The organism is Halorussus caseinilyticus (assembly GCF_029338395.1).
Taxonomy (GTDB): Archaea; Halobacteriota; Halobacteria; order Halobacteriales; family Haladaptataceae; genus Halorussus; species Halorussus caseinilyticus.
The window spans coordinates 57672-112350 of the sequence record NZ_CP119810.1 but is presented as its reverse complement, the minus strand read 5'-3'; the positions used below and the strand labels follow the sequence as shown (position 1 = coordinate 112350).

At 65.0% G+C, this 54679-nt stretch carries 59 protein-coding genes (2 of these 59 only partly in view); 29 read left to right on the top strand and 30 right to left on the bottom strand.

Translation table 11 applies throughout. From position 1 onward, the window contains the following. The 5 genes from P2T60_RS18130 to P2T60_RS18110 form a co-directional block, all read right to left on the bottom strand. On the bottom strand, positions 1-483 hold the 5' portion of the coding sequence (locus P2T60_RS18130) for an ABC transporter ATP-binding protein (RefSeq protein ID WP_276282524.1). Its footprint begins 273 nt before the window's first position; the window shows 483 of its 756 coding nt (coding positions 1-483); the start codon lies at positions 481-483; its stop codon lies beyond the left edge, outside the window. Further along, entirely contained in the window at positions 480-1280 is an 801-nt protein-coding gene (locus tag P2T60_RS18125; RefSeq protein ID WP_276282523.1) for an ABC transporter ATP-binding protein, read from the bottom strand. The genes P2T60_RS18130 and P2T60_RS18125 overlap by 4 nt, the downstream gene beginning before the upstream one ends. Further along, positions 1280-3250 (bottom strand): ABC transporter permease, encoded by a 1971-nt coding sequence (locus P2T60_RS18120; RefSeq protein ID WP_276282522.1) that lies wholly within the window; start codon positions 3248-3250, stop codon positions 1280-1282. Before P2T60_RS18120 ends, P2T60_RS18125 begins: the two co-directional genes overlap by 1 nt. A 1-nt stretch (position 3251) precedes the next feature. Beyond that, complete coding sequence (locus tag P2T60_RS18115) at positions 3252-4529, bottom strand: ABC transporter substrate-binding protein (protein WP_276282521.1); 1278 nt, start codon at positions 4527-4529, stop codon at positions 3252-3254. 196 nt (positions 4530-4725) lie between these two features. Beyond that, complete coding sequence (locus P2T60_RS18110) at positions 4726-5760, bottom strand: LLM class flavin-dependent oxidoreductase (RefSeq protein WP_276282520.1); 1035 nt, start codon at positions 5758-5760, stop codon at positions 4726-4728. 89 nt (positions 5761-5849) lie between these two features. On the opposite strand from P2T60_RS18110, the gene P2T60_RS18105 reads away from it, so the two are divergent. From P2T60_RS18105 to P2T60_RS18095, 3 genes are all read left to right on the top strand, one after another. Beyond that, a complete protein-coding gene (locus P2T60_RS18105) occupies positions 5850-6011 on the top strand; it encodes a hypothetical protein (RefSeq protein WP_276282519.1) in 162 nt (53 codons plus the stop codon). 89 nt (positions 6012-6100) lie between these two features. Beyond that, positions 6101-6655: a hypothetical protein gene (locus P2T60_RS18100; RefSeq protein ID WP_276282518.1), complete on the top strand. Its 555-nt coding sequence runs from the start codon at positions 6101-6103 to the stop codon at positions 6653-6655. 45 nt (positions 6656-6700) lie between these two features. Further along, positions 6701-6829 carry a hypothetical protein gene (locus P2T60_RS18095; RefSeq protein WP_276282517.1) on the top strand — a complete coding sequence of 43 codons (129 nt, stop codon included), beginning with the start codon at positions 6701-6703 and terminating at the stop codon, positions 6827-6829. Positions 6830-6924: 95 nt separating this feature from the next. On the opposite strand, the gene P2T60_RS18090 is transcribed toward P2T60_RS18095, so the two are convergent. The 3 genes from P2T60_RS18090 to P2T60_RS18080 form a co-directional block, all read right to left on the bottom strand. Beyond that, a complete protein-coding gene (locus tag P2T60_RS18090) occupies positions 6925-7641 on the bottom strand; it encodes an EthD domain-containing protein (protein WP_276282516.1) in 717 nt (238 codons plus the stop codon). A gap of 102 nt (positions 7642-7743) precedes the next feature. After that, entirely contained in the window at positions 7744-8067 is a 324-nt protein-coding gene (sugE, locus tag P2T60_RS18085) for a quaternary ammonium compound efflux SMR transporter SugE (RefSeq protein ID WP_276282608.1), read from the bottom strand. A 99-nt stretch (positions 8068-8166) separates the two neighbouring features. Further along, entirely contained in the window at positions 8167-8937 is a 771-nt protein-coding gene (locus P2T60_RS18080) for an SDR family NAD(P)-dependent oxidoreductase (protein ID WP_276282515.1), read from the bottom strand. Positions 8938-9094: 157 nt separating this feature from the next. Between P2T60_RS18080 and P2T60_RS18075 the strand changes: the two genes are divergently transcribed. Further along, positions 9095-10363, top strand: coding sequence for a M24 family metallopeptidase (locus P2T60_RS18075; protein WP_276282607.1), 1269 nt, complete (start codon positions 9095-9097; stop codon positions 10361-10363). Positions 10364-10376: 13 nt separating this feature from the next. Here P2T60_RS18075 and P2T60_RS18070 read toward each other — a convergent pair whose 3' ends face one another. The 4 genes from P2T60_RS18070 to P2T60_RS18055 form a co-directional block, all read right to left on the bottom strand. Beyond that, positions 10377-10754: a cupin domain-containing protein gene (locus P2T60_RS18070; RefSeq protein WP_276282514.1), complete on the bottom strand. Its 378-nt coding sequence runs from the start codon at positions 10752-10754 to the stop codon at positions 10377-10379. A gap of 116 nt (positions 10755-10870) precedes the next feature. Then, the gene (locus tag P2T60_RS18065) at positions 10871-12076 is read right to left on the bottom strand and encodes an ABC transporter substrate-binding protein (RefSeq protein WP_276282513.1); all 1206 of its coding nucleotides are present in this window, start codon (positions 12074-12076) and stop codon (positions 10871-10873) included. An 83-nt stretch (positions 12077-12159) separates the two neighbouring features. Continuing rightward, positions 12160-12963, bottom strand: coding sequence for an ABC transporter ATP-binding protein (locus P2T60_RS18060; RefSeq protein WP_276282512.1), 804 nt, complete (start codon positions 12961-12963; stop codon positions 12160-12162). Then, positions 12960-14072, bottom strand: coding sequence for a FecCD family ABC transporter permease (locus P2T60_RS18055; RefSeq protein WP_276282511.1), 1113 nt, complete (start codon positions 14070-14072; stop codon positions 12960-12962). Before P2T60_RS18055 ends, P2T60_RS18060 begins: the two co-directional genes overlap by 4 nt. A 129-nt stretch (positions 14073-14201) precedes the next feature. Here P2T60_RS18055 and P2T60_RS18050 point away from each other — a divergent pair, with 129 nt between their 5' ends. Both P2T60_RS18050 and P2T60_RS18045 read left to right on the top strand, forming a co-directional pair. Continuing rightward, a complete protein-coding gene (locus P2T60_RS18050; protein WP_276282510.1) occupies positions 14202-15038 on the top strand; it encodes an ArsR/SmtB family transcription factor in 837 nt (278 codons plus the stop codon). A 172-nt stretch (positions 15039-15210) separates the two neighbouring features. Beyond that, on the top strand, positions 15211-15441 hold the full coding sequence (locus tag P2T60_RS18045) for a recombinase zinc ribbon domain-containing protein (RefSeq protein WP_276282509.1): 231 nt from the start codon (positions 15211-15213) through the stop codon (positions 15439-15441). Positions 15442-15454: 13 nt separating this feature from the next. Here the strand turns inward: P2T60_RS18045 and P2T60_RS18040 are convergent, their stop codons facing one another. Next, positions 15455-16099, bottom strand: coding sequence for a cyclase family protein (locus tag P2T60_RS18040; RefSeq protein WP_276282508.1), 645 nt, complete (start codon positions 16097-16099; stop codon positions 15455-15457). 130 nt (positions 16100-16229) lie between these two features. Between P2T60_RS18040 and P2T60_RS18035 the strand changes: the two genes are divergently transcribed. Then, complete coding sequence (locus P2T60_RS18035) at positions 16230-16868, top strand: metal-dependent hydrolase (protein ID WP_276282507.1); 639 nt, start codon at positions 16230-16232, stop codon at positions 16866-16868. Positions 16869-16952: 84 nt separating this feature from the next. Here P2T60_RS18035 and P2T60_RS18030 read toward each other — a convergent pair whose 3' ends face one another. Next, positions 16953-17621 carry a GNAT family N-acetyltransferase gene (locus P2T60_RS18030; RefSeq protein WP_276282506.1) on the bottom strand — a complete coding sequence of 223 codons (669 nt, stop codon included), beginning with the start codon at positions 17619-17621 and terminating at the stop codon, positions 16953-16955. A 272-nt stretch (positions 17622-17893) separates the two neighbouring features. Here P2T60_RS18030 and P2T60_RS18025 point away from each other — a divergent pair, with 272 nt between their 5' ends. Together P2T60_RS18025 and P2T60_RS18020 are read left to right on the top strand one after the other, a co-directional pair. After that, positions 17894-18229 (top strand): hypothetical protein, encoded by a 336-nt coding sequence (locus P2T60_RS18025; protein WP_276282505.1) that lies wholly within the window; start codon positions 17894-17896, stop codon positions 18227-18229. Positions 18230-18303: 74 nt separating this feature from the next. Further along, the gene (locus P2T60_RS18020) at positions 18304-18747 is read left to right on the top strand and encodes a hypothetical protein (protein WP_276282504.1); all 444 of its coding nucleotides are present in this window, start codon (positions 18304-18306) and stop codon (positions 18745-18747) included. A gap of 246 nt (positions 18748-18993) precedes the next feature. Here the strand turns inward: P2T60_RS18020 and P2T60_RS18015 are convergent, their stop codons facing one another. The 3 genes from P2T60_RS18015 to P2T60_RS18005 all read right to left on the bottom strand — a co-directional run bounded on the left by P2T60_RS18015 (position 18994) and on the right by P2T60_RS18005 (position 21741). Next, complete coding sequence (locus P2T60_RS18015) at positions 18994-20169, bottom strand: AI-2E family transporter (protein WP_276282503.1); 1176 nt, start codon at positions 20167-20169, stop codon at positions 18994-18996. 6 nt (positions 20170-20175) lie between these two features. Continuing rightward, positions 20176-20988 carry a mycofactocin-coupled SDR family oxidoreductase gene (locus P2T60_RS18010; RefSeq protein ID WP_276282502.1) on the bottom strand — a complete coding sequence of 271 codons (813 nt, stop codon included), beginning with the start codon at positions 20986-20988 and terminating at the stop codon, positions 20176-20178. A 372-nt stretch (positions 20989-21360) separates the two neighbouring features. Then, positions 21361-21741, bottom strand: coding sequence for a TFIIB-type zinc ribbon-containing protein (locus P2T60_RS18005; RefSeq protein ID WP_276282501.1), 381 nt, complete (start codon positions 21739-21741; stop codon positions 21361-21363). Between the two features lie 399 nt (positions 21742-22140). On the opposite strand from P2T60_RS18005, the gene P2T60_RS18000 reads away from it, so the two are divergent. Then, positions 22141-22305 carry a hypothetical protein gene (locus tag P2T60_RS18000; protein ID WP_276282500.1) on the top strand — a complete coding sequence of 55 codons (165 nt, stop codon included), beginning with the start codon at positions 22141-22143 and terminating at the stop codon, positions 22303-22305. Positions 22306-22754: 449 nt separating this feature from the next. Next, positions 22755-23345 carry an AsnC family transcriptional regulator gene (locus P2T60_RS17995; protein WP_276282499.1) on the top strand — a complete coding sequence of 197 codons (591 nt, stop codon included), beginning with the start codon at positions 22755-22757 and terminating at the stop codon, positions 23343-23345. A 10-nt stretch (positions 23346-23355) separates the two neighbouring features. Here the strand turns inward: P2T60_RS17995 and P2T60_RS17990 are convergent, their stop codons facing one another. After that, the gene (locus P2T60_RS17990; protein ID WP_276282498.1) at positions 23356-24345 is read right to left on the bottom strand and encodes an ABC transporter permease; all 990 of its coding nucleotides are present in this window, start codon (positions 24343-24345) and stop codon (positions 23356-23358) included. An 832-nt stretch (positions 24346-25177) separates the two neighbouring features. Between P2T60_RS17990 and P2T60_RS17985 the strand changes: the two genes are divergently transcribed. The 4 genes from P2T60_RS17985 to P2T60_RS17970 all read left to right on the top strand — a co-directional run bounded on the left by P2T60_RS17985 (position 25178) and on the right by P2T60_RS17970 (position 30682). After that, positions 25178-26401 (top strand): ABC transporter permease, encoded by a 1224-nt coding sequence (locus P2T60_RS17985; protein ID WP_276282497.1) that lies wholly within the window; start codon positions 25178-25180, stop codon positions 26399-26401. Continuing rightward, positions 26398-27519 carry an ABC transporter ATP-binding protein gene (locus tag P2T60_RS17980; protein WP_276282496.1) on the top strand — a complete coding sequence of 374 codons (1122 nt, stop codon included), beginning with the start codon at positions 26398-26400 and terminating at the stop codon, positions 27517-27519. The genes P2T60_RS17985 and P2T60_RS17980 overlap by 4 nt, the downstream gene beginning before the upstream one ends. Further along, positions 27512-28798 carry an ABC transporter ATP-binding protein gene (locus tag P2T60_RS17975; RefSeq protein WP_276282495.1) on the top strand — a complete coding sequence of 429 codons (1287 nt, stop codon included), beginning with the start codon at positions 27512-27514 and terminating at the stop codon, positions 28796-28798. The genes P2T60_RS17980 and P2T60_RS17975 overlap by 8 nt, the downstream gene beginning before the upstream one ends. Before the next feature lie 111 nt (positions 28799-28909). Then, a complete protein-coding gene (locus P2T60_RS17970) occupies positions 28910-30682 on the top strand; it encodes a Rieske (2Fe-2S) protein (protein ID WP_276282494.1) in 1773 nt (590 codons plus the stop codon). On the opposite strand, the gene P2T60_RS17965 is transcribed toward P2T60_RS17970, so the two are convergent. Then, positions 30679-31173: an acyl-CoA thioesterase gene (locus tag P2T60_RS17965; RefSeq protein ID WP_276282493.1), complete on the bottom strand. Its 495-nt coding sequence runs from the start codon at positions 31171-31173 to the stop codon at positions 30679-30681. The genes P2T60_RS17970 and P2T60_RS17965 overlap by 4 nt on opposite strands. A 196-nt stretch (positions 31174-31369) precedes the next feature. Here P2T60_RS17965 and P2T60_RS17960 point away from each other — a divergent pair, with 196 nt between their 5' ends. Together P2T60_RS17960 and P2T60_RS17955 are read left to right on the top strand one after the other, a co-directional pair. Beyond that, entirely contained in the window at positions 31370-32644 is a 1275-nt protein-coding gene (locus P2T60_RS17960) for a hypothetical protein (protein ID WP_276282492.1), read from the top strand. 393 nt (positions 32645-33037) lie between these two features. After that, positions 33038-35650, top strand: a complete 2613-nt coding sequence (locus tag P2T60_RS17955) for a heavy metal translocating P-type ATPase (protein ID WP_276282491.1) — start codon at positions 33038-33040, stop codon at positions 35648-35650. Positions 35651-35679: 29 nt separating this feature from the next. On the opposite strand, the gene P2T60_RS17950 is transcribed toward P2T60_RS17955, so the two are convergent. After that, complete coding sequence (locus P2T60_RS17950; RefSeq protein ID WP_276282490.1) at positions 35680-36399, bottom strand: hypothetical protein; 720 nt, start codon at positions 36397-36399, stop codon at positions 35680-35682. A gap of 173 nt (positions 36400-36572) precedes the next feature. Beyond that, complete coding sequence (locus P2T60_RS17945; RefSeq protein WP_276282489.1) at positions 36573-36758, bottom strand: hypothetical protein; 186 nt, start codon at positions 36756-36758, stop codon at positions 36573-36575. A gap of 102 nt (positions 36759-36860) precedes the next feature. On the opposite strand from P2T60_RS17945, the gene P2T60_RS17940 reads away from it, so the two are divergent. The 3 genes from P2T60_RS17940 (at position 36861) to P2T60_RS17930 (ending at position 38577) form a co-directional block, all read left to right on the top strand. Continuing rightward, positions 36861-37001 (top strand): hypothetical protein, encoded by a 141-nt coding sequence (locus tag P2T60_RS17940; protein ID WP_276282488.1) that lies wholly within the window; start codon positions 36861-36863, stop codon positions 36999-37001. A gap of 464 nt (positions 37002-37465) precedes the next feature. Beyond that, on the top strand, positions 37466-37861 hold the full coding sequence (locus P2T60_RS17935) for a CopG family ribbon-helix-helix protein (protein ID WP_276282487.1): 396 nt from the start codon (positions 37466-37468) through the stop codon (positions 37859-37861). A gap of 257 nt (positions 37862-38118) precedes the next feature. Continuing rightward, a complete protein-coding gene (locus P2T60_RS17930) occupies positions 38119-38577 on the top strand; it encodes a M48 family metallopeptidase (RefSeq protein ID WP_276282486.1) in 459 nt (152 codons plus the stop codon). Positions 38578-38631: 54 nt separating this feature from the next. Here the strand turns inward: P2T60_RS17930 and P2T60_RS17925 are convergent, their stop codons facing one another. Next, complete coding sequence (locus P2T60_RS17925; protein ID WP_276282485.1) at positions 38632-39432, bottom strand: TrmB family transcriptional regulator; 801 nt, start codon at positions 39430-39432, stop codon at positions 38632-38634. A gap of 478 nt (positions 39433-39910) precedes the next feature. On the opposite strand from P2T60_RS17925, the gene P2T60_RS17920 reads away from it, so the two are divergent. Beyond that, entirely contained in the window at positions 39911-40234 is a 324-nt protein-coding gene (locus P2T60_RS17920; protein WP_276282484.1) for a DUF7344 domain-containing protein, read from the top strand. A gap of 250 nt (positions 40235-40484) precedes the next feature. Here P2T60_RS17920 and P2T60_RS17915 read toward each other — a convergent pair whose 3' ends face one another. Both P2T60_RS17915 and P2T60_RS17910 read right to left on the bottom strand, forming a co-directional pair. Beyond that, entirely contained in the window at positions 40485-41060 is a 576-nt protein-coding gene (locus P2T60_RS17915) for a halocyanin domain-containing protein (protein WP_276282483.1), read from the bottom strand. 33 nt (positions 41061-41093) lie between these two features. Then, positions 41094-42233: a multicopper oxidase domain-containing protein gene (locus P2T60_RS17910; RefSeq protein WP_276282482.1), complete on the bottom strand. Its 1140-nt coding sequence runs from the start codon at positions 42231-42233 to the stop codon at positions 41094-41096. A gap of 178 nt (positions 42234-42411) precedes the next feature. Here P2T60_RS17910 and P2T60_RS17905 point away from each other — a divergent pair, with 178 nt between their 5' ends. Next, positions 42412-42789: an ArsR/SmtB family transcription factor gene (locus tag P2T60_RS17905; RefSeq protein ID WP_276282481.1), complete on the top strand. Its 378-nt coding sequence runs from the start codon at positions 42412-42414 to the stop codon at positions 42787-42789. Continuing rightward, positions 42786-42929: a hypothetical protein gene (locus P2T60_RS17900; RefSeq protein ID WP_276282480.1), complete on the top strand. Its 144-nt coding sequence runs from the start codon at positions 42786-42788 to the stop codon at positions 42927-42929. The genes P2T60_RS17905 and P2T60_RS17900 overlap by 4 nt, the downstream gene beginning before the upstream one ends. A gap of 11 nt (positions 42930-42940) precedes the next feature. On the opposite strand, the gene P2T60_RS17895 is transcribed toward P2T60_RS17900, so the two are convergent. After that, the gene (locus tag P2T60_RS17895) at positions 42941-43291 is read right to left on the bottom strand and encodes a hypothetical protein (RefSeq protein ID WP_276282479.1); all 351 of its coding nucleotides are present in this window, start codon (positions 43289-43291) and stop codon (positions 42941-42943) included. 192 nt (positions 43292-43483) lie between these two features. Here P2T60_RS17895 and P2T60_RS17890 point away from each other — a divergent pair, with 192 nt between their 5' ends. Both P2T60_RS17890 and P2T60_RS17885 read left to right on the top strand, forming a co-directional pair. Further along, entirely contained in the window at positions 43484-45259 is a 1776-nt protein-coding gene (locus tag P2T60_RS17890) for an ABC transporter substrate-binding protein (protein WP_276282478.1), read from the top strand. A gap of 278 nt (positions 45260-45537) precedes the next feature. Beyond that, on the top strand, positions 45538-46350 hold the full coding sequence (locus tag P2T60_RS17885; RefSeq protein WP_276282477.1) for a helix-turn-helix transcriptional regulator: 813 nt from the start codon (positions 45538-45540) through the stop codon (positions 46348-46350). Between the two features lie 122 nt (positions 46351-46472). Here P2T60_RS17885 and P2T60_RS17880 read toward each other — a convergent pair whose 3' ends face one another. Continuing rightward, complete coding sequence (locus P2T60_RS17880; RefSeq protein WP_276282476.1) at positions 46473-47228, bottom strand: DUF7504 family protein; 756 nt, start codon at positions 47226-47228, stop codon at positions 46473-46475. Positions 47229-47500: 272 nt separating this feature from the next. Beyond that, positions 47501-47644, bottom strand: coding sequence for a hypothetical protein (locus P2T60_RS17875; protein WP_276282475.1), 144 nt, complete (start codon positions 47642-47644; stop codon positions 47501-47503). Between the two features lie 62 nt (positions 47645-47706). Here P2T60_RS17875 and P2T60_RS17870 point away from each other — a divergent pair, with 62 nt between their 5' ends. Further along, entirely contained in the window at positions 47707-47844 is a 138-nt protein-coding gene (locus P2T60_RS17870) for a DUF7503 family protein (RefSeq protein WP_276282474.1), read from the top strand. Between the two features lies 1 nt (position 47845). Here P2T60_RS17870 and P2T60_RS17865 read toward each other — a convergent pair whose 3' ends face one another. Beyond that, positions 47846-50020: a CHAT domain-containing protein gene (locus P2T60_RS17865; RefSeq protein ID WP_276282473.1), complete on the bottom strand. Its 2175-nt coding sequence runs from the start codon at positions 50018-50020 to the stop codon at positions 47846-47848. Positions 50021-50196: 176 nt separating this feature from the next. On the opposite strand from P2T60_RS17865, the gene P2T60_RS17860 reads away from it, so the two are divergent. Beyond that, positions 50197-50643 (top strand): universal stress protein, encoded by a 447-nt coding sequence (locus P2T60_RS17860; protein ID WP_276282472.1) that lies wholly within the window; start codon positions 50197-50199, stop codon positions 50641-50643. A gap of 106 nt (positions 50644-50749) precedes the next feature. After that, the gene (locus P2T60_RS17855; protein ID WP_276282471.1) at positions 50750-51775 is read left to right on the top strand and encodes an enolase-like domain-containing protein; all 1026 of its coding nucleotides are present in this window, start codon (positions 50750-50752) and stop codon (positions 51773-51775) included. Here the strand turns inward: P2T60_RS17855 and P2T60_RS17850 are convergent, their stop codons facing one another. Next, positions 51776-53308 carry a PAS domain S-box protein gene (locus P2T60_RS17850; RefSeq protein ID WP_276282470.1) on the bottom strand — a complete coding sequence of 511 codons (1533 nt, stop codon included), beginning with the start codon at positions 53306-53308 and terminating at the stop codon, positions 51776-51778. 377 nt (positions 53309-53685) lie between these two features. Continuing rightward, positions 53686-54192: a macro domain-containing protein gene (locus P2T60_RS17845; RefSeq protein ID WP_276282469.1), complete on the bottom strand. Its 507-nt coding sequence runs from the start codon at positions 54190-54192 to the stop codon at positions 53686-53688. A 331-nt stretch (positions 54193-54523) separates the two neighbouring features. Between P2T60_RS17845 and P2T60_RS17840 the strand changes: the two genes are divergently transcribed. Continuing rightward, positions 54524-54679, top strand: the 5' portion of a protein-coding gene (locus P2T60_RS17840; RefSeq protein ID WP_276282468.1) for an aryl-sulfate sulfotransferase. Its footprint extends 1281 nt past the window's final position; the window shows 156 of its 1437 coding nt (coding positions 1-156); it begins with the start codon at positions 54524-54526; its stop codon lies off the right edge, out of view.

The following is a 54679-nucleotide window of genomic DNA, read 5'->3' as shown; positions in this document are numbered from 1 at the left end:
CCCGATGGCGAGCATCTGCTGTTCGCCGCCCGAGAGCGCCGCGCCCTTCCGGTCGGGGTGGTCCCGCAGGTTCTCGAACTCCGCCAGCACCTCCTCGGGGTCCCGCGGGTCCGCGGTGTCGCCGCCGCCCAACTGCCCGACGCGCAGGTTCTCCGCGACCGTCAGACCGGGGAAGATGCGGCGCTCTTCGGGCACGAACGCGACGTTCCGCCGGACCGTCTCCTCGGGCGACAGCCCCGTCACGTCCTCGCCGCGGAAGGTGACGGTCCCCGCCGTGGGGACGACGTTGCCGACGACCGAGCGCAGAGTCGTCGTCTTGCCAGCGCCGTTGCGCCCGACCAGCGAGACGACTTCGCCCTCCTCGACGCAGAGCGAGACGCCGTGAAGCACCTCGGTCGCGCCGTACCCCGCGACGACGCCCGATACGTCGAGCAGTGGGTCCGCACACGCCCCGGCGTCGAGGCGGTCTGTGTTCCGACTCATTCCCGGACACCTCCGAGGTAGGCCCGCTGAACGTCGTCGTCCTCGGCGATGCGCTCGGGCGTGCCGGTCGCCAGCACCTGCCCGCGGTTCAGCACCGTCACCCTGTCGGAGACGTTCATCACGAGGTCGATGTCGTGTTCGATGAGCAACATCGTCCGGTCGGCGAGCACCTCCTCGACGAGGCGTATCGTCCGGCGGGTCTCCTCGCTCCCCATCCCCGCGGTGGGTTCGTCCAACAGCACGAGTTCGGGGTCGGTCGCCAGCACCAGTCCGAGTTCGAGACGCCGCCGGTCGCCGTGGGCCAGATTACGGGCGTAGTCGTCGCCCCGGTCTTCTAACCCGATTTCGGCCAGCACCTCGTCGGTCCGCGACTCGACCGACTCGAAGCGGTCGGTCGGAGTGAACAACTGGCGGCGGAGTCCGATTTCGCCCTCGCTCTCGGCGACCGACTGGGCCGAGAGCCTGACGTTCTCTCTGACCGAGAGACCGCCGAACACCGTCGAAATCTGGAACGACCGACCCATCCCGCGCCGGACGCGCTCGTGGGGAGCCATCCGGGTCACGTCCTCGCCGCGGAACCGGACCGTCCCCGAGGTGGGCCGGAGCGCGCCCGTGAGACAGTTGAACAGCGTGGTCTTGCCCGCGCCGTTCGGTCCGATGACGCTCCGGAACTCGCCGTCTCGGACTTCGAGGTCCACCGAATCGACCGCCACGAAGTCGCCGAACTGCTTGGTCAGGCCCTCGGTGTGGAGGACGGTCTCGGTGTCGAGCGCCCCGGCGTCGTCCGTGACGGCCATCACTCGTTCACCTCCCGGTCGGCCAGCGGTTCGGCGTCCTCGCCGCGACTCCCGGCGCGTCCGCCCATCGCCGCCAGTTTCTCGGGGAGCGAGACCAACCCTCGCGGGAGCAGGATGACGAACAGCACGAACACGAGTCCGAGCCAGAACTGCCAGTGGTCGGTGTACGACGACAGCAGGTCCTCGAACCCGATGTAGACGCCCGCGCCGACCATCGGGCCGTAGAGGGTCCCCATCCCACCGAGGACGGTCATCACGACCACCTCACCCGAGTTGAGCCAGAACAGCAGGGAAGGCGCGACGAACCCGTTCTGGACCGCGAACAGGCCGCCCGCGAGTCCCGCCATCGCGCCCGACACGACGAACGCCCGGCGCTTGTAGGCGGTCACGTCGTAGCCGACGAACTCGGTCCGGCGCTCGCTCTCCCGGATGGACTGGAGGACGCTCCCGAACGGTGCCCGCATCATCCGGCGCGCGACGAGGTAGGACCCGACGACGGTCGCCAGCAGGAAGTAGTAGAACAGGCCGTCTTCGCCGACCAGCGGTACCGTCTCGGCGATTTCGTCCAACTCCATCGCGAACCCGGCGACGCCGTACACCACGTCGGCACCGAACAGGCCGTCGCTCCCGCCGGTCCAGTCGAACTTGAACACGGCCCGGTAGAACAGTTGGGCGAACGCCAGCGTAATCATCGAGAAGTAGACGCCCGAGACCCGAATCGAGAGGTGGCCGATTGCCCACGCGATGACGCCGCAGACGGCGACTGCGGCCGCCAGCGCGACGAACGCCGACGGCGTGAGGTGCAACAGGACCAACACCGCGGCATAGGCACCCGTCCCGTAGAACAGGGCGTGACCGAGCGAGACCAGTCCGGCGTAGCCCATCACGAAGTCGAGGCTGAGCGCGAACAGTGCCCAGATGAGTACGTCGGTCAGGAGCGTCAGGACGTACTCGGTGTACAGAACGTCCACGCCGAGGGGGACGACGGCCAGCAGAGCCACCGCGACCGCGCCCAAGCCGAACCGCTGGCGGTCGGTCAACACGCCGCCGCCCCGACCCGCGAGCAACTCTCCTTCGGACTCCGAGGTCGTCTGCCACTCGGGGTTGCCGAACAGCCCTTCGGGTTTGACCAGCAGGACGCCTATCATCAGCACGAAGACGATGAGACCCTCCAGCGCGGGGACGTAGGTCCGGGCGAGCGTCTGGACGACGCCGACCCCGAGTCCGCCGACGACCGCCCCGCGGAAGCTTCCGAGACCCCCGAGGACGACGATGACGAACGCCGGGATGATGACCGCGTTGCCCATGCCGGGACTCACGTTCTGGTACGCGCCGAGAACCACGCCCGCGACCGCGGCCAGCGCCGCGCCCGCGCCGAAGACCAGCGTGTAGTATCGGTCGATGTCGATGCCGAGGTTCCGGACCATCTCGCGGTCTTGGGACCCGGCGCGCACGACCAGTCCGAATCTGGTGTTGTTGAGCGCCCACCATGTCCCGAGCGAGAGGAGCGCGCCGAACGCGATGATGAAGTAACTGTACAGCGAGTTGTTGACGCCGAGAATCGTCACCGGGCCGTCCAGAATCGGCGGCGGACTGAACGCCTTGGCCTGCTTGCCCCAGAAGAAGGTGATGGCGTCGTTGACCATCAACACGAGTCCGAACGTCAGCAGGATGTGGTAGAGGGGGTTGCGGTCGTAGAGCGGTCGAAGAGTCAGTCGCTCGATGACCGCGCCGACGACGCCGACGAGCAGTGGTGCGACCACCAGCGCCAGCCAGAACCCCATCCCGCCGAAGGGCGCGACCACGGCGAACGCGAAGTACGCCCCGAGCGCGAACAGTTCGCCGTGCGCGAAGTTGATAACGTCCATCACGCCGAAGATGACCGACAGACCCGCGGCTATCAGGACGTACACCATCCCGATGGTCAGGCCGTTCAGCAGTTGCTCGGCGAACCCCGTGAGACCGACCATGTTAGAGGTCGCAGTTGACGCTATCGCAGGGCGGGATGGCGTCCTGTCCCTCGACTTTCTGGCGGAGCGTCACGCTCGCGGCGGTCCCCGAGTCGGGTTCGACGTTCTCGCCGACCCAGACGGGGTTCGTGGCCTGATGGTCACACTCCCGGAACTGGTTCGGCCCGAAGAGACTCCGGACCTGTAGGCCCGCCAGCGCGTCTTTGACTTCCTCGGGGTCGCTCGTCCCGGCCTCCACGATACCTTGGGCGGTCATCCGGATGGAGTCATAGGCGACCCGCGCGAAGTTGTCCGGCGTCTCGTCGTAGGCGTCCTGATACGCCGACACGAAACTCTGGTTGTCGCCGGTCTCTATCTTCGGGACGTACCGGACGCCGCCGTAGGTGCCGTAGGCCGCCGGACCGAGGGCGTTCCGGACGACCTGAAACGTCATCGTCGGACCCACGAGCGCGACCGACCCTTTCAGACCCTGATTCGCGGCCTGTTTGGTGAAGTTGATGAGGTCGCCGCCGGTCATGCCAAGTACCGCGACATCGGCGTCGGAGTTGCTGATTTGGCTGATGTACGACCCGTAGTTGCTCGCACCGAGTTGGGACTTCGAGACGCCGACTTCGGTGAACTCGCCGTTGGCTTCCTTCATCCGGGAGCGCCACTCGCGGACGACGGAGTTGCCGTAGGCGTAGTTGGCGACGTGGAACCAGACGTTCGTCCCGAGGTTGTTGACCGTCCACGGCGCGACCGCCTCGGCGATTTGGGCGGTGTTGGTCTCGGCCCGGAAGACGTACTCGTTGCACTCCTCGCCCGTGATAGGGAGGGCGGCCGCGCCGGGGTTGTAGATAATCTCCTCGCTCTCCACGAACGAGTTGAGCGCCAGCGCGGTCGAACTCGAAATCGCGCCCATCAGATACTGCGCGCCGTCTTGGTCCACGACCTTCTGAGCCTTCTGGCGTCCGGTCGCGGGTTTGGCCTGCGTGTCCTCGTAGACCGCCTCCATCTCGAAGCCGAACTCGTCGCTCTCGTTGACGTGCTGGACCGCGAGTTTCGCGCCGTTTCGCTGGCCCTCGGCGAGTCCGCCGTAGGGTCCGGTCATCGGGCTGAGAACGCCGTACGTCACGGTGTCGATGCTCTGACTCCCGCCGAGTCCCGAGCCGCCGATACAGCCCGCGAGCGCGCCCGTGCCCGCGACGCCCGCGAGTCGGAGGACGGTCCGCCGCGAAGAGCGCCCGCCGGTCCGCAGTTCCGAGTCCTCGCTACCTTGAGGGTTGTTTGCGTGGCCCATACCCGTATTCGGAATCTATAATGATAAATATCTTTGTGTGGGGTTGGCACACGCTCGCGGCCGAAATAACTAGAGCGAGTCGGTCGGAGCGCCGCGGCGCTCCGACCGACGAGTCGATTGGCGAGTCGATTGGCGAGTCGATTGGCGAGTCGATTGGCGAGTCGATTGGCGAGTCGATGGTCGATTCGGTCCGCCGTCACTCGAAGTGCGGAACCACTTCTTCGCCCAGTCGCTCGACGCACTCGACCATCCGGTCGGTGCCGATTCCGGGGTGGTAGGTCCGGAAGACGAAGTGAACGTCGTTGCCCAGCGCATCGCGGTAGGTCTCCAACTGGTCGATTACCTGTTCGGGCGTGCCGAAGATAGCTTGGTCTTTCAACTCCCGCTTGCGTTCGTCGTCCAACTCCTCGACTTCCTCGCCCGAGAAAATTTCGGCGTAGCGCCGCTGGATGTAGAAGTAGCCGTCCCTCATCTGCTCCCACGCCTCTTCTTTCGAGTCGCCGACGAAGCCGTGCTGGAGGACGTAGATTTGGAAGTCGTCGTCTTCGTCACCGTCCTCGCTAGCGTCTTCGCGCAGTCCCTCCTCCTCGCGGACGTTCCGGATGTCCTCGACGCGCTTGCGGACGCCTCCGACCGAGAGCGCGGAGGGCGCACACCACGCGTCGGCGACCCGCGCGGCCCGGCGGACCGCGGGCTTGGCCGACCCGCCGTACATGATTGGCACGTCGGAGTCTGGTTTGGGTGTCACGCTCACGTCGGGCGACACGTCGTGGAACTCGGCGTCGTAGTCGAGGGGACCCTCGGACCACGCCGCCCGGAGCAGGTCGGTGGTGTCGGCCATGCGCTCTACTCGCTGTTCGCGGGGTACGCCGAACTCCTCGAACTCGGTCGGGTTCGACCCGATGGCGAGACCGAGGGTGAGTCGGCCGTCCGCGAGCAAGTCCACCGTCGCGGCGTCCTCGGCGAGGCGAACCCCGTCGTAGAGCGGTGCGAGAGCGATGCACGTCCCGAGTTCGACGTTCTCGGTCTCGGCCGCAAGCGCACCGAGAGTCGGCATCGTCGCCGAGAGGTAGCCGTCCTCGGCGAAGTGGTGTTCGGAGACCCACGCGCTGGCGAGGCCCGAGTCGTCGATGGCCCGCCCGAGCGTCAGCATCTCGTCGTAGATTTCGCTCATCGACCGGTCGTCGTCTGGCCGTCGCTGGCAGGTGAACAGCCCCGTGCCGATTTCCATACCGGGAAGTGGGCCGGGGCCGACTTAATGTTTTATAAGGGAGGTTTCGCACCCACGAAACTTATGTAGGGAGGGCAAGGTTTTCCCACATGGTCATCGGACTCAGCGGCGGCGGGGGCGGAGCGAGCAGACCCAGCGTCTCCCAGAACTCCAACGAGGGCATCGGCGGCGGTGGCGGGTCGATGAAGGGCATTCTGGTGCTTGCGACCCTGCTGGCGATATTCTTCGCACTTCTGGTCCTGTTCGGGTAGCGAAGCGTCCGATTCGGGGAGTCGCGCATCGCTGATAAACGTTCGCGCGAGCCTTTTTGACCGAAGACGGGACGAAGTGGCCGTAGACCATGGCGACGGACTCGGAGTCGTCGGCCCGGAGCGAACGTCGGCCGGAACGCAATCAGGGCGAAGCGAGCGCGGGCCGTCAGGTGTTGTTGGAGGAGGCCCGGACGACCACCGACCAGCAACTCGCGCAGATTAACAAAAACGAGGTCGCCGCGGTCCGGACCGTTCGACTGACGTTCGTCCTCTTAGGCCTTCTCACCGGGGGCAGTCATCTCTCGTCGTTTCCGGACCTCGGACTGTTCGGCGTACTCGGGATGTGGTCACTGGTCGGGTCGCTCGTCGCTGGCCTGTTCGTCTACGGGACGACGAAGCTCTTTATCGGTTCTCGTCCGGACGAGTTGTCTATCGACTACACCGAGCGACCCGTGTCCGAAGAGACCTACGTCGAGTTGCTGAGTCGATACGAGGCCGGAACGCTGAGAAACCAGCGAATCCTGTACTCGAACGGATTTATCCTCAGCATCTCGCGTCTCTTCCTCGCTTCCGCAGTCGTACTCGTGGCGCTCGGTTTAGCATCTCACTTCCCAGTTCCTCTCCAAGCCTCGATACGAAGCTAACAGACGAACGTTTATTAGCGACTCCCGGACAACACTGACATAGCTATGACTAATGTGGGAGAAGACGACGAACCGAGCATCGTGCAACCAGTGTACGTCTACACCGGACCGAAGTTCCTCGCGGACCTCAAACTCCGAATCGGCGAGTGGTTAGACGAGCGCCGCGGGTGGTAGCCGACCGAGCAACGTCTACAATCGATAAAGAAACAAAATTATTGCTTTACTAATTATCTGCCATGCCGAAACAACGATAGTTTTCGCTCACCGCCCTACGTCTCGTCTTTCTGGACCGTCTCTTGGCCGATGAACCGGGGACGCTTCTCGACGGCGAGGAAGTTGTTCACGTCCTCGCGCGCTTCCTTGGCCTTCCCCTTGTCGGGGTCGTAGTCGCGGCTTCCCTCGCTCCCGAGGGCGTCGTAGAGTTTGTCCAAGTCCTCGAAGTAGAGTTCCGCGATGCCGTCGAACTCGGCGTTCTCGGGGTCCGTGGGCAGGACGGTGGCGTACCGGACTACGCCGTCGATTTCGCGGGCGATGGGGGTGTGTTCGTTCTGCCAGTGGTCCACGAACTCCTCGTGAGTCATCCCCTCCTGTCGGACGAGGAACGCCGAGTGCTTGTAGAGTCCGTCCGTGTCGCCGTCCACCTCGTCTTTCTGGATAATCTCCTCGCCGATGAATCGGGGTCGGCGGTCGATGTCGAGGAAGTTGTCCACGTCCTCGCGCGCTTCCTTGGCCTTGCCCTTGTCGGGGTCGTAGTCGCGGCTTCCCTCGCTTCCTAACGCGTTGTGCAGGTCGTCCAAGTCCTCGAAGTAGAGTTCGGCCAGTCCGTCGAACTCGGCGTTCTCGGCGTCGGTGGGGAGGACGGTCTGGTAGCGCGTGACGCCCTCGATTTCGCGGGCGATAGGGGTGTGTTCGTTCTGCCAGTAGTCCACGAACTCGTCGTGAGTCATCCCCTCCTGTCGGACCAGCAGGGCCACGTGCTTGTACATATTCCGAGCAACAGGTGCGACGGTGATAAAACCACACGGAGAGGGTCCGACGGGCGTCGAGAAACGAGACGGTTCGGCTCGGTGTCCGCCCGAACGGTGGACTCAGTGCCCGCCCGAAGCGAGGTGCAGGCCCACGATACCCACGACGATGACGCAGATGAACGCGATTCGCGTGAGGTCGGCGGGTTCCTCGAACAGGAAGATGCCCAACGTCGCGGTTCCGACCGCGCCGATGCCCGTCCAGACGGCGTATGCGGTCCCGACTGGGAGGTCCTCGACGGCCTTCGCCAGCAACACCATGCTGACCACGAGAGCGACGACGGTCCCTGCGGTCGGCACCGGTTTCGAGAGACCGTCGGAGTATTCGAGACCGACCGCCCACGCGATTTCGAACAGGCCTGCGACGACGAGGAGGTACCACGACATGTCGGTCACCGGTAGCCGACCCGCGGGTCTACGTCTTCCGTTTCGGACTGCTGAAAATCGAGTGCCGCTTCACCGGTCGCTCGCTGGCGGACCGGAGGTCTACTCCATGACGGTCTCGTACCCACCGTCGACGTTGAACGCCGTCCCGGTGACGAAGGACGCCTCGTCGCTTGCCAGGAAGGCGATGCAACTTGCGACCTCCTCCGGTTGCCCGAGTCGATTCAGGACGTGGGCACGTTCCCCTTGCTCTCTCATCGCTTCGGGATTCTCGAAGTCTTGGAGGAAATCCTCGAACATGGGGGTATGAACGTGGGCGGGACACACCGCGTTGACTCGGATGCCTTCCGGACCCAATCGTCCGGCTAGCGACCGAGTAAGGTTCACGACCGCGGCCTTGGAAGTCGCGTACGGAACGAGCGGCGAGTAGCCCCGCAATCCGCCGACCGACGCCGTGTTGACGATGGTGCCGCTCCCCTGCTCTTTCATGAGGGGGACGGCCGCCCGGCAACCGTTCCAGACGCCCTTGATGTTAACGTCGAAGACGTGGTTAACTTCTTCGTCACTTATCTCGCCGATGTCTTTTCTCGGACCGGGGACTCCTGCGTTGTTGCAAAGCACGTCGAGGCGTCCGTGTTCTTCGACCGTGGCGTCCACGACACTCTGAAACGCCTTGGCGTCGGTGACATCTAGTTCGGCGAACGCGGCGTCTCCATCCATCGCTTCGATTTCGCTCACGACCTCGTCGCCTCGTTCGTCGGCGATGTCGCTCACGATGACGGTTGCACCCTCCTCGGCGAAGCGTTTGGAGGTCGCCGCACCGATACCGCTCGCGCCACCTGTGACGAGAACCACTTTGTCTTCGAAGTCCATAAGTCCAAGATTATCAATACAATTTTTATAACTTTCTTAAGTTTTTATACTAGATTAATAAGTAATAATATGTTTGACGCTGTGGGTCGTCGTTTCTCCCGACTCTACTCGATGGTCAGTTTAATGGTGAAACCCGGACAATCCCGAAGACATGGGTCTGTATCAGCGCGATTTCATGGAAGGCACGCGCGGCACGATGGGCGTCGATTGGGAGGAGCGAATCGACTTCCAGCGCATGCGCCGCGAGCGCAAGGAGCGCGCGCTCGAACGCTTGCAGGAGACCGAACTCGGGAGCATGCTCCTCATCGACGACCCCAACGTCCGGTACGTCACCGGACTCGCCATGACCGGCGGGAGCGGTGCCGACCACTACACCCTGCTCACCGAGGATGGCGACGTGGTTCACTGGGACACCGCCGACCACGCGAGCAACCAGCGGTTCAACTGCCCGTGGTTGGACGACATTCGGTACGCCGCGCCCGGACTCGGTAACGTCCCGCGGGCGTCCGGCCGGAACTCCGCCCGCGATTGGCTGAAGGGCAAGATGGCCGACCTCGTGGTCTCGGCGATGGACGAGTACGGCGTCAAGAAGGAACCGATGGGAATCGACGTGGGCAATCAAGCCCTCGTCGGAAAGTTCGAGGAGCGCGGCGTCGATGTCCGCCCCGGCGAGTGCGCGCAGGTGATGGAGGACGCCCGGAAGGTCAAGACCCGCGACGAAATCGAGTGCCTGCGGCAGGTCGCGGCAATCTGTGAGGCCGGATTCCAGCGCATCAAGGAGACCGCAAAGCCCGGTATGCGCGAGTCGGAGGTGTGGGGCGAGGCGACCAAGGAACTCTGGCGACTCGGCGCGATGGTTCAGGGGGGCTACTGCACCTCCGGACCGAACACGTGGCCCAAACATCAGGCCAACACCACCGACCGCGTGATTCGGCCGGGAGACCTCGTGTACGCTGACTTCTACAACATCGGCTTCATGGGCTATCGCTCCTGTTACTACCGGACCTTCAGCATGGGCGAACCCACGCAGGCCCAGCAGGACGCCTACGAGAAGGCCCGAGACGACCTCTACGACGTGCTAGAGCGCATCGAACCCGGCGCGACCACGGATGAAATCTGCAAGGGCTTCCCCGACAGGGAGGGCGAACACATGGACTGGTACGACGCCGACGAGTACTGGGAGATGACCACCAACCACTGGGCGCACGGTCTGGGTCTCCAACTCTACGAGGTTCCGATGATTTGGCGGGGCATCTCCCCCGACCATCCCATCGAAATCGAGGAGGGGATGACGATGGCCGTCGAGACGATGCAACCCGCCGAGAATCAGGGCGTCCGCGTCGAGGAGATGGTGGTCGTCCGCGAGAACGGCGTCGAGATTCTGAGCCAGTGGCCCGTCGAGGAGATTACGACTATCGACCACTGAGCGGACCGCGGTCCTACGACGACTCCTCCTCGGTAATCGCGTCGTCCTTCGCGTTCGGCGCGCCGACGACGAGCATCCGGCCGTCTGCTTGGGCCTCGAACTGCCGCCACGTCTCGGGCGGAATCACGGTCACGTCGTCTGCACCGAGTTCGAAGGTTTCGCGCTCGCCGTCCTCGCTTTCGACGGTCACGAGAAACGACCCGTCCAGCACGTAGTACAACTCTTCTTGCTCGTCTTGGCGGTGCCAGTTGTTGGTCTCGCCCGCCTCGAACTCCCAGACGCTCGGGCGCATCTTCGCCGGACGGAGTTGGTAGCCCACGGCCTTCAAATCCGGTTCGATACCCTCCACGTCGCGTGGGTCTACGTCCGCGAGACTGGTCTTCTCGTACATCGTCGGCGATTCGACGCCGAACGGCAAAAAGGAAGAGGGCGAAGAGGAAAAGGCGGGCGAGAGGCCGGAGAACGAGCGAACGAAGCGGAGGGCCGAAGTCGGAGGACCGGGACCGCTCAGAACTCCCCGGCGACGATGTTCGAGAGTTTGCCGCGGTCGAACAGTTCGCCCGAGAAGGTGTCGGGGTAGAGGAGCGTGGCGAATCGCTCGGTCAGGAAGAGGTTCTGAATCGGTCCCTGATAGATGGGACCGCCGCGGTACACGTCGTCGTTCTCGACGGCGGTGAGTTGGCTGGCGACGTTGTGGTCCTTCATGAACGAGACCACGGTGTTTTGGAACTCCTCGCGGGTCTTGGTCTCGTGGCCCCGAACGAACAGGGCGTCGGGGTCGACTTGGAGCAGGGTCTCGTAGTCTATCTTCCCGCGGTTGGATTCGCTCAGGCCCTGTACGTCGGTGCCTTCGAGGGCGTCGGAGACCCCGAGGTCGTGGAAGTGCTTCTTGTTCGCGCCCTTCCCGTCGATGCGATACGGCGAGAACTTCTCGGGTTCGTCGCTGGCGGCGAAACAGAGCAGGCCGTTCGGTCGCTGTTTCGCGGCCGGAAGGTTCCCCTTCACGTCGGCGAGGTACGAGTCGTGGAACGACTTGAACGCCTCGTACTGGTCTTTCTTCTGGAAGACTTCCGCGACCTTCTCGAAGGCCTCGTACATCGTGTAGTAGCGGTAGTCGTGCCACTTGTCGGTCCGGCGGAAGATGGTGTTGCCGACGAAGGGACCGACCTGCTCTACGATTTGGTCCACGTCCTTCTGCTGGAGTCCGAAGAAGGAGTTGCTGACCAACCACTTGGGGTCGGTGAGGTGAACGTCGTTGTCGAGTTCGTAGTAGACTTCCTTGTCGATGCCGTTGTCGCCGACGAGTTCGACCACGCTCCCTTTGTCCAGCGACACGCCGTCCAACTCGTCGTAGTAGGAGGTGTAGAACCGGGACTTCGACCCGACCGCCGAGAGACCGTCTGCTTGGCCGAGCGCGACCCCCATGTCGGCGTAGCCGGGGAAGTAGGTTTCCCACTTCTCGGGCACCGACTCGAAGGTCACGTCGCCGACGGGGACCATCGAGACGGTGTAGGACTCGCCGCTCGCGTCTTCGGTCGTGGTTTCGTCGGTCGTCGTCCCGTCGGCCGTCGTCTCGGCCGAAGTCGTCTCGGTGGTCGTTTCGGTGCTTTCGCCGCCCGAATCGCCGGTACAACCAGCGAGCGCGAGGCCGGTCGCTACGCCCAGACTGCCCTTGATAAATCTGCGCCGCGTCTCGTCAGTTCCTTCTGCCATATCTTTTAGGCCGCCCTAAAAATACAAAGGCACTTCGATTTAGGTCGGCCTAACTCCCGGTCCTCTGTCGATTTCGCTCCGAACTACTCGTCCGAGAGCGCCCGCTTGGGGTGGATTCGGAGGTCGGACGACTGCGTGACCGTGGCTTCGACGCCGAACACGTCCGCGAGCAGTTGCTCGGTCACGACTTCTCCGGGCGGTCCCCAGTCGTAGATTTCGCCGTCGTCCATGGCAACGAGGTAGTCGGCAAACCGGACCGCCTGCGAGAGGTCGTGGAGGACCACCGCGACGGTGACGCCCTCCTCGTCGTTGAGGCGTCTGACCGTCTCCAGCACCCGGAGTTGGTGGTGGAGGTCGAGGAACGTCGTCGGTTCGTCGAGCAACAGCACGTCGGTCTCTTGGGCCAGCACCATCGCTATCCACACCAACTGCTTCTGGCCGCCGCTCAGCGCGGCGACCTCCCGGTCTCTGAGGTCGGCCACGCCCGCGAGGTCGATTGCCCGCTCGACGGCCTCGTGGTCCTCGTCGGACACCGAGTCGAAGAATCCTCGGTGGGGGTACCGGCCGTGATAGACCAGTTCCTCGACAGTGATGCTCTCGGGCGAGTCGTTCTCTTGGGAGAGGTGACCGAGTTCGCGGGCGAGTTCCTTACCGCCGTACTCGTCTATTTCCCGGCCGTTGAGCGCGACGACGCCCTGCTCCGGGTCGAGGTGGTTCGAGAGGGCCTTGAGCATGGTACTCTTGCCGCTCCCGTTCGGGCCGACCAGCGCGGTGATTTCGCCCTCGGGAACGTCGAGGCGCGAACACTCCACGACCGGTTCCTCGGTGGTCGGATAGCCGACCGCGAGGTCCTCCGCGAACAGCGCGCTCTCGGCGTCGTGGCTCATAGTTCACCCATCTCCTGCTGTCGGCGCATCAGATAGAGGAAGTACGGCCCGCCGACGAGTCCGGTCACGACGCCGACCGGAATCTGGGTCGGAGCAAGCGCGAGTCGCGCGCCCACGTCGGCGAGGACCACGAGCGCCGGACCCGCGAAGATGCACCCGACCATCAGGCGCTTGTAGTCGCTCCCGACCAGCGTCCGGACCATGTGGGGGACGACGAGTCCGACGAAACTCACGACGCCAGCGACCGAGATGGCGGCGCTGGCCGCGAGGACCGCCACGCCAGCGAGCGCGAACCGGACCTTCTCGACCGACATGCCGAGCGACCTCGCGGTGCGTTCGCCGAGCAGGAGAACGTTCAACTGCCTCGCGCCCGCGAACGCGAGGACGACCGAGAGCGCGGTCCACGGGAGCGCGATGCGGACCTGTTCCCAATCGACGCCCGTGAGCGACCCGGTGGTCCACGCGATGGCCGACTGGACGACTCCGAGGTCGTCGGCCAGATAGAACAGGCCGCGCTGGAGCGACCAGAAGACGGTGCTGACGATGACGCCCGCGAGGACGAGTCGGACCGGACTCGTCCCGCCCTTCCACGCGATGGCGTAGACGAGCAGGAAGGCCGTCGCGCCGCCGAGCGAGGCCAGAATCGGGAGGAAGGGCGCGAGTCCCGAGAACACGACCAGCGTGAGCAAGACTGCGAGACCCGCCCCGGAACTCACCCCGAGGACGTAGGGACTGGCGAGTTCGTTCCGGGTCACGGCCTGAAAGATGGCCCCCGAGATTGCCAGATTCGTACCGACCAGCGTCGCGACGACGACCCGCGGGAAGCGGATGTTCCAGACGACGAGGCTCCGCTGGCTCATCTCGGGCAGTTCGCCGCCGAGCAGGAACGCCCGCCACACTCGGAGGTCGAAGACGACGGCCGGGTCGAACACCGCGTGCCACGCCCCGACCAGCGTCATCGAATAGGTCCCGTAACTCACCTGTGCGAGTCCCGCCACGACGACCACGGCCACGCTTCCGAGGACGACCGTGGCGAGCGACCCGTCTATCCACCCGAACCGGCCGGATTCGGCCGGTGTCCGCCTCTTCCTACCGGTGTCACTCGCCATTCTCTGTTTTAGGGTACCCTAAACCAACGGAAAGCGGTTTCGATACTGTTTCGGACCGACCTCTCGATACCCAATCCTGCCGGTTCGACACGGACAAAATTATATCACGGCCGACCACAACGAGTCGATATGGCCGACCTGCTGCCCTCCAGTCCCGACTCTTCGGCCGGAGACGGGGGTGAGCCACGGGTCGTCGGCGTAGACAGCGACGACGCCGACGACTTGCTCGCCGCCCTCCAGTCGGAGACCGCCCGCGAAATTCTCGGGGTGCTGTACGACGACCCCGCGACCCCCTCCACCCTCGCCGACGAAGCCGACACCTCCATCCAGAACGCCCGGTATCACCTCGACAAGTTGACCGACGCCGACCTCGTGGAAGTCGCGGATACGGTCTACTCCGAGAAGGGCCGCGAGATGAAAGTGTACGCGCCCGTCGCGAAACCACTGGTCGTCGTCGCCGGGAGCGACGACGACGCGCCGGGCGTCGAATCGGCGCTCTCCAGACTGCTCGGTGCGCTCGGAGTTCTGGGCCTGTCGAGTCTGCTCGTCCAGCGACTCTTCGGCAGTCCGGGCGCGGGCGGGGTACTCGATACCGACCTGTCGTGGCAGGGCGACGACGCCGCGGCCGGGACGACGGCGGCCGAAGACACGACCACGGTGGAGGACGCGAGCGCCCCCGGCGCGAGCGACGGACCGAACGGCGACACGTCCGGGACCGAAGCGCCCGAACCAGTCGAGAGAGCGACGGAGACCGCGGCGCAAGCAACCCGGACCGTCGCGGAGACGACCCAATCGGCGGCCGAGACCACCCGACTCGTCACCGAGGAGGCCGCGCGGTCCACCACGACCGTCGCCGAGTCGGGCGGTGCCGCGGCGAGCAGTCTCCCGCCGGGACTGGTCTTCTTCGCGGGCGGTGTGGTCGTTCTGCTCGCGCTTGGAGTCGCGCGGTATCTGCGCGAGCGGTGACGCCGCGAGAGTGACGCCGCAACCGCCGACTGCGCGAGCGACGAGTGGCCCCTGTCGGGGGTCTCCCCCGAGAATTTTGGTTCCGGAATTTCGGAGCTAAATTTTCCGGAACGTCTCTCGGACGTGTGGAAAAACGGTGGGTCTTTAATACGATGCCGCAATAAATAGCAGTATGGAACAACTGCTCGAGAGTCGAGAGACTAGCACTGACGACGTAGACCTTTCCACCGTGGCCGACGACTTCGACTCGCTACTGTTCTGCGGTCGATGCGGCGAGCGATTTCAGGCCTCCGAAGCGACCGACGACGGTTGGTACTACCGATGTCCGGCCGACGACTGCGACGCGGAGGGCATCCACGAGGACCTCTATCCGGTGAAAGACGTGCTTCCATCGACACACTGAGTCGGCCCGCGGTCTACCACACCGCGACGGCCCTGACGGGCGACCCGTCCGCCGCCAGCGCGAGCGGGTACGCCCTGAGTTCGAATCGCGCTGGCGGGTCGCCCAGAGCCGTCAGGTTTTCGAGAACGAGCAGGTCGCTCCCGAGCAGTTCCCGGTGGGCGGGCACGCCGCCGGGTTCTTCTCCCGCCTCCGAACCGGTCGCGCTCGGCGACGGGTCCGGACTCAGCGCGTCGATGCCGACGTGATAGCCTCGCTCGGCGCACGCCGCCGCAGTCTCCGAGGCGAGGTACGGGTGGTCGTAGTAGCGGTCGGTCCCCCAATGGTCGTCCCACCCGGTCCGGAAGACCAGCATCTCGATGTCCGCGTCGTCCGGGACCGCCTCCGGGCCGATGGTCTCGCGCGCTTCCGACTCCGAGCAGTCCACGACGCGCGCGTCGAACGCGAACGTCCCCGGGTCGAAGGCGTCCAGACTCTTCCCGTCGGGTTCGGTGTGACTCGGCGCGTCGAGGTGAGTCCCCGTGTGAGTGCCGAGGCGGAGTTCCGTCACGCGATAGCCGTCGGCGTCGTGAGTCGCCGACGGCGTGCGCTCGACGGCGGGGTCGCCGGGGTAGACGGTGGTCGTCTCGTCCAGCGGGTGGGTGAGGTCGCAGGTAGGCACGCCGTTGTGTTGTCGCCCGGCGGCAAACGGTGTTGGGTTTTCGGTCTGCCGCGGGAAGGCGAGACCGAGCGGGTAGGTACCGCCTGACACGGCACGCCTTTATACTTCCTGTATCCTACCCCTCGGATACATGATGGCGACCACCCACGCCCTGTTCGGTGTCGTCCTCGCCAGCGCCGCGGTGGGCGTCGCGCCCGAGTTCGCGCCCGTCGCCCTCGTCGCTGGCGTCGTCGGGAGCGTCTTCCCCGACCTAGACCTCTACGCGGGCCACCGCCGGACGCTCCACTATCCGGTGTACTACGCCGTCGCCGCGGTCCCGGCGGTCGCCCTCGCCGTCGCGCTCCCCGGCGCGGCCACCGTCGCGTTCGCGGTGTTCCTCGCGGGTGCCGCGGCCCACTCGCTGATGGACGTTCTCGGCGGCGGTCTGGAACTCAAGCCGTGGCAGGCCCGGTCCGAACGCGCGGTGTACGACCACTTCAACGGTCGGTGGGTCCCGCCGCGTCGGTGGGTCCGCTACGACGGTGCGCCCGAGGACTTGCTCGTCGCGGTGGCGTTCGGTGCCCCGGCGCTGGTGGCCTACGACGGCCCGGTCCGCACCTTCGTCGGCGCGGTCCTGCTGGTCTCGACGGGGTACGCGCTGGCGCGCAAGCACCTCGCGGCGCTGGTCGAGCGACTGGTTCCGCTCGCTCCCGCCGCGGTCCACACCCGCCTCCCCGAGCGGTTCCGGGACGGAACCGACCCGACGCCGCGGGGCGAACCGGGCGACTGACCGTCGAACGTGGCCGCCACCACCGCCGACGAACTTTCAGAATTAAAAATATTGCTGAAGAATATCTAAATCGTTGTATAGAAATTATTTATCTTTTTCTACCGCTTCCCTGTATTGCTCCTTCGAGACGGTGTAACGGTGGAGGTCCCGAACCTCGTCGTCGGACGGCACGAAGTTCCGGAGAACGCCGTCGTGTTGGCCGCCGAACCGTCCGACGTACTTCTCGATGGCGCGTCGGGACCGCTCGTTGCCGTCCTGATGGGACGCGCCGACGAGTTCGAGGTCGAGGCGGTCAAACGCGAGTTCCAGCATCGCCGCCGCGCGTTCGCCGGAGTATCCACGGCCCCAGAACGGCCTGCGGAGCCAGATTCCCAACTCGGCCGAGCGACGTTCCCAATCGAAGTGGAGGTTGGTCGTGCCCGCGAGTTCGGCGTCGTCGCCGGACGGGTCCGCGTCGTCGCGCGGAAAGATAGCGTAGGTGGCCTGTCCCCGGTCGTCCCACTGCTCTTCCACGTCGGCGAGGTAGTCGTGGGTGTCTTTCGGCGTCTCGTGGGGGTCCCACATGACGTACTCGCTGACCTCGGCCATGTGGGGTGCCCCGGCGCGCATGTATCGGTAGAGTTCCGCCGTCGGCACGTTCTCCCGGCAGAGACGGACGAACCGCAGGCGCTCGGTCTCGATTTCCTCGGGGAACACGCATCCGGTACGTCCGCTGGAGGGATGTGTGCTTCGGCCCGCGACGGAATCCGACACCGACCGCGGCGTCCGAAGACGGTTCGGGGTACACGAACCGTCGAAAGCCAGTTTGGGTGTAGTGATGATGGGATACGGGCCCAGGACGCCAGACACTGACTACCAGTCAGGTCTGCGTTCGTAACTCGGTCCGGGCAGTTATCAATCTACGTGTTCGTACGATACTGACCAGTTTCGACGCCCGTCGGAGCGACGCGGACGCCCGCGAGCGACTACTTTCAGTTTCACTACGCTTGGCTCACCGCTTTAGTTCTCCGGTCGAGTACACGCACATGGCCAGTTCAGTCCCGCCCGCCGCGAACACCGAAATCTTCGACAGGCTCTGTGCGGCCATCGCCCGCGAGCAGGGCGGTGCCGACGTGTACCTGAAGGCCGCACACCTGATTCGCCGGAACAACGGCGCGTACTCGCTCGTCGGACTGGAAGAAGGCGGCGAGCGCGCTGTCTACCACTACGAGGGCGTCTTCGCGTCGGTCATGCCGTTCGACGAGGACGGCGTGCGACAGCACGAGGCCGAGACGCTGGCGCGAAACGAGGACGTGCGCGAGGGCCTGACCGCCGTCGAGTACGCGTGGGTCCACCCGGCCTACCGCGATTTGCTCGACTGACGACTGCGCGCCTCGCTACTCTCCCGGCCCCCGAACCGACCCTTTTTCGACCCTGCGCCGACAACTCCCGCCCGATGTCTGCTCCGTCCGACGCGCTCGCCGACGACGAGACCGTGCGCGAGCGACTGGCCCTGCGGACCGGCGGGTCGGTCGCGCTGACCGACGACCGCCTGCTCGTCGCCGCCGACGACGAACTCACCAGCGTCTCGCTGGACGACGTGGCGGAGGTGACGGTAGAGGACTTCGACTACTTCCTCGCCGTCCTGAGCGCGGTCCTCGTCGGATGGGGGTTGTACTCCACCCGGCGAAACGCGGCGCTCGGTCTCGGGTTCGCGGCGTTCGGCGCGGTCAGTCTCTACTGGACCTACCGCAAGCGCGGGAAGGCCCGAATCAAGGTCGCCGGGCGACCCAAGCCGATTTCGGTGTTCCCGGCCGACCCCGCGGCGTTCTACGACGCGCTCGAACCCCTGCTGGCCGAGGACGCGGGCGACGATTCCTCGGAGGAAGAGACCGCGTGAGGACCGAGCGACGACCTGCAGAACCGAGACGACCCAAAAACCACCGGCGCGCGCTGGCGCGACCCTCGTGGTCGCGCCGACCCGCGCGAGGGACGAGCGAACGAGTACCCGACGGGTACGAGTGAGGGAGTCGGTTGGGGAGGGTGTGGCCCGCGGTGGCGGTGCCGTGCGGTGCGGTTGCGGTCTGATTGGCTCAAGCCTGTCGCTAGCTTCTTTGTCTTCTCCTCTCCTCTCCTTACTAGACGCTCACGACGACGTTGACGCCGACTCGTCGCCGTCGTCCTCGCCGCTCTGACCCAAGTCGCGCTTGCCGAGCGACGGGGCGGCGTCCACGTCGGGCGTGAGTTCCTCGCCGTGAATCAGGTCGGTCACGACGATGCGGACCGCCTGAATCACCAGCACGAAAAACAGCGGGAGCAGGAAGAAGCCGTACCACCCGAACAGCATCGGGCCGAGGATGTACGCGAACATCATGACGCCCATGTGAATCTGGTTGCCCGAGATGTAGGGCTGGAGGAACGTCTGTGGAAGGATGTCGAGTACGAGAAACGAAACCACCAGCAGGCCGATAGGGTAAATCATCGCCGGGCCGCCCTGTCCCGCGGCGACCCACGCGAGGTACCCGACCAGCGGGACGTAGACGATTTTCCCGACCACGAGGGGGACGAGACTGGCGACCCCGGTCAACAGCGCCAGCAGGACGGCGAACGGGATGGTCAGCGCGGGCGGCGCGACGAAGTTGAACCCGTAGTAGACGACCGCCGACAGAATCGCCATCGTGAACACGAACAGGACGTTGCCGTAGAACACCGTCTCTAGTTCGTCGTCCACGGCGTGGGCGTAGGCGTGGCCCGTCGTCCCCTTCGGCGCTATCTCGTCGCGGAACCACGCCGCGATTCGGTCGTCGTCCCGCAGGAGGAAGAACGCGAACCCGAACGACAGCGATAGCAGGACGGCAAGCCCCACCACCGCCCCGAGCGCCGACAGGACGGCGTTCGCCAACTGGCGAATCCGGCCGGTATCGACCGACTGGACCTGCTGGGGGTTGTTCAACAGCGTGTTCACGAGGTCCTGCTGGTTCGTACTCAGACTCTCGACGTTCAACAGCGGCGCGAGGATACTCCCCGGCGTCCCCGACAGCGAGGCGGCGTCTCGGAGGCCCGCCACGAGGACGTAGCCGACGACGACGAGGATGGGAGTCACGATACCTAACAGCGTCAGCGCCGCCGCCACGCCGTCCCTATCGACGTGTGCGCCGACGCGCTCGCAGATTGGCCGCGAGGCGTAGTAGAGGAACACGCCGAGTACGAACATCCCGACGAAGGAGTAGCCGACGTAGACCACGCCGAGGGCGAGCGCGAGCAGGTAGAGCCACCACGCGATGCGGTTCCGGTCGCGGTCGATGAAGTCGTTCCAGTTCACGGTGGGTCAGATTGCCGTCGCGCCCGCGGCCACCGGGAGCGCGATGCCGGTGACGAAGCGGGCGTCGTCGCTCGACAGCCACACGAACGCCGCGCTCACGTCCTCGGGTTGGACGATTTCGCCCAACACGTTGTCCGGGCCGGACTGCTCGGCGACTTCGGCCATCTCCTCGCCGATGGATTCGACGATGCCGCCGGTCGTCGGCGTGTCCACGGCGGTCGGACACACCGCGTTGACCGTCACGTCGTGCGGAGCCAACTCCATCGCCAGCGTCTTGGTCAGACCGAGGACGCCGTGCTTCGCGGCGGTGTAGTGGCCCAGACCCGGCGAGGCGACCATCCCGGCGGTCGAAGGGGTGTTGACGATGCGCCCGCCCTCGCCGCGGTCTATCATGTGCTGGCCGACGTGTTTCGCGCAGAGCCACCTCCCCTTCAAATTCACGTCGAGCGCGTGGTCCCACGTCTGTTCGTCTAACTCCATCAGGCCCGAGACGGGCGCGACCCCGGCGTTGTTGGCGAGGAAGTCGATGCGGCCGAACTCCGAGACGGCACGTTCGACGCCCGCCTCGACTTCCCTCTCGTCTGCCACGTCCATCTGGACGCCGAGCGCCGACTGGCCGCGGTCTTCGACCTTCCGGACCGTCTCGTCCAGTTCGGTCTCGTCGCCGAGTTCGTAGGCCGATTCGTCGGTCGTCTCGCAGATGTCGGCACACGCCACGTCCGCGCCGTTCTCGGCGTACCGCAGGGCGTGCGAGCGACCCTGCCCGCGCGCGCCACCCGTCACGAACGCGACCCGGCCGTCGAAATCGTACTCCGCCATTGTTCTCCTACAGAGTCACGGGTCCGACGGGTAAAACGCTGTTCGCCGACTCGTCGGGCGCGCCGCCGTCGCTCGGACTGCCGGGCGTCGTGGGCGTCGATAGCAGTCGTTTCGCGTACCGGCCCGGAAAAAAGCGTTCGCGTTCGGCGATTGCGGTCAGTTACCGCCCTCGCCGTCCGTCTCGTTGCCGCCCCCGCCGGGAGAAATATTTGAGATTCGTTTCTTATCATTCCTAAATATATGGTTAAAAATTTTATTTATTTATAGAGAAATAATTGTATTTCTGTGAGCGGCGGAGATAGCTACTGCCGACTCCGATGAGGACGGGACCGGGCTCACGCGTGTACCTGAAATCTCCCGGAGTTCTCGCGCTCAGAAGTCCTCTTCGAACTCCGCTTCTCCGCCCCAGTCTTCTTCCTCTTCGAATCCCTCTTCTTCGCCCCAGCCGTCTTCTTCTTCGCCGCCACCGAGCGCGTCCGCGATAGTTCCGAGGATTCCACCCCCTTCTTCCTCCTCCTCGTACGCTTCTTCCTCGTACTCCTCATCCTCCTCGAAAGCGTCGTCTACGTCGATGTCGTGGTGTTTGTGGTGCTTTTTGTGGTGTTTCTTGCCGCCGGTCAGCGCGTTCAACTCGCCGGGGTCGAGCCACACGCCGCCACAGTTTTCACAATAATCTATCGTCACGCCATGTTCCTGTCGCTGTGACAGTTTGGTACCACATTGCAAACAGTCGAGTCCGCGTCCATGTGCCATGATAGCGCAGTCATGTCCCTACGTATATAATTACTTCGAGAGTGTTCGCACCCGGCCACCGAGAGGAAGAGAGACGCCCGGAGCAGATGGCCATCCGAGTCCTCTTCGAGTTCACCGCTCGACCGGGGGTCCACCTCACGCGCCCTACTCGACTGGTCAAAACTATAAACTGACGGGCAATTCCCTCGTTCGGGTGGACTCGAAAGGGGCCGCCCGCTCGCGTTTACGTGGTCGTCTCAGCACGGCCACTATTTCGCACCGCAGAACTGCGCGTGCGAAATATCCTGCTGAGCGACCGTGAGCGGACGGGGGCTTTTGAAACGTTCTTCGTCGTGACTCCGTTCACTTCGCCTCGCTCCTCGCCAACGTCGGTAACTCCCTTCAACTCCAAGAGGCGTCATGGTCAACGCCTTCTGGTTGGACCGCGACGTGGACCAGACCGCCCGATGGCTGGTCGATTCGCACGTTCTCTCGTCGGTGTTCGAGACGGCGATGGTCCTGACGACTGCGGTCCAAGCGAACGGCTACGCCGAGGGCGACCCAGCGACCCACCGGTTCTCGTAGAGGACGGACTCCACGTCCACCGTCGCCGGTCGAGTCGCCGTCTCCGAGAGCGAGACACCCCGGACCGCGACGTGTCGGTTCTCACGCGCCGCCGGGGTGGACGTGCGCGCGCGCGAGACGGTCGCTGGGGTCCGAGTCGCGCGCTACGACTTCGAAGTCGCCGACCGGTCGGCACCCGAAATCGCGGCCCGACTCCCGGCCGCGGTATCGCCTCCGGCCGCGCCGCCGTCTCGGGCCGCGCCGCCACCTCAACGCCGCCCTCCGGGAGCGAATCGAGCAGGCCCGTGCGGAGCGCAATCCGGTGCAAGCAGAGTGAGAGAGACCGTACCGTACGCTCGCACGCCTAAACTACGGAATTGACCCGTACGGCGACTCCTTCTTGATTTCTCACACTACTTCCGTGATATGACGAAAGGTGTTTCTATGATGGGGGGATAATCCCTTTGATAATGCGAGAACTCGACGAAACCGACCTCGAAATTCTGCAACTGCTGGTTGCGGACGCCCGCCGACCGTACAACGAAATCGCGGACGCGGTGAACCTCTCGCCACCGACCGTCTCGGACCGCATCGACCGACTCCGGGACCTCGGCGTCGTCAAGCGGTTCACGGTGGACTTAGACCGGTCGCTCCTCTCGGACGGAGTTGCAGTCCTCGTGGACCTCCACGTCGAACCCGGCCGCGTCTCGGAGGTCCGGAACGGCGTCGAAGGCATCGACGGCGTCGAACACCTCTTCGTGACTGCCGACGGCAACGTCATCTTCCACGCTCGCCTCCGAGACGGGGCGGTCGAACCGCTACTCACGGACGCCATCGACATCGACGCGGTGCGCGAGTACGACGTGAAACTGCTCGAAGACTCGGCGTGGCACCCCGAACCGCGCGGCGTCGAGTTCGCGCTGGAGTGCGACGAGTGTGGCAACTCCGTCACCAGCGAGGGCGAATCCTCGCACATCGACGGTGAACTCTACCAGTTCTGCTGTTCGTCGTGCCAGTCGCAGTTCGAAGAACGCTACGAGGACCTGAAGGAAGCGGCCTGAACGCTCTGCTCTACGTCTCGTCGCCGACCCGCGGGTCCAGCAGGGTGTACGCGAAGTCCTGAAACAGGTTCCCCAGTAGCGCGACGAACGCCGGGAGGAGCGTCGTCGCCAGAATCAGACCGATGTCCCGCTGCTCGATGGCCTGATACGCCAACTGGCCGACGCCCGGAACCCGGAACACGACTTCCACGACGTAGACGGTCAGAAACAGCACGGTGAGCAGTTCGGCGAAGAACACCGTCAACAGCGGTAGCGCGGCGTTTCGTAGGACGTGGCGGCCGATGGTCCGAGCGTCGGCACCGCTGGCCCGCAGAGTCTTGACGAACTCGGCGAGCAGGTACTCGCGGGACTCCGCGCGGGCGTAGCGCGCTTGGGCCGCCAACAGGTTCAGCGCGACCACGAACGCCGGGAGCGCCAGCGAGACCAGATTCTCTGCGGTCCAGAGACCGTACCGCGGGTCGTAGTACGCCCGATACCACGAGAAGTGAAGGATGGACGCGACCAACAGGAGTTCGCCGAGGACGAACCCCGGCACGCCGAGTCCGACGTAACTCAGCGCCGCGCTCACCCGGTCAACGACGCCGTTCGGTCGCATCGCCGAGACCAGCCCCACGCCGACGCCCAGTAGCGTCGAGACGACGACGGCGGGCACGAGATACGCCAGCGTCACCGGGATGCGGTCGGCCAGCGCGTCGGTGACGGGTCCGCCAGTCGTCACCGACCGGCCCCAGTCGAGGGTAGCGTACCCCACCATCCAGTCGGCGTACCGCTGGAAGACGGGTTCGTCGTAGTTCCGGGCCTGTTCGTAGGCGGCGACGGCCTGCTTGGAGTCCTCGGACATGTTCGCGGGGTCGCTCGGGTCCGCGGCCGCGAACGAGACGAGGGCCTCGTTCGGGTCGGGCGTGTACGCGAAGACGAAGAACGCCCCCGAGAGTATCAGGTAGGCGGCAAACGCCGTCCACGCGACTCGCTTGAGGAGGAACCAGTGGGTGTCGTTCACGGGTCTTGGCTGTGAATCTCACACCGGATTGTTAAAGTTTACCGTCCTGATACGACTCGCGGGGGTCGGCGAACGGACTCCGTAGTAAAGGGATAAAAACATGTCTTTAACAATTCTATACATTGTTTAAGGAATTGTTTGCCTGTCCCTGCCGCCTCGGCGTCGTCGCCTACAGACGACGACGCCGAGGCGCGATGGACCGGATTCGTCGCGATGGTCGGTGGGAGTCGCCCGTCAGCGGTCGCTGTCGGCCAGCGAAGTCTGTCCGCGCCGACGGCGAATCGCCGTCGGCGCGGCCTGCCGGTCTTCGTGGACCTTTTTAAGGTCCGTGTACAGCGGGGGTCCACGAAGCGCGGAGTCGATTCGAGCGCGTGAGAAAGCTTTATTTCGGCTATGGGCGAAATATCACCCCCCGTTGCAGGACCCAGAAAACCCACCACGGGATTGAAACATCCGCGAAGGCTGGTACGCTGTCTTCGGTCGTTGCAGGACCCAGAAAACCCACCACGGGATTGAAACCTCGACTGGTGGGTCATCCAGCGCGACAACCCCAGTCAGGTTGCAGGACCCAGAAAACCCACCACGGGATTGAAACCGGTCGAAAGATACTGCCGGGACCAATATCGACTGTCGGATGTTGCAGGACCCAGAAAACCCACCACGGGATTGAAACTGGTTCCCGAGGTCGTACTCGTCTACGTCGTCGGCTGTCCCGGAACCCCTCGCTCCGCCGCCAATCCAAACCCTTTAGTAATCTTGCTATGACTTCGCAAATCAAATGTCAGCGTACGTACTTCGGCGGGCGACCGTCTCGCGGGAGGTGCGGTAGCCCGTGGCGACCGACTCCGGCGACCGGGCGACGTTCGAGTCGGTCGATTGGTCGGCGGTGGACCGCGGGCGGCGACTTCCGGCGGCGCGGACCCTCGCGTTTCTGGCGGCGGTCGGTCTCCTCCTCGCGGCGTTCGCCTACGACTACCTCGTCGCCGACGGACCGCTGGCGGCCGGGTGGTCGCCGACGCCGCTCGACTGGCTTTCGCTGGTCGGGGTCGCGGCGTTCGCGTGCTACGTCGTGGTTCCGCTGGCGCGCAACCGGCAACTGACGCGGCGCTACTGGCGGCAACTCCGGCAAGACCGACTCGCCGTCGCCAGCCTCGGATGGTTGGTCTTTTTCGTCCTCTTCGCGCTGGTCGGGCCGGTGATTCTGGGCGACCCCGAGACCGCGCCGATGGGGATGGGCGCGGCCGAGTCCCGGTACGGCATCCCCATCTACCAGCCACCGGTCGGCACCAGCGTCTCGGAGTTCGCGGTCACGACCTGCCACGGTCCGGTCTCGAACGGGAAGTGCTGGGGGACCCTGCTCCACCCTCTCGGGACGACCAACACCGGCAAGGACGTGCTGGCGTTCGTGGCCCGCGGCGCGCGCGTCGAGTTGAAACTCGCGTTCGTCTCCGGGATGATTCTCGTCCCCGTCGCCACCGTCGTCGGCACCGTCGCGGCCCAGTTCGGCGGTCGGGTCGATTCGCTGTTGATGCGCTACGTGGACCTCCAGCAGGTCATCCCCGCCTTCTTCGTCTACCTCGTCGCGCAGGTCGTCTACGGCGGAAGCCTCCTGCTGATGGTCGTCGTCTTCGGCCTGCTCAACTGGGGCGGGGTCGCCCGACTCGTCCGGAGCGAGGCGCTCAAGAAGCGCGAAACCGGGTACGTGAGGGCCGCCCGCGCCGCCGGGAGTAGTCGCCTCGCGGTCGTCCGCCGCCACCTGATGCCCAACGTCTCGAACGCGGTGGTGACGGCCATCACGCTCCAGATTCCGATGCTCCTCATCGTGGAGACCACGCTGTCGTACCTCGGTCTCGGCCCGATGCAGGGCCAGTCGTGGGGCTACCTCGTCGAGACCAGCATCCACGACGACAACTTCCCGACGCTGGTGTGGTGGGGCGTGGCCGCGCCGGTCGGCTTTCTCGTCGCTACCGTGGTCTCGCTCAACCTCCTCGGCGATGCGCTCCGGGACGTGCTGGACCCGCGAACCGACGGCCACTCCGACGGGGGGCATCGATGAGCGACCCCCTGCTGTCGGTCCGGAATCTCCGCGCCCGGTTCGCTGGCGAACCGGGCGCGGAGAGCGATGGGGGTTCGGGCGCGGACGAGTCGGGCGGTGCCGGGTCGGGCGAAGTCCGCGCGGTGGACGGCGTGAGCTTCGACCTCCACGCGGGCGAGACGGTCTGTCTCGTCGGCGAGTCGGGGTCGGGAAAGACCGTCACCTGCGAAGCACTCACCCGCCTCGTCCCCGCGGACCTCGACGGCGAAATCCGGTTCGACGGCCGGAACCTGCTCGACCTCTCGGAGTCGGAACTCCGCGACGTTCGCGGCGAGCGAATCGCCCACGTCTTCCAGAACCCGCAGGGCGCACTCGACCCGGTGTACTCCGTCGGCGCGCAACTCCGGGAGGCCGTCGTGCGAAACCGCGACTCGTCGGACCTGTCCGACGAGTCGCCCCGCGAGGTGGCAATCGACCTGCTCGACAGGGTGGGCATCCCGGAGGCCGCGGCCCGGTACGACGACTACCCTCACGAGTTCTCGGGCGGGATGAAACAGCGCGTCGTCATCGCCATGGCGCTCTCGGGCGACCCCGAACTCCTCGTCTGCGACGAACCCACCACGGCGCTCGACGTGACGATTCAGGCCCAAATCCTCGACCTCTTGGGCGAACTCCGCGAGGAACGCGACGTTGGCGTCCTGTTCGTCACCCACGACCTCGGGGTCGCCGCGCAGGTCGCGGACCAAATCGTCGTCATGTACGGCGGGAAGGTGATGGAACGCGGCGGCGTCTCGGAAGTCTTCGACTCGCCGAGCCACCCCTACACCCGCGCTCTGATGGGCTGTCTGCCGGGCGTGGGGTCGGCGCTCGACCCGATTCCGGGCGACCCCATCGACCCGACCGACCCGCCCGATGGCTGTCGGTTCCACCCGCGATGCACCGCCTCCGTCGCCGCGTGCGAGTCCGGCGACCAACCTCCGCTGTACGGGACTGACCCGGAGTCCGAGAACGCCGCCGACCACTGCGCTTCGTGCGTGTTCTACGGCCCGGACCGCGACCCCGCGGACCTCCCCGACCCCGCCGACCTCGCCGAGTCGGTCTCCGCCGCCGCGGTCACGAGGGAGGGCGACGATGACTGACTCGCCGACAGACCCGCTGACAGACTCTCTGCTGTCGGTCCGAGACCTGACGAAGCACTACCCCGTCACCGAGGGACCGCTCAACCGAGAAACCGGCAGAATCCGGGCGGTGGACGGCGTGAGCTTCGACGTGGCGCGCGGCGAGACGGTCGGACTGGTCGGCGAGTCCGGATGCGGCAAATCGACCGTCGCCACGACCCTGATGGGACTGGAGAATCCGACCGCCGGGCGGGTCTCGTTCGACGGGACCCCGGTCGCGGGCCGCGACGACGCCGACCGCCGGGACTTCCGGCGACGGGTCGGGATGGTGTTTCAGGACCCCACGTCGAGTTTCGACCCGCGGATGACCGTCGGCGAGTCGGTGGCCGAACCACTCGCGATTCACGGCCTCGACGATAGAACTCGGCGGCGCGAAATCGTCGCCGACCTGCTGGAGCGAGTGGGCCTGTCGGCCGACGACGCCGACCGCTACCCCCACGAGTTCTCCGGCGGCCAGAAACAGCGCGCCGCCCTCGCGCGCTCCCTCGTCTTGAATCCCGACCTGCTGGTCGCCGACGAACCCGTCTCGGCGCTTGACGTGTCGGTGCAGGCCGGAATCCTCTCGTTGCTGGCCGACCTCCAGCGCGAGTTCGACCTCGGAATCCTGCTCATCAGCCACGACATGGCCGTCGTCCGCGAGATATGCGACCGGGTGGCTGTCATGTATCTGGGCGAAATCGTGGAACTCGGACCCACCGACGAGGTGCTGGCCGACCCCCGACATCCCTACACGCGGGCGCTGGTGTCGTCGGTGCCCGCGCCCGACCCCGACCAGCGAGGCGGGGGTGCGCGCCTCTCCGGAGACGTGCCCTCGCCGTCGGACCCGCCTTCGGGGTGTCGGTTCCACACGCGCTGTCCCGAAGTCGTTCCGCCCGAGGGCTACGACTTCGAGCAGGCCGACTGGCGGGCCGTGATGGACTTCCGGGTCGCGCTCGCAGGCGACGACTTCGACGCCGAGACGCTCCGGGAGTCGGCGCGCACGACCGACGCCGACGCCTCGGACGCGGACCTGCGGCGGGTCGTCCGCGAGCGATTCGACCTCCCGGACGAACTCGGGGACTCCGGGGCCGAGGCGGTGCTATCGTCGGCCATCGACTCGCTGGTCGCCGACGACGCCGAGGGCGCGCGCGCTCTGCTTGCCGACGAGTTCGAGACGATTTGCGAGCGCGACCCGCCGGAACTCCACGAGACCCCCACCGGGCACCCGGCGGCGTGTCACCTCCACGACGAGGCGGAGTAGCGTCGGCGACACCGGTCGTTTAGGTCGCGTGTGCCGCCCCGGTCGTATCGCTCTCGGTACAAAAACTGTGTTCAGCGAACCGTTTTGAGGGACGCTACCGAACCTCACTTCATGGCGACGGAAGACTCAGCGTCCGAGAAACCGGGGTTCGTCGGCGTCGGTGACGCCGACGAACTCCGCGAAGAGGGCCGAACCGTGGCGCGGGCGGGCGGCCGGGCAATCGCGCTGTTCCACCACGAGGGGGAGTTTCGGGCCGTGGACAACCGGTGTCCGCACATGGGCTTTCCGCTCGCGGACGGCACCGTGGACGACGGCATCCTGACCTGCCACTGGCACCACGCCCGGTTCGAACTCTCCTGCGGCGACACTTTCGACCCGTGGGCCGACGACGTGCAGAGCTTTCCGGTCGAAGTCCGGGACGGCGAGGTGTTCGTGAACCCGTCCCCGGACCCCGACCTGCCGCCGGTCGAACACTGGACGAACCGGCTTCGGACCGGGTTGGAAGAGAGCCTTCGACTCGTCCTCGCCAAGTCGGTCGTCGGACTCGCCGACGAGGGCGTGGCCTACACCGACCCGCTCCGGGAGGGCCTGACCTTCGGCGCGCGCTACCGCGAGGACGGGTGGAGTTCGGGCCTGACTATCCTCTCGGCGATGGCGAACCTCCACGACGAGTTGCGTCCCGACGACCAACGCCGGGCGCTTTACACCGGTCTCTACCGGGTCGCCGAGGACTGTCGGGGCGAACCGCCGCGGTTCGAGCAACCCTCGTTCTCGGTGCGTGACCTCTCGCGCGACCGACTCGAAGACTGGTTCCGCGAGACCGTCGAGGTTCGGGACCGAGACGGTGCCGAGCGGTGCCTCCAGACTGCCATCGCCACGCTCGAACCCGAGGAAGTCGCGGACATCCTCTATCTGGCGGCGACCGACCACCTCTACATGGACGCGGGACACACCTTCGACTTCGTGAACAAGGCGTGCGAGGCGCTGGACCGCGTGGGGTGGGACCACGCCGAGGCGGTTCTGCCGAGCGTGATTCCCCGACTCACCGACGCCACGCGCTCGGAGGAACGCTCCTCGTGGCGACAACCCATCGACGTGGCCCGACTCACCTTCGACGCCGACGACGAACTGCCGGACCTCGCCGAGGCGGGCGCGGGCGAGCCGTGGGACGCGCCCGAGGACTTCACCGACACCCTGCTCGGCGACGACCCCGAGGAAATCGTCACGACGATGAAAGACGCGGTGCGGGACGGCGCGACTCCCGAAGAACTCGCGGGCGAAGTCGCGCAGGCCGCGGGTCGCCGGGTCGCGCACTTCGGCACCTCCAACGAGTTCGACGACTGGAACACGGTCCACCACACCTACACCTACGCCAACGCGGTCCAGCAGGCGGCCCGCCGGACCGACTCGGCGGCCACCGCCGACTCGATGGCCGCGTACCGCGGCGCATTCGCTGGCGCGACCAGCGTCTACCTCGACCGGTTCCTCAACACGCCGCCGACGCCGATTCCCGACGGGACCGAGGTCGAGGCCCCCGACGACCTCCGCGAGGAACTGCTCGGCGTCTTCGACGGGGAGGGCGAGGTCGATAGGGCCGGGAAGTTAGTCGCGGCGTATCTCCGCGAGGGCGGCGACCCGGCCGAACTCAAGCGCGTCCTCGGCGAGGGGCTACTCCGGGAGGACGCCGACTTCCACACGCTCCAGAACGTCGAGGCGGCGTTCGCGCAGTTCGACCTGACCGACGACCCCGAGCGGGCGCGCACGCATCTGGTCGCCACCGCGCGCTACGTGTCCGCGCACTCACCCACGCGACGCTCGGCCGAACAGACGTTCACGATTGCCGAGCGGTTGCATCGCGGCGAGAAGGTCCACGAGGCCGACTAACCCTGTTCGGCCAACTCCGCCCGCCGCTCTTTACGCTCTTCCAGTGCCCGCTCGCGCTTCTCTTTCTGCTCCGCCGTCGGGCACCGCAGGTCCGGCACGCTCGCGGCCTCCTCGTCGTCGTCCAGCGCGACGAACGTGAAAAACGAGGTGGCGGTCTCGCGGCGCGCCTCGTCGTCGCTCGGTCGCTCGGCGTACACGTCCACCTTCGCCTCCATGCTGGTCTCGCCCGTCTCGAAGACGTAGGCCTCCGTGACCACCACGTCGCCGAGGTCGATTGGTGCGAGGAAGTCAACGTGGTCCATCGACGCCGTGACGACCTGCCGCCGGGAGAACCGCCGCGCGGCGATTGCGCCGCAGATGTCCATCCAGTGGAGGACCGACCCGCCGAGCGCGCGCCCGAGGTTGTTGGTGTCGTCGGGCATCAGAATCTCGGTCGTCTCGGTGTGTGACTCCGCCAGCGTCGCGGTCCGGCGTGCCGACTGGTGTTGCATGCTCGTCTCTCCCTCCGGCGTCCCGACGGATAAAACTACTCGATTTGCACTAATTCAAACGAACTTTCCTAGCGTTCGGGTTGTTTCGCGTCGCCCGGACGACCGACTCGCTCTTCGCGCCGACGACCCTCGTGCGCCGAAGGTTTCCTCGTTCACCCCCAACGTTTATTTTCAGCTATTATTTAAGCATAAATATATGAAAGAAAACGAGGCTGACGGCGACGTAACCCGAAGCGAGGCGTTGGAGTCGGTCGCGGACTCCCCGGAAACCACCCGAGACACCGGTTTCTCGACGGTTGCACAACACGCCCGCGGCGAGTCGAACCGCGGTTCGACTCGCCGGTCGGTCCTCAAGAAGTCCGGCGTCGGTGCCTTCGCGCTCGGAACCCTCACGGAGAAACTCGGCTTCTCGTCGTTCGACGCGCCGACCCGAATCGTCGCCACTCGGTCGGGACTCGACTCCGCGCCGGAAGTCACGAAGAAAGTCCCGCGGAAGTGGCTCGAACACCAGCGAGCGGTCAGGCGCGTGACCGACCGACTCCGGGCGGCATGGGAGAACGCTCCCTTCGTCGGGTCGGTGGCGTACGCCCCGACCGACCGGATGGAGGGCGGCGTCTACTACTGTCAACCGGAGATTTCGGTCCGCCCCGACGCGACGGCGGCGCAGGTCGCTTCGCTCCCCGAATCGGTCGCAAACGCGGGAGTGGAAGTGCCGAACGAACTCCGCGTCTCCGACATCGCCGTCAGGCGGATGAACGGCGAGTTCGCGCTCGCGGACGTGGACTGCTACGACGAGGTGACGGACTCGCCGTTCCCCGGCGGACTCAAGATTAAGACCGCGACTTCGGGATTCTACCAGATGGGGACCGCGGGGTTCATGGTCTACGACGACACGGCCGAGTACCTCTACACCGCCAACCACGTACTGATGGACGACTGCGACTGCTGTGTCGCCGATTCGCGCGCTTACGCCGACGACGATACCGACCTCGGTTACGTCGCCGACGGGCACAAGAACCACGACTGGTGCGTCGTGGAGCGAACCGACGGCGGGTACGGCAACACCGTCCAGTACGAGGAAGACGAAATCGAACTCCACGGGTGGGTGACCGAGAACGGCATCGACTCGCTACAGGGGGTCACCGACGCCATCCGCCAGCAGGGAGTCATCTCGGGCTACCAGACCGGCACGCTCAAAGGCGACTTCGCGTCGTTCGCCGACTTCAACTGCGTGAGCATGCTCGGCAACGCGGTCAAACTCGGCTTCCCCGACTACGCCCGCGAGGGCGACTCCGGCGGCCCGTACTGGTGGCCCAACGCCGACGGCAACTGGGCGATTACCGTCCACACAGGTTTCGAGGTGGGCGACGGCACCTACAGCGGATGCGGACACAGCGGCAAGAAGGGCAACCCCGCGTACGGCTATCCGGTCTGGCGCGTGTTCAACAACACGAACTACGCCATCAGCTAACCGTTCGCGCTCTCGGATTTCTTCCCGCGCTCGGGACTCCGAATCGGCAGTGCCGATTCGGAGTCCCGAGCGTACGCGGTCGGTTGCGCGGGAGCACCCGCCAAGAAACAATTACAATTACTAAAGAACTGAAAAAGTTGCTTTAAGACTGTATTTGTTGTCTCTGAGCGCCGGACGGACGCGCGTTCGGTAGTCGTCACAGGTCGCGTTGGGCGTTCGACGCGGAACGAGTGTCCGTGCTGTGTATTCGGCGACGACTACGACGACACCTACTATCTAAAATCGAAACCGCGTTTTCTTTTATCTCTTAATTCTATTCCGTTCTAAGACCTTGCTTCTGAAGGGACAAACCGCTTCAGTGTGGGTCCCGTACTATACAGTAAGGAGGAGAATATGGCGCGAACTACGCACCTCGACATTCGAGGCATGAGTTGCGCCAACTGCTCGGGGACCGTCGAAGACGCCCTGAGTGAGTTGGATGGAATAATCGAAGCGAACGTCAACTTCGCCACCGACGAGGGGTCCGTCGAGTACGACTCGGGTGAGGTAACGCTGGCCGAGATTTACGGGACCATCGAGGACGCGGGCTACGAACCCGTCTCCGAAGAGGTGTCCATCGGCATCTCGGACATGACCTGCTCGAACTGCGCGGAGACCAACGAGGACGCCCTCGAAGCCCTGCCCGGCGTCGTCTCCGCGAAGGTCAACTACGCCACCGACGAGGGCGTGGTGCGCTACAACCCCAACGACATGGACCTCGGTTCGCTCTACGAGGCCATCGAGGGCGCGGGCTACACCCCCGTCCGCGAAGACGAGGGGGACGAGGGCGCGAGCGCAGGCGAGTCCAGCGCCGACCGGCGAGACGCCGCGCGACAGGCCGAGATTCGCCGCCAGCGTAACCTGACGATTCTGGGCGCGGTCCTCTCGACCCCGCTCATCTTCTTCATGCTCGAACACCTCCTGTTCGACGAGTTACTCGGTGACACCCTCTTGGGCCTACCCCTCGGGTGGGTCATGTTCGGACTGGCGACTCCCGTCCAGTACTTCCTCGGCAAGGAGTTCTACGAGAACTCCTACAAGGCGCTCGTCAAGAACCGGACCGCGAACATGGACGTGCTAATCGCGCTGGGGTCCTCGACCGCGTACTTCTACAGCGTGGCGGTCCTGTTCGGGTTCACCGGGAGTCTCTACTTCGACACCGCCGCGCTCATCCTCGTGTTCATCACGCTGGGTAACTATCTGGAAGCCCGGTCGAAAGGCCAAGCCAGCGAAGCACTCCGGAAACTGCTGGAGATGGAGGCCGACACCGCCACCGTGGTCAGGGACGGCGACGAGGAAGAGATTCCCGTCGAGGACGTGGCAGTCGGCGACCTGATGGTCGTCCGCCCCGGCGAGAAGATTCCGACCGACGGCGTGGTTCGGGACGGCGAGAGCGCCGTGGACGAGTCGATGGTCACGGGCGAGTCTGTCCCAGTCGAAAAGTCGGCGGGCGACGAGGTAGTTGGCGCGACGGTCAACGAGAACGGCGTCCTCAAGGTCGAAGCCACCAAGGTCGGGTCCGAAACCGCCCTCCAGCAAATCGTCCAGATGGTCAAGGAGGCCCAGAGCCGCCAACCCGAGATTCAGCAGGTCGCCGACCGCATCTCGGCGTACTTCGTGCCCGCGGTCATCGCCAACGCGCTGATTTGGGGGACGCTCTGGTTCCTCTTCCCCGAGGCGCTGGCCGGGTTCGTCCAGTCGCTCCCGCTGTGGGGACTGGTCGCTAGCGGCCCCGCCGTCGCGGGCGGCACCGTCTCGGTGTTCGAGTTCGCGGTCGTCGTGTTCGCCTCCGCGGTCCTCATCGCCTGCCCCTGCGCGCTCGGACTCGCCACGCCCGCGGCGACGATGGTCGGCACCTCCATCGGCGCGCAGAACGGCGTCCTGTTCAAGGGCGGCGACGTGCTGGAACGAGTCCGCGACGTTGACACCGTGGTCTTCGACAAGACCGGCACCCTGACCGAGGGCGAGATGCGCCTGACCGACGTGGTTGCGCTCGGCCCGCGAGCGGACGGCGGAAGCGACGCCGAACCCGCCACCGACGGCGGGGCAGTCGAAGCGCCGACCGAGACCGACCCCGACGAGAACTTCGTTCTCTCGGCCGCGGCGAGCGCCGAGAAGGGGAGCGAACACCCCCTCGCGCAGGCCATCGTCGAGGGCGCGCGCGAGCGCGGTCTCGAAGTCGAAGACCCCGAGAGCTTCGAGAACGTCCCCGGCCACGGCGTCCGAGCGACGACGAGCCACGGCGAGGTGTTGGTCGGCAACCGAAAGCTGATGGAGGACAACGGCGTGGACGCCTCGCGCGCCGAGGAACCGATGGAGCGCCTCGAACGCGAGGGCAAGACGGCGATGCTCGTGGCTGTGGACGGTCAACTCGTGGGCGTCGTCGCCGACGCCGACACCGTGAAACAGAGCGCGAAAGAGGCCGTCTCCGGACTTCACCAGACCGACCGCGAGGTCATGATGATTACCGGCGACAACGAGCGCACCGCCCGCGCAGTCGCCGAGGAAGTCGGCATCGACCCCGACAACGTTCGGGCCGAGGTCCTGCCCGAGGACAAGGCCGACGCCGTGGAGTCCATCCAGAGCGAGGGCCGCGAGGCGATGATGGTCGGCGACGGCGTGAACGACGCGCCCGCGCTGGCCGCGGCCTACGTCGGCGCGGCAATCGGGTCGGGGACCGACGTAGCTATCGAGGCGGCCGACGTGACGCTGATGCGCGACGACCCGGCGGACGTGCTGAAGGCCATCCGGGTCTCGGAGGGGACGCTGGCGAAAATCAAGCAGAACCTCTTCTGGGCGCTGGGCTACAACACCGCGATGATTCCGCTGGCCAGCCTCGGTCTGCTCCAACCCGTGTTGGCGGCCGGGGCGATGGCGTTCTCCAGCGTGAGCGTCCTCACCAACAGTTTGCTGTTCCGGCGGTACACGCCCGACCACGACTACGAACTGCTCGGGTTCCTGCGGTAGTGCGACCGGCGGACCCTCGCTTTTGACGCTCAGTAGTCGTTGGGGTCTATCCACCTCCCGTCGAGATACACCGACGCGGGACCCGTGAGACTCACGTCGAGGAGTCGCCCGGTGAACCCGAAGATGTCCTCGCCACGGACCGGGCCGACGTGTCCCGAAGCGGACCCGCCGCCCGCTTCGTCGCCGCTGTCCCGTTGCCAGATGGAGCCACTGACTCGGATTCGGTAGCGCGCGACCCCGCCGCCCTCGCTGACTATCCGAATCGTGTGTCGTCCGCCGCCACCGCCGCCACCGCCGCCACCGCCGCCACCGCCACCGCCACCGCCGCCGCCGATGAGACGGCAGGCGTCCCACGGTTGGGCGTCTATCCAGACTTCGGCGTGTTCACACCCACCTGCGCCCGGACCTTGGTCGGCGATGTCGAACGAGGTAATCCGGCCGGTGAAACCGTAACTGTCGTAGCCGCCCTGCGTGATGCCTTGGACCCTACCGCCGTCTACGTAGTCCTCGGGGTCGCTCGTCACCATATGGTGGCCGACGCTCGGCCCGCCGAAGTGACGACTTCGCTTCCACGCGCTCCCGGTCACGGAGAACTGGTAGGCGAGTCGGTGCTGTTTCGGACTGTGCAGGGTGATGACGTGCTGGCCCTGCGCTCCGGCGGCGGTTCCGCTCAGGCCGCCCAGTAGCCCGACCCCCGCGATTCGTTTCAGTACGCTTCGCCGATTTGTGCCGTGTTTTCGGTCGCTCATATCTCCCCCTTCGATACCACGCTCCCCGCCGCGCCGTCCCGAAGCCCAGTCGCGACATCCGTGTCGTGTGGTACCGATTATTGATGTTCGCCGGACGAGTATTTCACGTCACCTGCTGATTCGGCGGTCGGCGCGTGAACTCTCGGTAAAAAACGTGTCGGTGGGGTCTCGGGTCAGTACTCCATCGCTCGCTTGACGCCCTCGTAGGCCAGTCCGCCCTCCAAGAGCAGTGCGAGCGCGACGGCGGCGGCGCTGGCCGCCGTGACGTGGAACCAGTCGAACGAGCGGACGGCCCACGCGACCATCAGCGTCGTGAGCAGGACGTACAGCATCGTGGGTATCAATGCCGCCTCGTCCATACCTTCACCGCCGGACGGATTGCGACGACTGGAGTAAAAAAGTGGTCCTCCCGGCCGACCCGGAGAGAAATATTGACTACGAATCGGGTCGAACGTGGCCGCATGGTCCTCCCACTTCACGCAGACGGCGGCGTCCTTGACCCCGGCGCGATTCTCGTCGGTGCGGTGGTCGGGTTCGGTATCTGGCACGCTATTCGATGGCTCTCGGCGCGCGACGGCACTCGCGGACGAGACGGTCTGTAGCCCGCGCTTTCGGGTTTCCGTCCGGCGTCGGGGACTCCGTTGCCCTCGCTCCGGCGCGGTGCCTCGTCGCGTACGGGCGTGTACCGGGCGCGTTCGCTCTCCGGCGCGTGCGGGCGCGACCGCGCAAGCGGGTCGCGCCCACCGCGCGAGGTCGTCCGGAGCGACGCGACGGACGTGAGTGCAGGCTCGTCGGAACTCGCTTCCGACGGTGGACGGGTAGCGCAACGAGCGAAGCGAGTGAGGCTTGCGAGACGCGTCGCGTCTCGCTGACTTGCGACCGCAGGCAACGCAGTCGGTTGGGGTGTGTGGCGGTTGCGGTGCTGCGCGGTGCGGTCTGATTGGCTCACGCCTGCCGCTAGCTCTGTCGTTCGAGCTTCCGCTCCCCGTAACTAGCTCTCTCGTTCGCGTCTGGCCGCCGTCCCGAACCCGAAATACCCAACCGTTCGCGCGAACCACCCACGAACATGCGAACCAGCCTCAACGTTCCCGACGAGGTACTCGCCGCGTTCGACGAGACGTGGCAGGCCGAGGGTCTCGACTCGCGTTCCCGAGCAATCCGCGAGGCCATGCGCGAGTACGTCGAGTCCCACGCCGAACTCGAAGCCGCGGAGGGCGAGGTGATGGCCGTCCTCGCCTTCGACTACGAACACGACGACGTGATTCACGACCTCCATTCGGTCCAACACGAGTTCGGCGAGGTCATCACCGCGACCAGTCACGTCCACCGCGGCGAGTGGTGCATGGAGACGGCCTTCTGCGAGGGTCCGGCCGAGGAGGTCCGCCAGTTGGTGTACCGACTGCGGGACTTCGACGCCGTGGCCCGCGTGAAGGTGATGGTCCTCGGCGCGGACCGCCCCTGAATCGGGTTCGGGGTTTCGACCGTCCCCGTCTGCTCGCTACGAACCGTGACAACGACAACACCTGTCGGAGCCACCGTGAGGAACGCCCGGAAAGCCCCCATCCACAGTGGTCCGTGTGGCTGAGCGTCCGGTGGTCCGTCTCGCCGAGCGCGTCCGGTGGCTCGGTCGGCCACCTCGAACCTTCTTTTGGACGTATATAAAATTACTTGAAGACGAATTTCATTTCTAAAAGAAACGTACCTCGTTACCGGTCGCGAATGGCCTGCCACGCCTCTTCGACCGAGGGCGGGGCGGGGTCCTCGGGGTCGGACTCGGACGCTCGGGTTCGATTCCGTCGGTCGTCGTCGCTCCCGCCGCGGCCGAAACTCGGCAGGCCGACGCTTCCGACACTGGAGAAGATGCCCGCTCCGGCACCGAGACCGGCGAGTGCGCGCGGGACCGCGGCGGCGGTCGCGGCGAGTCCCTGCGCGCTGATTCGGAGGGCGCTCGCGGTTCCGCGCCCGGCGGCGGCGAGGACGGTGGACGCGCTCCGGCCGACCTCGCTGGTCAGACTCGCGGCGTCGTCGAGCAGTCGGGGACCGACGCCGACGCCAGCGGGCTGGCTCCCGAAACCGCTGGCGGGTCTGCCCGTCGAAGTCGATACTCACCCGCCGACCGACGAGCGAGTCGCCAGACTCCGGGACATCGCGGCGGCAGGTCGAGAGGGGTATCGGTAGCTAGTAGCGTTCGCTGGTCCCTCGGAAGTCACCCGGTGGTCGTCCCGCGAGGCGCTAGTTGTTCGGGTCCTGTTGGCCGAGTAGTCCGGTCGCCATCAGTCGCCGCGTGATGACGACGAGTCCGTTCTCGAACCCGCGGCCGAAAATAGCCCGTTCGGTCTGGGACTGCTCGTCCATCGAACTCAGGAGAATCGTACTTTGGTCCACTAACAGCATCCGTCCGATGGCAACCTCGTCGTCGTCGGTGGCGTGAAGCCAATCGAGTTCCGAGACGAACACCTTCGCGTCGGGGACGGTGCTCCGGAGTTCGTCGCACAACTCCGGTATCGCCGTCCCGATGAGGATGTCGATGCCCCTCTCGCTGGCGTTTTCGAGTTTCTCGACCAACTCGTCGGTGACGACGGAGGCCGAACTGACGACGAGGACGATTTCGCTCTCGGCGTCCTCGACGAGTTGGAGGGTCCGACTCGTGATGCCCTCGGTTCCCGACAACGACCACACCTCGTGTGTCACCTTGCTGTCGGTCCCGTTCGCGGGTTCGATGTCGTCTAAGGTCTCTCGAAGTTCGTCCACGCGGGATTCGTACTGCCGACGGAGGGTCTCGGTGGCCTCGTCGAGGGGAACTGCCCGGTACTGGCGGGGGTTCGTGTGCTGGATTTCGACCAGTCCCTGCGCTTCCAGCACCCGAATCGCGTCGTAGACGCGCGTCCGAGGAACGTCCGCGATTTCACTTATCTCTTTAGCAGTCGCCGTCGCTTTTCGCGTCAGGGCGACGAAACACCTCGCCTCGTACTCTTTCAGGCCGAGTTGCTGGAGCAATCCAGCGGCCTGTTCTTGATTGTCGGTATCGACCATGGTGTCCCAACCACCACCGGGCGAACCCGGAGATACGGATAGTTGGTCGGCCTCTCCTTTAGTCATTGTCGTACCGCGACGGTCTCCCGGCGTCGAAACGCGGTCGGTCGCCGGTGGCCGACGGAACGGTCCGCGGTAACGTGTTGGAGAACGTAGTTCACTCACTTAATCACACAAAGTACATACCGCCGGGTATCAAAACTAAAGGTGGCACGCATTCAGGAGTGTCCCAACCACTCGCCGACTGTGTGCCAGTTTCCCTGCCACACCGTGGCAGGGTTCGACGGCGCAGAACCGGTTCTGTCGTTGTGAATAACTGGGTGACTTCCGCTCGCTTACTGCTCAGTCCGTCTTTCCTCGATGTAACGAATCGGTCTCACTCGGCGCGCCGAAAGTGAGACTTCGGAACAACGGCGGACTCATCCGTCTCCCGCCCAAATTCATTGGCAGAACATCACATGATTCGAGGAACGACACGATGAACGACGACCCGAACCGAATCGACCGCGTTTTGCAACTGCTTACGAGCAAGGAGCGGCGGCGGATAATCGAGTATTTCCACCACGTCGAGAGCGATACGGCGACGGTAGAGGTACTGAGTGCGCATCTCGGTCGGTTACGAGTCGAGGCGGGCGGAACGGAGGCGGAATCGACGGACGGGTACCAGAACGAACTCCACCACGTCCACCTCCCGAAGATGCAAGACTACGGCATCGTGGAGTACGACCCTCGGTCGGGTCACGTCCGGTATCGGTCGGACGACCAAGCAGAGGCGATTACGGAGTTCCTCACGGAACTCTGACCGACGGCCATGGACGTGCTACTCGCTACGGCGACCCTGAAGCGGCGTCCGGTCAGTATCACTTCGAGGACGAGGCCAGTCTGTGCGGGGTCGTCGACCCGGACATTTTCCATAATCATAACAATGTCTATAGGGGTGATTTAGACACGTGAAACAAACGTAATTCTTTCTCCGCTCCGGGGCGAACGCGCCGGGCGGACTCCACCGGCGACTTCACCGAGAAGAGCGCCGACAGAATATCCGAACCGAATTATCGCCCGCGCTCGTCCGGGTCGCGCTTGAACAGAATCCACGCGAACACGAACGGCGAGAGCAGGCCGAGCAGGATACTGCCACCGATGGCGTACTCGTCTGTCGAGAGCTTGATTTCCCCTTCGCCGTGCCCGGATTCGCCGCCGGACGCGCTACCGACTTCGGCGTCGCCGACCACGAGCGCACCCTTCATGCCCATCGCCTTGTGGGGCGTGCAGGCGTACTTGACGACGCCGCTTTCCTCGGGCGTGTACTCGAAGGTGTGACCCTCCTCGCTGACTAACTCGCTCTCGAAGTCGCCGTTCTCGGCGACGACGTTGTGCGTACTCCCCTTGCCGGTCCACTCCCAGACGACCTTCGTGCCGGGGTCCACCCGGACCGCCGCCGGGCCGAACGCGAAGTTGCCGGTGTTACCCTTCGTACCGACCTCGATTGTCACTTCGGACTTGCCGGTTTCGTCCACCACGCCGTCGTAGTTCGTGGTGTTCTCGAACCACGCCGCGAGGTCAGTCTTCGCGGTGGCGGGACCGGAGAGACCGGACGCTGCTGCCGTCATCGTGGCGGCACCTTTCATTACGTCTCGTCGCGTGCATCGTCGCGTCATAGTTTAGCCTTCGTATCCGGCATATTTCATGAGTTGCTTGAAGATGTCGGTATCCATCGCCGACTCGTAGACGACGCCCGACAGCATCCCGCCGGGGTACGTCCGACCGTTCATGACGTGGTTGACCTTGTGGCAGTGCATCAGGTAGATTCCGGGGTCGGCGTCGGCTTCGAATTCGAGGGTGTGGCGCTCGGCGGGCGCGAGGTTAGTCACGTCCTCCTCGTGGCGGGCCGCTTTCGGGATGGTACCGCCGTCCTTCTCGACTTTCTGGAAGCGGTGGTTGTGGACGTGCATCGGGTGGGACATGTAGCCAGCGTTGACCATGTGGACCCGAATCGTCTCGCCCTGTTTGACGATGATGGGCGACCCGTCTTCGGGGTGGAGCGTGCGGGGCGCGGACTTGCCGTTGATGGTGAACACGTCGGGGTTGCGCTGGCGCGGGTTGTAGTTGCCGCCCTCACCGGCCATCATCCTCGGGAGCGTCGAGTCCCAGTCTTTCAGGGTCATGAAGTACTCCCGGTCGGCGGGTTCGTAGCCCTTCGGGTCCACCCGGAAGATGCCGTACATCCCCATCTCCATGTGGCGCGGGGTCTGGTAGTGGCAGTGATAGAGGTGGGTACCGGGGACGTTCGCCGGGATGGTGTAGGTGTGCTTCTCGCCGGGTTCGACCGTGATGCCGGTGGTCGTCGGCACGCCGTCGTTCTCCCACGTCTTGCGCGCGCCGTGGAAGTGGAGGGTGTGGGGGCGCTTGCCGTCGGTGTTGTCCAGCGTCACCTCCATGTCCTCGCCCTCCGTCGTCCGGAGGATGGGACCGGGGACGCTCGGGTCTCGGTCGTCGGCTTGGAACGCCCACACCTGCGGGAGTTCGACCGGCCCGCCCATCGTGTCGAGGGGGTGGACCGCGTGCGTGGCGGGCGTGGATTTGAGAGTGACGCTACCGCCCTGTTCGTTGACGTTCACGATTTCCGGGGGACTCGTCGAGGGAAGGGAAGTCTGGGTGTTCATGGCTTGCTGTTGGGTCGCTCGCTCGTCTCGGCCGCTTGGGGCCGTGCATCCTGCGGCGGCGGCCAGACCGCCAGCGCCAGTCGCCTTCAGGAAGTCGCGTCGGGACGGACCGTCTCCGGGGGCACCAATCTGGCTCATTGTTACACTTCCAGCTTCGAAGGACTACTTAAAGAGCGCCGACGGTGATTCTCACTGGGTGAGACGGCCGACGAACGTGTTCGGTGTGAGTCGCGTTCGCGTCCCTCGCTGTCGCGTCGGGACTCCCGGTCGCTGAAGTCGAACGAATTATGTACGGTCTTTCAGAAACTCCGACTAGATGGTTCGAGACCCGGCGGGCGTGGAGGACGCCCCCGACCTACAGGCCCTCCTCGACGCCTTGGACGACCCCGACTGCCGGGCCATCGTCAAGGAACTGGAAGAACCGATGACGGCGAGCGAAATCTCGGACGCGGCCGACATCCCGCTCTCGACGGTCTATCGGAAACTCGACATGCTGAGCGAGGCGTCCCTGCTCTCGGAGTTGACCGAGGTGCGAAGCGACGGCCACCACACCACCCGCTACGACCTCAACTTCGACGAGGTGTCGCTCTCGGTGACGGAGGACCAAGAACTCGACGTGACGGTCTCTCGGCCCTCCCGGACCGCGGAGGAACGACTCGCGGACATGTGGTCGGAGGTGCGCAAGGAGACGTGAACCTGACCAGCGTCACCTCGCTGGTGGTCGCGCTCAAGGTCGTCACGCTCACCCTCGGGGCGTTTCTGGCGGGCATCGCCGACCAAGTGCTGGGCGTGAACCGAACCGCCGTCATCACCTACTCGGTGTACGTGGAGTAGTCGTTCCGTCCTCATCCGGCACTCGACTCGCGGACGAACAGATAGACCACGAGAATGATAAACGCGATGCTTATCGCTCCAGTCAGGAGACCAACCCCTCGATACTCCATCCCGCTGAGGAACCAGAGGACTCCGAGCGTAGCGACGTACACCGCCGCGACCAAGTAGACGACGGTGCGCCAGTATCCCGTAAAGAAGAACAGGACGCCGACGGCGAACAGTCCGCCGACGACGAGAAACCTCGGCTCGTCGGCGGTGAAACCGAGATAGAGGTGGATTCCGGTGAGAACGATTGCCAGCAGTGCCGCGGCCCAGTCGTACACCGTCTCGTGCTTCCCGTGTGTCGCACCCCCGAGGCTCATAGTCGTGTTACAGTAGCCGTTCTAAAATGTTTCCCGCCGGTTCACTCCATCGGATTTTCTGCCACCGAAATACCATATTCTATTTAACTATTGTCCGCCAAACACGCGAGAGAGGCACTCGTTTTACCAAACGCACTATACAGCATTATAAATAATTAACTACATATGCCATAGCGTGGTCCTTCTATTTGCATGTCCGAGAAATCCAACATGTCTCGTCGGTCGTTCCTCAAGGCGACCGGTGGGGCGGCATCGGCTGTCGCAATTACGGGTACTGCGGCCGGTCAAGACGGCACGACGCAACAGGACGGGGGCGGAGGCGGCACGCTGAACCTCATCAACTCCACGATGAGTACGCTGGACCCCGTGAAGGCGACCGACACCGCGTCGGGGACGGTCATCCAGCAGATATTCGACGCGCTGATGAACTATCCCGACGGGGAAATCGAGGTCCAGAACCTCCTCGCCGAGAGCTTCGAGACTTCCGACGACTTCACGACCTACACGTTCAACCTCAAACAGGGCGCGCCGTATCACGGCGACTTCGGCGAGGTCACGGCACAGGACTTCGTGTACTCGTGGGAACGTCTCGCGACCTCCGAGAACTCCCGACGGGCGTACTTCGTTCTCGACTCCATCGGCATCCAACACGAGACCGACGACGAGGGGAACTATCAACCGGGGACGCTGGCGGTCGAGGCGGTAGACGACTACACGCTCCGGATGACGCTGGAAGAACCGTTCCACGCCACGCTCCCGATGCTGGCGTACACGTCGTTCGCGGCGCTTCCGGAGGGCATCGTCGGCGACATTCAGGGGTACGACGGCGAGATTCCCTACCAGCAGTTCTCGACCTCGAACCCTATCGGGGCCGGACCGTTCCAGTTCGAGCGCTGGCAGTCCAACGACGCCGCCGAGGTGTCGCGGTTCGCCGACTACCACGGGCAGACCGCGCAGGTGGACGCGGTTAACTGGCGCATCATCGAGGACGACAACGCTCGGTACACCTACGCGATGAACCGGAACGCCGACGTGTTCCCGATTCCGACGCCGTTCTACGACCCGAACAAGGTCAGCATCGAGAACACCGACGACCTCGGGCGACGGTCGGGGACCTACGGCCCGGTTCGGAACGGCGCGACGTTGAACTACCTCGCGGTGGCGACCATCAACTCGTTCTACATCGGGTTCAACACGAATCAGGTCGAGAAACCCGCGCGGCAGGCCGCGGCCTACGCGATGAACCAACAGCAGGTCATCGAACAAATCTTCAAAGGGCGGGGACAGGCCTCCTACCACTTCACGCCGCCGAACATCTACCCCGGCGGCCCGGACGCCTACAACCAGCACGCCGAGCAGAACTACCCCTACGGGTACAACGCGACTCAAATCGACCAAGCCCGACAGGTGATGGAGGAGGCTGGCTACGGTCCGAACAACCAGTACCAGTTCACCTTCACCATCTACTCGGGGTCGGACACGTGGCAACAGACGGCCCAACTCCTGCGCGACCAGTTGGCCAGCGCCCACATCCAGATGAACGTCGAGAGTGCGCCGTTCTCGACTCTGCTCCAACGCGGACGCGAAGGCAACCTACAGGCGTACTCGTTGGGGTGGATTATGGACTGGCCCGCGCCGGACAACTTCCTGCAACTGCTGAACCCGCCCCAGACCGACACCTCCCAAGACGCGCCAATCTCGTACGTCAACTGGTCGGGCACCGAGGCGGCCCAGCAAGCGACCAGCGCCTACGAGCAGATTCAGGACAACCCCGCGCCGACCGACGAGGCGGAGGCGGCGCGAAACGAGTCGTACGTCACAATCGAGGAAGCCAACTGGCAGGACGTGGTGTTCCTGCCCGTCTACCACCGGACCGACGAGCGGTTCTGGTACGACAACGTGAGCATCGAGAAGTTCGGCGGAGCGGGCACTAGCCGACAGATGTACGACACGACCGAGCTGGAATAAACTGCCGCGACGTTCCTTTCTTTCGGCAGTAGCGGGGTTTCAACTCAGGTCGAGGCAGTGAGGGGAGGGGTTCTCCCCGGTTACGACAATGGTATGGCCGGTGTCAGATGCACACAGCGGCTGGTCTTCGACCAGCGTCCGGAGTGTCGCACTCGATTCCCTTTATCTCACCTACTGACGAATTCACTCAGACTGAAAATAAAATTATAAAAATCTATCGGAGGTTTATGTGTCGGCGTGCGCGTAGTTTCTTGTGAGGGTGGTGATTACGTTGGGGTATGCGCTCCGGTCCTGCCGACCTCCAGAAGTGCCTTCGAAGTCGAAGCCACTTCTTGCGTCGTCTGCATAGTCCCCGACAGAAGTGCGAGTTGGCCCGCGAACTCGAAGAGTCCCGTTCGACTATCGACCGGGCGCTCCGCGAACTCGAACGCGTCGGGTTCGTAGCGCGCGACGATTCGGGCTACCGGACGACGCTCGCTGGCGAACTCGCCCTCGAAGAGTACGACCGGCACACCGACCGCGTTCACGGACTCGCCGAACTGCAGGACGCGCTAACGGCGATGCCGACCGACGCGCCCCTCGACGCGGCGCTGTTCGAAGACGCGGACGTGTCGCTCCCGACCCAGCACTCGCCCCATCGACCGGTCGAAGCACTCGAACCGGTCCTCGCCGACGCCGACCACGTTCGCGCCTTCGGGACGACGGTCATCCCGGCGTACGTCGATATGTACTACGAGCAAATCGTGGACGAGGAGATGACCGCCGAGGTAATCTTCTCGACGGACGTGCTGGAGTGGTTGCTCTCGCGCCACGAAGAAGTGGTGAAGACGATAGCCGAAACCGAGGGCGTCGTCCTCTCGGAGACGGACGACGACTACTCGTTCAACCTGCTCGTCGCCGAACACGGACCGGAGTACGGCGGCGCGTGCCACGAGCGACCCGACTGCTCGGTGGGCGTGATGCTCTACGACGAGGGGACGATACTCGGGTTCGTCCACAACGACACCTGCCAAGCGGTCGCGTGGGGCGAGACGCTCTTCGACCGACTCGCCGACGGCGCGGACCGCCTCGGGACCGCTTTCGAAACCTGACGCTCCGGAGCGCCCGCCGACCCGACGCCGCGACGGAAACTCCCCGGTGCGAGAGGAACCAACCACAAACGAAAATCGAAACGAAAGGAGAGTCCGGGACGACGGGGCGTGCCGCGACCAGTCTACAGCGGCGTCCACTTGGTCGTGATGTCTTGCTGTGGGACGTGCCAGCGTTGCTGTGTGTCGTGGCCGTACTCCGACGGGTCCACCGCTCGAAGTTCGATGACCGCCTCCACGTGCGCGCGTAGCGCCTGCACGCGGTCGGACTCGTACGCGTCCGGGAGAACGAAGTGGGCCATCCCGTCGTAGCTGCGGACGTGCCGACCCACGGCGTCGAGACACCGCGCTACCGCCTCGCCGTGGTACCGTTCCAACAGCGGAACGAGCGAGTCGATACCGACCCGGAGGTCGGCCGGGGAGAGCGCAGTGGCCGACTCCGCCGCCCCGTCGATGGCGTCCACGAGGCCCGTCCGAAACTCCTCCAGTTCGGGGTCGGAGACGCGAACCTCTCGGATGCCGTCGAGTTTCGGCCGGGTCGTCGGTTCGGACGCGGCCGTAATCGACCGCGACGCGTGGGCGTGGTTGACCAGTCGGGTCGTCTCGGCCAGCGGACGCGGCGCGACGTTCCGGTCCGGAAGTCTCTCGGCGACACTCTCGGACGTGGCGTCGGTGACGGCGAGGACCCGATGGCGAACCGTCTCGGGGTCGCCCAGCAACTGTCCGCTCGCGCGGGTGAACAGTTCTCGCGGGGCGTCGCCGACGACCAGCACCGCACACCCAGTCGCCTTCAGTTGGTTCAAGATTCCGAGGAACGCGTTGAAGTCGTCGTCTGGCGGCGGCCCGCCGTCCGGTTGCCGAGTGTTCTGTCCCGTCGTCATTGGTATGGTATATCAGTATTTCCATCTATTCCGTTATAAAATTACTCTCTCGACATACGTCGATTTAAGTGATACTTATAGTTATTTTGCATTTCTTCCGTCGGTCCACGAACCTCTTTTCGTCGGGTCGCGTCCGCTTGCGGACGCAACCCCCGACGGGCCGTCCGGAGTCATCGAACCTCCCCCGATACAGTCGTCCCCGCGCAATTTTCCTTCTTTGCTTTGACTAGCTATACTAGTCTAAAGGACAGATGTAGTATACTGAGATATTTCTAGACCGTTCCGTCTCGGTCGGGACGAGCGTCCCGCCGGGCTAGTCCGCCAGTGCGGACCGACCGGTCCCCGCTGACGGCGCTCCGGGCGTCGGAAATCGGGGTCTCGGAAGCGTTCGCGGGCGGCGTGCGACCATTCTGCATTATTTTACCCTTAGAAATATATAGAAAAATAGATAATAACAGGAGGCATAGATTAATTTGCAATGGCAAAGAAGTCAGAAGTTAGAGATTGGCTCGCGGAGAATCCGAAACTGATGGGCGCTCTGTGTACGTTGCTCCTCCTCCTCGCGGAGACGGGCACCGTCGTCGCAACTCACACCACCGGTAAGGGAGGCCCGTAGTTCACCGTCGCTCTGTCCACTCGTCGCTCCAGACGAGTTCGCCGTCCATGATGAACGGAGCGTAGTCGTTCTCGAACGTCTCGGTGAGCGAAGCGCGGCTAATTTCGACTCCCTCGGACTCTCCGAGCGCGACGTAGTGTTTCTCGATAGAGGGCAAGTGAGGACGGATAGTCGAACCGACACCGAAGTCCCGCTTCACGTACGAACTCGGCGTAATCGACAGTCGGTTCGAGCCTCCGGCGCTTGATTGGGACAGCGAGAACAACGTCGGTAAGTTGCTCTTACACTGGGCGAACGCGATACCGGGGTCGCCGACGACCACGTAGTCTCTCCCCAGCGACGTGTGTTCTCGCACGAGTCTCATCGCGTGGCCGACGCTGAACCCGTAATGTAAGAGTCGCGCCAGCGTCTCGCCGACTTCCACCGCGCCTTCGTTCCACAGGTCGCCGAGGCTGACGACCGCCGCTCGCGCGCCGGTCTCCACGAGTTCGACGCCTTGGTCGTGGGAGCGACAGCCGTTCAGGAGGACGATTTTGGCGTTCGCCTCGTCGAGCGTCTCGGCGTCCAAGACGCCGTCGGAACACTCGAACCCCGGACCGTCGATGTGGCCGATGAAGTGGAACATCGCGCTCTCCTCGGCGAGTAACGCCCGGAGTTCGTCGGTCGTCACGTCGAACTCACACGAGAGGTTCACCCGCAGGTCGTCGCGGTCACGGTAGATTTCGGTGGTCGCGTCGAGTTCCTCGCGCATCGCGTCGTCGTTGCAGACGACCCGAATCTCGACTATTCCGTCGTCGGACGACGCGGCGTCGCGTCCGAACGCGTCCCGGAGCAACTTCGTCCCCTGCACCGGCGTTCGGTCGCCTATCCACGCCTGTTCGAGGGCGTCGGTCTCCGGAAGCGGCATGTACCCGCCGACGCCGGGCACGCCGCGAGCGGCGTGTCGCGCCGGTTCGTCCGCGGTTTCGCGTTCGCAATCGGTGTCTTCCAGTCCGGAATTCCGGCCGGGCGAACGCCGGAGTCCGGGCGACCGGACGAACTCCTCCAGCGCATCGCCGGTCTGCTGTTGAGTCTCGGTCGGCGACCACTCCTCGTCGCTCGCGTCCTTCACCGCGATCAGCGACAGGTCGTTGACCACGTACGGCAGGAGTTCGACCGCCTCGGGACCGGGGTCGCCCTCGATGTGTGTGACGCGGTGCCACGGCGAGTCGATGGCGGCGATAGCTTCCGCGGACACCGCGAGGTAGGCCGCGAGTCGGTCGGCCGGAGACGCCCCGTAGAGCGACTCGAAGTCGAGGTCGGTCTCGGTCTCCAACACGTCGCGTTCGTGCAGGTCGTCGGGATAGAGTCCCTCGGTTCTGGTCACGCAGTCGAGCAGGAAGACGCGCTTGAGGACCGCTTCGACCGACTCGCCGACCGCCGCCACGTCGTCGCCGAGGCGTCGGTCCACGCCGGACTCGGCCGCGAGGTGCGCCGTCTCGCCCGGCACCACCTCCGCGCCGAGGTAGTAGGCAAGCGGTGCGACGGTGTAGACGTATCCGTACTCGGGCGGCACCGCAATCGTGATTCCGGTGTCGGGCGCGTTGAGTTCGTCCGGAATCACCAGTTCGTCGCCGCGTTCGACCTCCGGCGGATGACCCCGCAGGGTGGGCCACGACCGCTCGGGCGAGGTGGTCTTGAGCGCCGAGGCGAACGCCGTCACCGCCTCCATCGTCGCCACGGGGTCGTCGGGCACCGTGATTGTGGCCGCTGGCGCACTGTGGTACGACCGCGCGCCGACTTCGACCGCTCGCTCTCCGTCGAACGCGATTTCGATGCCGTCGTCGGTGGCGTCGATGGTCAAGGGTCCGGTCGTCCGGAGGTACGTCTTTATCGGCGAGTGGAGTTCCAGCAGGTACTCCCCGCCCGAGAACTCGCGGGTCGTCGGCAGGTCGATGGAGGCGAGGTGGTCGCCTTCGGGCGTCCGCACGTCTATCGGAACCATGTAGGAGAGCGAAATCCGGGTCGCTCGAATCCGGCAGGCCGTGGCGACCGGAAACGCGAACCGGTCGGGTTCGACTTCCGAGGGGTCCACGGGCGAATCCGTGCCGACCGTGAAGTGACGCGTCTCGATGGGGTCGATAACGCCGAGGCCGGTCGGGTCGGACGACGCCGTGAACTTCGGTTGCGTAGCCATGACTCTACGGTCTCGCTAACTCCACCCGAAAGTCTCAGCCATCCGGTAAAAATCCTCGGGCACGCGTCACGTTTCGTCGCTATCTCGGATTTCGGAGTCCACGCGCTCTTCCCGCCCGTGCTAATTATTACCATCTTACCGATTTATTTATTTACCCATCCCTTCATGCCCCTTATATGGAACGCGCACTCGCAGTCGTGGACGCCGAGGAGTCTACCAAAGCCCTCGTCCGCGAGGCGGGCGAACTCGCCGCCGCGGTAGACGCCGAACTCGTGTTGCTCCACGTCACGACCAACGACGAGTACGAGGAGATGCGACAGACGATGGAGGAGATTCCCAACAGTGCGGTCGGCTACTCGGCCCAGAAAGCCCGTGACGGTGCCGAGGAGTTCGCGGCGGACATCGGCCGGGAGGTGCTGGAGGGCATCGACGTGTCGTGGGAGGCGGTCGGCGAACTCGGCGACGAACAGACCGAAATCCTCGAAGCGGCCGCGGGCCGCGACTGCGACCACCTCTTCATCGCTGGCGAGAAACGCTCGCCGACCGGAAAGGCGCTGTTCGGCGACCTCACCCAGTCCATCATCCTCAACTTCGCCGGACCGGTGACGGTCGTGACGGAGTAGGCGGACCCCCCTACAGTCGTTCCGCGCGGACGGGCGCGGCGCACGAGTGCGCCGCGCCCTCGCTCGCCGGGCAACGACTTTCCCCCCGGCGGTCCAACGATTCGGCATGAGCCTCTACCAACAGGTCGCGGACCTCCCGCTGACCGTCGAGTCCGTCGCCTACGAGCGCCGAGAGCGCGAGACTTCCAAGTTCACCCGCGCGACGACCGTGGTCTCCCTGTCGGGCGAGGGCGAACTCGGAAAGGGCGAGGACGTGACTTACGAAGCGGACCTGCATCCGATTCCGGACCGGTTCGACCTCGCGGGCGAGTACACCGTCGAGTCGTTTTCGGCGGCGCTGGCCGACCGCAATCTCTTTCCCGACGCGGGCGAGGTAGACGACCACTTCCGCCACTATCGGCGCTGGGCGTTCGAGAGCGCCGCGCTGGACCTCGCGCTCCGGCAGGCCGACACCCACCTCGGCGCGGTACTGGACCGCGAGTACAGTCCCGTCCGGTTCGTCGCTAGTCCCGTCCTCGGCGACCCACCGAGCGCGGACCCGATTCGGCGGTGGCGCGAGCGAAATCCGGAGTTGGAGTTCAAACTCGACGCCGACGACGACTGGACCACCGACCTCGTGGCGGACCTCTCGGACGCTGGCGTGCGCGTGGTGGACTTCAAAGCCCACTACGAGGACGCCGATGTCGCGGGGAGCGCCGACCCCGACCTCTACCGCCGCGTCGTCGAGGCGTTCCCCGACGCGATTCTGGAGGACCCGGCGTGGACCGACGAGACCGAACCGGCGCTCGACGCGGCCCGAAGTCGCGTCTCGTGGGACTACCCGATAACCGGCGTCGAGAGCGTCCGCGACCTGCCTTTCGACCCGAACTGGCTGAACATCAAGCCCTCGCGGTTCGGGTCGGTCGAGTCCGTGTTCGAGACCGTCGCGCTCTGCGAGGAACGGGGAATTCGAATGTACGGCGGCGGCCAGTTCGAACTCGACGCGGGACGCAGGCACCTCCACCTGCTGGCGTCGCTGTTCTACCCGGACGCGCCGAACGACGTTGCTCCCTCGGCGTACAACGACCCCGACCCGCCCGCCGACCTCCCCACGAGTCCGCTCGCCGTCGGCGACGTGCGCGGGTTCCGGTAGCTACGCCGTCGAAATCTCGAAGCGCGCGCCGCCGTCGGTCCCCTCGCAGACGCAGACGGTCCAGCCGTGAGCGTCCACGATGCTACTCACGATAGAGAGACCGAGACCCGACCCGTCGTCGGCGGTGGTGTGGCCGTGTTCGAAGACCTTCTCGCGTTCGTCTTCCGGGATTCCCGGCCCGTCGTCTTCGACGTAGAAGCCGTCTTTGCCGCCGTGTTTCGCCGCCGGTGTGTCGTCGCCGTCCTCGTACGCGGTGACGCCGCCGTTGAGGGGTCCGACGCGGACAGTCACGTCGTCGCCGCCGTGTTCGACCGCGTTGCGAAACAGGTTCTCGAACAGTTCCTGCAAGCGGCCGTCGTCGGCCTCGATTTCGTGGAGTTCGTCCACCACGTCGAGGGTCGCCCCGCCCGTCGAGACGGTGGACCACGCCTGCCTGACGATGGTTTCGAGACCTACCTGCTCGGTCTCGCTCACGTCTTGGCCCTGTCGCGCGAGTTTGAGCAGGTCCTCGATGAGCGACTCCATCCGCCCGAGTGCCGACCCGGTTTTCTCGAAGTGACGGTCTTCTCCGGTCTCGCTGGCGAGTTCGAGGTGGCCCTGCGCGACGTTGAGCGGGTTGCGCAGGTCGTGGCTGACGACGCTGGCGAACTCCTTGAGACGCTCGTTCTGGCGTTCGACCTTCTGTTTGCGCTGTCTGCGCTCGGTCACGTCGCGGGCCGACCCGAGGTGGCCGAGTTCGCCGTTGTACGAGATAATCTGGACGCTGAGTTCGACGTAGCGGATGTCACCGTCTTTCGTCCGGACCCGCAACTCGTAGTGGGGCGTATCGTCGTCTTCGAGTTCGTCGCTCTCGATAATCTGTTTGACCCGCTCGCGGTCCGCCTCGTGTGCGAGGTCCTCCGCCGACATCTCGAGGAGTTCCTCGCGGCTGTACCCCGTCAGTTCCGCGACCCGGTCGTTGACGAACTGAAACCCCTCCTCGCTGTGGATGAAGATAGCGTCGTGGCTCCCCTCCACGAGCGTCCGGTACTTCTCCTCGCTCTCGCGGAGCGCGGACTGGGAGTCGATTCGGGAGATGACCTCCGTGACGTGAGACATCAACAGTTCCGCGAGTTCGAGGTCGTCCTCGTCGAAAGCGTGGGCTTCCCGAGACCCGGCCTGAAACACCCCGTAGTCGCTCAGCGGGACGCTGAGGATGGACCGGTACTGCTCTTGGACGGGTTCGGCCTCGTCCATCGTGCGCACGTCCGGAATCAGAAACGACTCGCCGTTCTGGAACGTCCGCCCGGCGAGTCCCTTGTCGGCTTCGAGGGCGTCGTATCCGCCGTTGGGCATCTCGGTCGAGGTCGCTTTCGGGACGAGGTAGCCGTTCTCCTCCACGTCGATGCCACAGATGTCGAACTCCAGAATGCCTTCTGCGGCGTCCACGCCGAGTTGGTAGACCTCCTCCTTGCTGTGGCAGGCCTCCATCTCGGAGGCGACCTCGTGTAGCTCTTCTATCTTCCGTTTCTCTTCGCGTAACTGTTCGCTCATGCTCGTGTTCGGTTCTGTTTCGGACGCCTGCGCCGTCCGCGCGCGTCGGGCGTCCCCGGTTCGGCGGGCCAGTCGGCGGTTCGAGACGGGACCGTCTTCGGTTCGTCTGCTTGCTCGTCGATTGGAGCAGAAATATGTTTCCCCACGATGCTGTCCGAAATCCCGCGACAGCACGCTGGCGATGGACTCGGTCGCTCGGTCCTCTCGGACGGGTGTCTCCGACGCCAGTGGTCGCTTCGGGTAGCCCAAGCGCCGCCGCCGTTTGGTTCCACACCGAGCGCCAAGTTAATCCAACTCATGCCGTTTTTCTCTTTGGCCTGATATTACGTTCCAACCTTAAAAATAGGTGCCATTCGGTTCCGAAACTACGATAGTTATTATTCTGTCACGTCGGCGGCGACTTCTCGGACCGTCTCGTAAGCCTCGTCGGAGTACGCGACGAAGCGCACGTCCGCCAGCGAGTCGGATTCGAACGCCGCGAGTTCCTCGCAGACGATGTGCGCGCCCTCCCGCAGGTCGAACCCGGCGACGCCGGTTCCGAGTGCCGGAATCACCAGCGACTCGGCACCTCGCTCGTCCGCCGCTTCGAGACCGTTTCGGGTCGCGTCCCGGACGCTCTCGGCCGTCGCCTGCCCGTCGCCGTAGTGGGGCATGGCCGCGGCGTGGACCACGTACTCGGCGTTCAGGTCGTAGGCGTCGGTGACGGCCACTTCGCCGAGGTCCACCGGTCCCGCGGCCATCGCTTCCTCGTTTATCTCCTCGCCCGCCTTCCGCCGGAGCGCGCCCGCGACGCCGCTCCCCATCCGGAGACTCGTCCCCGCGGCGTTGACCAGTACGTCCGCTTCCTGTTCGGCAATGTCGCCCTGAACTACGTCGAACTCCATGTCCGAGACGACGCCCGGCGCTGGCAAGGAACTGATGGTGGTGTGTCAAACCTTCTCACCTCCGTGGTGTGTGAAAGACACTCACCGAGGCGACGGGTCCGGCAATTCGCCGGACCCGTCGCCAGAAACAATTGCAAATACGTCTTTTAGAAATAAAAATATTGCTAAGGAGATTGTCGCGGATTCTTGGTCGGTTCGGCTTCCGGACGCGACCCGCTTCGAGCGGGTCGCGTTACCACGTCGCTCGCGCGGCGTCTCGACTTAGTTTACCCACGCCGTCTGCGGGAAAGAGGACAAAACCCATATATTCCGTCTGGATGTATCGAAGTGTATGTCGAACGAGTCGAAGACGCGACTCTCGCGGCCGTGGTTGGTACGCGCCGTGGTGTTGTTGGTCATCGTGTCGTTGCTTGCCCCCTCCGCCGTCTCCGCGCTCACCTACGAACCGACGAACCTCCAGAAGGGGACCATAGAGGACCCCGCTGGC

What these genes read in the sequence shown, in the direction of transcription:
- P2T60_RS18125 (WP_276282523.1), bottom strand. Translation starts at nt 1,280, where the DNA reads ATGGCCGTCACGGACGACGCCGGGGCGCTCGACACCGAGACCGTCCTC.
- P2T60_RS18120 (WP_276282522.1), bottom strand. Translation starts at nt 3,250, where the DNA reads ATGGTCGGTCTCACGGGGTTCGCCGAGCAACTGCTGAACGGCCTGACC.
- P2T60_RS18115 (WP_276282521.1), bottom strand. Translation starts at nt 4,529, where the DNA reads ATGGGCCACGCAAACAACCCTCAAGGTAGCGAGGACTCGGAACTGCGG.
- P2T60_RS18110 (WP_276282520.1), bottom strand. Translation starts at nt 5,760, where the DNA reads ATGGAAATCGGCACGGGGCTGTTCACCTGCCAGCGACGGCCAGACGAC.
- P2T60_RS18105 (WP_276282519.1), top strand. Translation starts at nt 5,850, where the DNA reads ATGGTCATCGGACTCAGCGGCGGCGGGGGCGGAGCGAGCAGACCCAGC.
- P2T60_RS18100 (WP_276282518.1), top strand. Translation starts at nt 6,101, where the DNA reads ATGGCGACGGACTCGGAGTCGTCGGCCCGGAGCGAACGTCGGCCGGAA.
- P2T60_RS18095 (WP_276282517.1), top strand. Translation starts at nt 6,701, where the DNA reads ATGACTAATGTGGGAGAAGACGACGAACCGAGCATCGTGCAACCAGTG.
- P2T60_RS18090 (WP_276282516.1), bottom strand. Translation starts at nt 7,641, where the DNA reads ATGTACAAGCACGTGGCCCTGCTGGTCCGACAGGAGGGGATGACTCAC.
- sugE (WP_276282608.1), bottom strand. Translation starts at nt 8,067, where the DNA reads ATGTCGTGGTACCTCCTCGTCGTCGCAGGCCTGTTCGAAATCGCGTGG.
- P2T60_RS18080 (WP_276282515.1), bottom strand. Translation starts at nt 8,937, where the DNA reads ATGGACTTCGAAGACAAAGTGGTTCTCGTCACAGGTGGCGCGAGCGGT.
- P2T60_RS18070 (WP_276282514.1), bottom strand. Translation starts at nt 10,754, where the DNA reads ATGTACGAGAAGACCAGTCTCGCGGACGTAGACCCACGCGACGTGGAG.
- P2T60_RS18065 (WP_276282513.1), bottom strand. Translation starts at nt 12,076, where the DNA reads ATGGCAGAAGGAACTGACGAGACGCGGCGCAGATTTATCAAGGGCAGT.
- P2T60_RS18060 (WP_276282512.1), bottom strand. Translation starts at nt 12,963, where the DNA reads ATGAGCCACGACGCCGAGAGCGCGCTGTTCGCGGAGGACCTCGCGGTC.
- P2T60_RS18055 (WP_276282511.1), bottom strand. Translation starts at nt 14,072, where the DNA reads ATGGCGAGTGACACCGGTAGGAAGAGGCGGACACCGGCCGAATCCGGC.
- P2T60_RS18050 (WP_276282510.1), top strand. Translation starts at nt 14,202, where the DNA reads ATGGCCGACCTGCTGCCCTCCAGTCCCGACTCTTCGGCCGGAGACGGG.
- P2T60_RS18045 (WP_276282509.1), top strand. Translation starts at nt 15,211, where the DNA reads ATGGAACAACTGCTCGAGAGTCGAGAGACTAGCACTGACGACGTAGAC.
- P2T60_RS18035 (WP_276282507.1), top strand. Translation starts at nt 16,230, where the DNA reads ATGATGGCGACCACCCACGCCCTGTTCGGTGTCGTCCTCGCCAGCGCC.
- P2T60_RS18025 (WP_276282505.1), top strand. Translation starts at nt 17,894, where the DNA reads ATGGCCAGTTCAGTCCCGCCCGCCGCGAACACCGAAATCTTCGACAGG.
- P2T60_RS18020 (WP_276282504.1), top strand. Translation starts at nt 18,304, where the DNA reads ATGTCTGCTCCGTCCGACGCGCTCGCCGACGACGAGACCGTGCGCGAG.
- P2T60_RS18010 (WP_276282502.1), bottom strand. Translation starts at nt 20,988, where the DNA reads ATGGCGGAGTACGATTTCGACGGCCGGGTCGCGTTCGTGACGGGTGGC.
- P2T60_RS18005 (WP_276282501.1), bottom strand. Translation starts at nt 21,741, where the DNA reads ATGGCACATGGACGCGGACTCGACTGTTTGCAATGTGGTACCAAACTG.
- P2T60_RS18000 (WP_276282500.1), top strand. Translation starts at nt 22,141, where the DNA reads ATGGTCAACGCCTTCTGGTTGGACCGCGACGTGGACCAGACCGCCCGA.
- P2T60_RS17995 (WP_276282499.1), top strand. Translation starts at nt 22,755, where the DNA reads ATGCGAGAACTCGACGAAACCGACCTCGAAATTCTGCAACTGCTGGTT.
- P2T60_RS17980 (WP_276282496.1), top strand. Translation starts at nt 26,398, where the DNA reads ATGAGCGACCCCCTGCTGTCGGTCCGGAATCTCCGCGCCCGGTTCGCT.
- P2T60_RS17975 (WP_276282495.1), top strand. Translation starts at nt 27,512, where the DNA reads ATGACTGACTCGCCGACAGACCCGCTGACAGACTCTCTGCTGTCGGTC.
- P2T60_RS17970 (WP_276282494.1), top strand. Translation starts at nt 28,910, where the DNA reads ATGGCGACGGAAGACTCAGCGTCCGAGAAACCGGGGTTCGTCGGCGTC.
- P2T60_RS17965 (WP_276282493.1), bottom strand. Translation starts at nt 31,173, where the DNA reads ATGCAACACCAGTCGGCACGCCGGACCGCGACGCTGGCGGAGTCACAC.
- P2T60_RS17960 (WP_276282492.1), top strand. Translation starts at nt 31,370, where the DNA reads ATGAAAGAAAACGAGGCTGACGGCGACGTAACCCGAAGCGAGGCGTTG.
- P2T60_RS17955 (WP_276282491.1), top strand. Translation starts at nt 33,038, where the DNA reads ATGGCGCGAACTACGCACCTCGACATTCGAGGCATGAGTTGCGCCAAC.
- P2T60_RS17950 (WP_276282490.1), bottom strand. Translation starts at nt 36,399, where the DNA reads ATGAGCGACCGAAAACACGGCACAAATCGGCGAAGCGTACTGAAACGA.
- P2T60_RS17945 (WP_276282489.1), bottom strand. Translation starts at nt 36,758, where the DNA reads ATGGACGAGGCGGCATTGATACCCACGATGCTGTACGTCCTGCTCACG.
- P2T60_RS17940 (WP_276282488.1), top strand. Translation starts at nt 36,861, where the DNA reads ATGGTCCTCCCACTTCACGCAGACGGCGGCGTCCTTGACCCCGGCGCG.
- P2T60_RS17935 (WP_276282487.1), top strand. Translation starts at nt 37,466, where the DNA reads ATGCGAACCAGCCTCAACGTTCCCGACGAGGTACTCGCCGCGTTCGAC.
- P2T60_RS17930 (WP_276282486.1), top strand. Translation starts at nt 38,119, where the DNA reads ATGGCCTGCCACGCCTCTTCGACCGAGGGCGGGGCGGGGTCCTCGGGG.
- P2T60_RS17925 (WP_276282485.1), bottom strand. Translation starts at nt 39,432, where the DNA reads ATGGTCGATACCGACAATCAAGAACAGGCCGCTGGATTGCTCCAGCAA.
- P2T60_RS17920 (WP_276282484.1), top strand. Translation starts at nt 39,911, where the DNA reads ATGAACGACGACCCGAACCGAATCGACCGCGTTTTGCAACTGCTTACG.
- P2T60_RS17915 (WP_276282483.1), bottom strand. Translation starts at nt 41,060, where the DNA reads ATGAAAGGTGCCGCCACGATGACGGCAGCAGCGTCCGGTCTCTCCGGT.
- P2T60_RS17910 (WP_276282482.1), bottom strand. Translation starts at nt 42,233, where the DNA reads ATGAGCCAGATTGGTGCCCCCGGAGACGGTCCGTCCCGACGCGACTTC.
- P2T60_RS17905 (WP_276282481.1), top strand. Translation starts at nt 42,412, where the DNA reads ATGGTTCGAGACCCGGCGGGCGTGGAGGACGCCCCCGACCTACAGGCC.
- P2T60_RS17895 (WP_276282479.1), bottom strand. Translation starts at nt 43,291, where the DNA reads ATGAGCCTCGGGGGTGCGACACACGGGAAGCACGAGACGGTGTACGAC.
- P2T60_RS17890 (WP_276282478.1), top strand. Translation starts at nt 43,484, where the DNA reads ATGTCCGAGAAATCCAACATGTCTCGTCGGTCGTTCCTCAAGGCGACC.
- P2T60_RS17885 (WP_276282477.1), top strand. Translation starts at nt 45,538, where the DNA reads ATGCGCTCCGGTCCTGCCGACCTCCAGAAGTGCCTTCGAAGTCGAAGC.
- P2T60_RS17880 (WP_276282476.1), bottom strand. Translation starts at nt 47,228, where the DNA reads ATGACGACGGGACAGAACACTCGGCAACCGGACGGCGGGCCGCCGCCA.
- P2T60_RS17875 (WP_276282475.1), bottom strand. Translation starts at nt 47,644, where the DNA reads ATGCAGAATGGTCGCACGCCGCCCGCGAACGCTTCCGAGACCCCGATT.
- P2T60_RS17870 (WP_276282474.1), top strand. Translation starts at nt 47,707, where the DNA reads ATGGCAAAGAAGTCAGAAGTTAGAGATTGGCTCGCGGAGAATCCGAAA.
- P2T60_RS17865 (WP_276282473.1), bottom strand. Translation starts at nt 50,020, where the DNA reads ATGGCTACGCAACCGAAGTTCACGGCGTCGTCCGACCCGACCGGCCTC.
- P2T60_RS17860 (WP_276282472.1), top strand. Translation starts at nt 50,197, where the DNA reads ATGGAACGCGCACTCGCAGTCGTGGACGCCGAGGAGTCTACCAAAGCC.
- P2T60_RS17855 (WP_276282471.1), top strand. Translation starts at nt 50,750, where the DNA reads ATGAGCCTCTACCAACAGGTCGCGGACCTCCCGCTGACCGTCGAGTCC.
- P2T60_RS17850 (WP_276282470.1), bottom strand. Translation starts at nt 53,308, where the DNA reads ATGAGCGAACAGTTACGCGAAGAGAAACGGAAGATAGAAGAGCTACAC.
- P2T60_RS17845 (WP_276282469.1), bottom strand. Translation starts at nt 54,192, where the DNA reads ATGGAGTTCGACGTAGTTCAGGGCGACATTGCCGAACAGGAAGCGGAC.